The 57,671-nt window shown below is 38.1% G+C and carries 44 protein-coding genes and 1 pseudogene; 14 read left to right on the forward strand and 31 right to left on the reverse strand.

The genetic code is table 11. The features are described from left to right. A pseudogene (locus BP861_RS03500) lies at positions 1-358 on the reverse strand (hypothetical protein); the annotation flags it as partial. 55 nt (positions 359-413) lie between these two features. Here BP861_RS03500 and BP861_RS03505 point away from each other — a divergent pair. The 4 genes from BP861_RS03505 (at position 414) to BP861_RS03520 (ending at position 4,476) form a co-directional block, all read left to right on the forward strand. Next, positions 414-695 carry a hypothetical protein gene (locus tag BP861_RS03505; RefSeq protein ID WP_292372627.1) on the forward strand — a complete coding sequence of 94 codons (282 nt, stop codon included), beginning with the start codon at positions 414-416 and terminating at the stop codon, positions 693-695. A 215-nt stretch (positions 696-910) separates the two neighbouring features. After that, positions 911-1,927 (forward strand): DUF5996 family protein, encoded by a 1,017-nt coding sequence (locus tag BP861_RS03510; protein WP_292372629.1) that lies wholly within the window; start codon positions 911-913, stop codon positions 1,925-1,927. A gap of 562 nt (positions 1,928-2,489) precedes the next feature. Beyond that, complete coding sequence (locus BP861_RS03515; RefSeq protein WP_292372631.1) at positions 2,490-2,825, forward strand: hypothetical protein; 336 nt, start codon at positions 2,490-2,492, stop codon at positions 2,823-2,825. Between the two features lie 679 nt (positions 2,826-3,504). Beyond that, entirely contained in the window at positions 3,505-4,476 is a 972-nt protein-coding gene (locus BP861_RS03520) for a helix-turn-helix transcriptional regulator (RefSeq protein WP_292372633.1), read from the forward strand. 247 nt (positions 4,477-4,723) lie between these two features. On the opposite strand, the gene BP861_RS03525 is transcribed toward BP861_RS03520, so the two are convergent. From BP861_RS03525 to BP861_RS03575, 11 genes are all read right to left on the reverse strand, one after another. Then, positions 4,724-5,110: a hypothetical protein gene (locus BP861_RS03525; RefSeq protein ID WP_292372635.1), complete on the reverse strand. Its 387-nt coding sequence runs from the start codon at positions 5,108-5,110 to the stop codon at positions 4,724-4,726. A 110-nt stretch (positions 5,111-5,220) separates the two neighbouring features. Continuing rightward, positions 5,221-5,625 (reverse strand): hypothetical protein, encoded by a 405-nt coding sequence (locus tag BP861_RS03530; RefSeq protein ID WP_292372637.1) that lies wholly within the window; start codon positions 5,623-5,625, stop codon positions 5,221-5,223. Between the two features lie 1,443 nt (positions 5,626-7,068). Next, positions 7,069-7,410, reverse strand: coding sequence for a DUF86 domain-containing protein (locus BP861_RS03535; RefSeq protein ID WP_292372639.1), 342 nt, complete (start codon positions 7,408-7,410; stop codon positions 7,069-7,071). A gap of 307 nt (positions 7,411-7,717) precedes the next feature. Beyond that, a complete protein-coding gene (locus tag BP861_RS03540) occupies positions 7,718-8,011 on the reverse strand; it encodes a hypothetical protein (protein WP_292372641.1) in 294 nt (97 codons plus the stop codon). A 443-nt stretch (positions 8,012-8,454) separates the two neighbouring features. Beyond that, on the reverse strand, positions 8,455-9,192 hold the full coding sequence (locus BP861_RS03545) for a M48 family metallopeptidase (protein WP_292372643.1): 738 nt from the start codon (positions 9,190-9,192) through the stop codon (positions 8,455-8,457). Positions 9,193-9,282: 90 nt separating this feature from the next. Next, on the reverse strand, positions 9,283-10,050 hold the full coding sequence (locus BP861_RS03550) for an ABC transporter permease (RefSeq protein WP_292372645.1): 768 nt from the start codon (positions 10,048-10,050) through the stop codon (positions 9,283-9,285). Then, positions 10,037-10,993: an ATP-binding cassette domain-containing protein gene (locus BP861_RS03555; protein ID WP_292372647.1), complete on the reverse strand. Its 957-nt coding sequence runs from the start codon at positions 10,991-10,993 to the stop codon at positions 10,037-10,039. Before BP861_RS03555 ends, BP861_RS03550 begins: the two co-directional genes overlap by 14 nt. Positions 10,994-11,128: 135 nt before the next feature. Next, complete coding sequence (locus tag BP861_RS03560) at positions 11,129-11,410, reverse strand: type II toxin-antitoxin system RelE family toxin (protein ID WP_292372648.1); 282 nt, start codon at positions 11,408-11,410, stop codon at positions 11,129-11,131. Next, the gene (locus tag BP861_RS03565; protein WP_292372650.1) at positions 11,407-11,595 is read right to left on the reverse strand and encodes a hypothetical protein; all 189 of its coding nucleotides are present in this window, start codon (positions 11,593-11,595) and stop codon (positions 11,407-11,409) included. The genes BP861_RS03560 and BP861_RS03565 overlap by 4 nt, the downstream gene beginning before the upstream one ends. A gap of 226 nt (positions 11,596-11,821) precedes the next feature. Then, positions 11,822-12,205 carry a hypothetical protein gene (locus BP861_RS03570; protein ID WP_292372652.1) on the reverse strand — a complete coding sequence of 128 codons (384 nt, stop codon included), beginning with the start codon at positions 12,203-12,205 and terminating at the stop codon, positions 11,822-11,824. A 603-nt stretch (positions 12,206-12,808) separates the two neighbouring features. Continuing rightward, positions 12,809-17,374, reverse strand: a complete 4,566-nt coding sequence (locus BP861_RS03575; RefSeq protein WP_292372654.1) for a metallophosphoesterase family protein — start codon at positions 17,372-17,374, stop codon at positions 12,809-12,811. A 757-nt stretch (positions 17,375-18,131) separates the two neighbouring features. Here BP861_RS03575 and BP861_RS03580 point away from each other — a divergent pair. The 4 genes from BP861_RS03580 to BP861_RS03595 all read left to right on the forward strand — a co-directional run bounded on the left by BP861_RS03580 (position 18,132) and on the right by BP861_RS03595 (position 24,251). Next, positions 18,132-20,054 (forward strand): hydantoinase/oxoprolinase family protein, encoded by a 1,923-nt coding sequence (locus BP861_RS03580; RefSeq protein ID WP_292372656.1) that lies wholly within the window; start codon positions 18,132-18,134, stop codon positions 20,052-20,054. 384 nt (positions 20,055-20,438) lie between these two features. Continuing rightward, a complete protein-coding gene (locus BP861_RS03585) occupies positions 20,439-22,418 on the forward strand; it encodes a hydantoinase/oxoprolinase family protein (protein WP_292372717.1) in 1,980 nt (659 codons plus the stop codon). A 242-nt stretch (positions 22,419-22,660) separates the two neighbouring features. Next, the gene (locus BP861_RS03590) at positions 22,661-23,206 is read left to right on the forward strand and encodes a pyruvoyl-dependent arginine decarboxylase (protein WP_292372658.1); all 546 of its coding nucleotides are present in this window, start codon (positions 22,661-22,663) and stop codon (positions 23,204-23,206) included. Positions 23,207-23,735: 529 nt separating this feature from the next. Further along, positions 23,736-24,251 carry a hypothetical protein gene (locus BP861_RS03595; protein WP_292372660.1) on the forward strand — a complete coding sequence of 172 codons (516 nt, stop codon included), beginning with the start codon at positions 23,736-23,738 and terminating at the stop codon, positions 24,249-24,251. Here the strand turns inward: BP861_RS03595 and BP861_RS03600 are convergent. The 9 genes from BP861_RS03600 to tatC (BP861_RS03635) form a co-directional block, all read right to left on the reverse strand. Then, positions 24,244-25,242, reverse strand: a complete 999-nt coding sequence (locus tag BP861_RS03600) for a hypothetical protein (protein WP_292372674.1) — start codon at positions 25,240-25,242, stop codon at positions 24,244-24,246. The genes BP861_RS03595 and BP861_RS03600 overlap by 8 nt on opposite strands. A 716-nt stretch (positions 25,243-25,958) precedes the next feature. Next, on the reverse strand, positions 25,959-28,178 hold the full coding sequence (locus BP861_RS03605) for a hypothetical protein (protein WP_292372676.1): 2,220 nt from the start codon (positions 28,176-28,178) through the stop codon (positions 25,959-25,961). 142 nt (positions 28,179-28,320) lie between these two features. Beyond that, positions 28,321-28,380, reverse strand: a complete 60-nt coding sequence (locus BP861_RS15985) for a hypothetical protein (protein ID WP_349680992.1) — start codon at positions 28,378-28,380, stop codon at positions 28,321-28,323. Between the two features lie 95 nt (positions 28,381-28,475). Beyond that, positions 28,476-29,369 (reverse strand): lysylphosphatidylglycerol synthase transmembrane domain-containing protein, encoded by an 894-nt coding sequence (locus tag BP861_RS03610; protein ID WP_292372678.1) that lies wholly within the window; start codon positions 29,367-29,369, stop codon positions 28,476-28,478. Beyond that, positions 29,347-30,288 carry a glycosyltransferase family 2 protein gene (locus BP861_RS03615; protein WP_292372680.1) on the reverse strand — a complete coding sequence of 314 codons (942 nt, stop codon included), beginning with the start codon at positions 30,286-30,288 and terminating at the stop codon, positions 29,347-29,349. Before BP861_RS03615 ends, BP861_RS03610 begins: the two co-directional genes overlap by 23 nt. Positions 30,289-30,824: 536 nt before the next feature. Beyond that, positions 30,825-36,482 carry a DUF3320 domain-containing protein gene (locus tag BP861_RS03620; protein ID WP_292372682.1) on the reverse strand — a complete coding sequence of 1,886 codons (5,658 nt, stop codon included), beginning with the start codon at positions 36,480-36,482 and terminating at the stop codon, positions 30,825-30,827. 495 nt (positions 36,483-36,977) lie between these two features. Continuing rightward, entirely contained in the window at positions 36,978-37,928 is a 951-nt protein-coding gene (locus tag BP861_RS03625; RefSeq protein ID WP_292372684.1) for a DMT family transporter, read from the reverse strand. Between the two features lie 151 nt (positions 37,929-38,079). Beyond that, positions 38,080-38,241, reverse strand: a complete 162-nt coding sequence (locus tag BP861_RS03630; protein WP_292372686.1) for a hypothetical protein — start codon at positions 38,239-38,241, stop codon at positions 38,080-38,082. 75 nt (positions 38,242-38,316) lie between these two features. After that, entirely contained in the window at positions 38,317-39,102 is a 786-nt protein-coding gene (tatC, locus tag BP861_RS03635; RefSeq protein WP_292372688.1) for a Sec-independent protein translocase TatC, read from the reverse strand. A gap of 768 nt (positions 39,103-39,870) precedes the next feature. On the opposite strand from tatC (BP861_RS03635), the gene tatC (BP861_RS03640) reads away from it, so the two are divergent. The 4 genes from tatC (BP861_RS03640) to BP861_RS03655 all read left to right on the forward strand — a co-directional run bounded on the left by tatC (BP861_RS03640) (position 39,871) and on the right by BP861_RS03655 (position 42,392). Further along, entirely contained in the window at positions 39,871-40,653 is a 783-nt protein-coding gene (tatC, locus tag BP861_RS03640; RefSeq protein WP_292372690.1) for a twin-arginine translocase subunit TatC, read from the forward strand. Positions 40,654-40,783: 130 nt separating this feature from the next. Beyond that, positions 40,784-41,137 carry a Sec-independent protein translocase subunit TatA/TatB gene (locus BP861_RS03645; RefSeq protein ID WP_292372691.1) on the forward strand — a complete coding sequence of 118 codons (354 nt, stop codon included), beginning with the start codon at positions 40,784-40,786 and terminating at the stop codon, positions 41,135-41,137. 245 nt (positions 41,138-41,382) lie between these two features. Further along, complete coding sequence (locus BP861_RS03650; protein WP_292372693.1) at positions 41,383-41,688, forward strand: twin-arginine translocase TatA/TatE family subunit; 306 nt, start codon at positions 41,383-41,385, stop codon at positions 41,686-41,688. A 182-nt stretch (positions 41,689-41,870) separates the two neighbouring features. Further along, a complete protein-coding gene (locus tag BP861_RS03655; protein ID WP_292372695.1) occupies positions 41,871-42,392 on the forward strand; it encodes a Nudix hydrolase in 522 nt (173 codons plus the stop codon). 105 nt (positions 42,393-42,497) lie between these two features. Here BP861_RS03655 and amrS read toward each other — a convergent pair whose 3' ends face one another. From amrS to BP861_RS03700, 9 genes are all read right to left on the reverse strand, one after another. Then, positions 42,498-43,556: an AmmeMemoRadiSam system radical SAM enzyme gene (gene amrS / locus BP861_RS03660; protein ID WP_292372697.1), complete on the reverse strand. Its 1,059-nt coding sequence runs from the start codon at positions 43,554-43,556 to the stop codon at positions 42,498-42,500. Between the two features lie 360 nt (positions 43,557-43,916). Beyond that, positions 43,917-45,347: a methyltransferase gene (locus BP861_RS03665; protein ID WP_349680991.1), complete on the reverse strand. Its 1,431-nt coding sequence runs from the start codon at positions 45,345-45,347 to the stop codon at positions 43,917-43,919. A 354-nt stretch (positions 45,348-45,701) separates the two neighbouring features. Then, positions 45,702-45,887, reverse strand: a complete 186-nt coding sequence (locus BP861_RS03670; protein WP_292372699.1) for a hypothetical protein — start codon at positions 45,885-45,887, stop codon at positions 45,702-45,704. Between the two features lie 308 nt (positions 45,888-46,195). Beyond that, positions 46,196-47,305, reverse strand: coding sequence for a DUF362 domain-containing protein (locus BP861_RS03675; protein ID WP_292372701.1), 1,110 nt, complete (start codon positions 47,303-47,305; stop codon positions 46,196-46,198). A gap of 264 nt (positions 47,306-47,569) precedes the next feature. After that, a complete protein-coding gene (gene rsgA / locus BP861_RS03680) occupies positions 47,570-48,679 on the reverse strand; it encodes a ribosome small subunit-dependent GTPase A (protein WP_292372702.1) in 1,110 nt (369 codons plus the stop codon). A gap of 206 nt (positions 48,680-48,885) precedes the next feature. Continuing rightward, positions 48,886-50,292 (reverse strand): SIR2 family protein, encoded by a 1,407-nt coding sequence (locus tag BP861_RS03685; RefSeq protein ID WP_292372704.1) that lies wholly within the window; start codon positions 50,290-50,292, stop codon positions 48,886-48,888. Between the two features lie 251 nt (positions 50,293-50,543). Continuing rightward, positions 50,544-52,712, reverse strand: a complete 2,169-nt coding sequence (locus tag BP861_RS03690; protein ID WP_292372706.1) for a hypothetical protein — start codon at positions 52,710-52,712, stop codon at positions 50,544-50,546. Positions 52,713-52,937: 225 nt separating this feature from the next. After that, complete coding sequence (locus tag BP861_RS03695) at positions 52,938-53,252, reverse strand: CatA-like O-acetyltransferase (protein WP_292372708.1); 315 nt, start codon at positions 53,250-53,252, stop codon at positions 52,938-52,940. Positions 53,253-54,385: 1,133 nt separating this feature from the next. Continuing rightward, positions 54,386-55,555 (reverse strand): DEAD/DEAH box helicase, encoded by a 1,170-nt coding sequence (locus tag BP861_RS03700; RefSeq protein ID WP_292372710.1) that lies wholly within the window; start codon positions 55,553-55,555, stop codon positions 54,386-54,388. A gap of 521 nt (positions 55,556-56,076) precedes the next feature. Here BP861_RS03700 and BP861_RS03705 point away from each other — a divergent pair. After that, the gene (locus tag BP861_RS03705; RefSeq protein ID WP_292372712.1) at positions 56,077-56,682 is read left to right on the forward strand and encodes a pentapeptide repeat-containing protein; all 606 of its coding nucleotides are present in this window, start codon (positions 56,077-56,079) and stop codon (positions 56,680-56,682) included. Between the two features lie 123 nt (positions 56,683-56,805). On the opposite strand, the gene BP861_RS03710 is transcribed toward BP861_RS03705, so the two are convergent. Further along, positions 56,806-57,237, reverse strand: a complete 432-nt coding sequence (locus tag BP861_RS03710; protein ID WP_292372722.1) for a CatA-like O-acetyltransferase — start codon at positions 57,235-57,237, stop codon at positions 56,806-56,808. Between the two features lie 208 nt (positions 57,238-57,445). Between BP861_RS03710 and BP861_RS03715 the strand changes: the two genes are divergently transcribed. Then, positions 57,446-57,646 carry a hypothetical protein gene (locus tag BP861_RS03715; RefSeq protein WP_292372713.1) on the forward strand — a complete coding sequence of 67 codons (201 nt, stop codon included), beginning with the start codon at positions 57,446-57,448 and terminating at the stop codon, positions 57,644-57,646. The last annotated feature ends 25 nt before the right edge of the window (positions 57,647-57,671 follow it).

Below are 57,671 nucleotides of genomic sequence, written 5' to 3' on the forward strand. Positions count from 1 at the left end.
TTCCGTAATTTGAGTGTGTATTTACATGTTTGGGGTCTGATTCCAGGGCAAGTTTATACTGCTCCTCTGCTTCCATAGGTAGGTTCAAAAAGTAAGAAGCAGTTCCTGCATTATAATGAGCAGCTACTTTTGCATGTCCTGTTGATAAGCTTGCAGCGGTCTTTGCAAGTATATATACTAATTCATAGGACCCTTCAGACCCACAAAAAGTGCTTAAAACTAATAACTGGTCGGAAGAGATTGAATATTTTGTTGAAAAATTTATTGCAAGGTCAACTGCTTTGTTTAAATTTCCTTCTTCAGATTGTAGAGACTCAACTACAATTTTCAGCAGTTCTTCTACCACATCGTTATCCATTTATTGGCTACCTCAATGGAGCTTCAACCCGGAAAATAATTTTTAAATCATTGTTTTGAAACATATAAATAATTTTTTATATTGTACAATCGGCCTGGAACTGGCTCAGATAGGAGATATTTTGCTAATAGCCGGCTCAGATCAAGCCTTAAAATCCTTCAGACGCATGCAGGCTACTTTTCTTGTAGATTCTCTCTGTGAATTCAAGGTTTATCTGGAAGAAAAAGGCGCAAAAATTCTCCGGGTCCTGGATAAGGTCCCAACCGGCAGGAATATGACAGTAAAGTATTCCAACGGCTCGGTAATAGAATACGTGGAACATTCAAACCAGTCCTGAAAAATAAAAAATAAGTTATTAATTCAAAAGTCCGGTTCCAGAGCCAATATTTTAATTTTTTTCACTCGGGCAGGAAAGGTTTTAAACTTATAAATTAACGGAATCTACAACTTATAATCATACTTTTATAAATTTAACAGAATTGTCACTAAACTTTACTATCGTTGATACTGTCATTGATTTAGTAATCTAGGGGTTTTCCAGAGGGGGTAATTATGGTAAGTACTAGCTTTACGCGGGATGTTCAATTTCCGCCTTTGCCGCTTGAAGAATGGGAAGATACGAAAAATACGCTGCACCTGTTTCTGCAAATCGTGGGAAAGGTCAAGCTTGCGCTTTTTCCGAAAATGAACCATTGGTGGCATGTACCGTTTTACGTTTCAGTGCGCGGGCTTACTACTGGGCCTATTCCTTACGAGGACATGACTTTCGAAATGGAGTTCAATTTCCGGGACAAGGAACATGTTTTAAGAATCGAGACGAGTGAAGGAGACTTGAAATTCGTGCCTTTAAAAGGGTTTTCGGTTGCTGTTTTTCATGACAGGGTGTTTTCGAGTCTTGGTGAGCTCGGGATTACGGTGGGTATCAGGCCAGTGCCGTATGATATATCTGGAGTAAGTACCGAGCCTTTCCCATCCGATTATCAGCACGCGACCTATGACGAAGGATATGTGAATCGGTTCTGGAGAATCCTTGTGCAAGTCTCTTCCGCCTTTCAGGTTTTCAGGGGCTGGTTTATAGGGAAAAGTTCTCCTGTCCATTTCTTCTGGCACCGCGCTGACCTGGCCCTGACTCTGTTTTCAGGAAGGCCTGCACCTGTAAAGGAAGGAGCAAACCCTGTAGAACTTGAAGCTTCCTCGCATGAAATAATCAGTTTCGGGTTCTGGGCAGGAGATCAGAACATAAAGGAACCTGCTTTTTATGCGTACATGTACCCGCAGCCTGCAGGTTTCATGAATGAGCCACTTAACCCAAAAGAAGCTTTCTGGAGCCATCAGGCAGGGCTTGCGCTTTTAATGTATGAAGATGTCCGAAATTCAGCAGATTCACCGGAAAAAGCGATCCTGGATTTTCTTGAGAGCGTGTATCAGGCAGGAGCAAAAAGGGCAAACTGGGATATTGAGGCTTTCAGGCTTACATCATCCGAAAAGAAAGTTAAGGGGCAATCTCAAAAGCAGCATAAAGAGCAGGCGGATATACTGGAAAAGCTGGAGAGGCCTGACTCTGAATAAATTGATATTGTTGTAAATATTAAGCATATGAGCTTTTTTAAGAGCTTTATATACTAAACCTGTTATTTACAGTTTAATTTCCAAATAAAGTTTTATAATTTGTTATTTTGCTAATTCAGCTATTTTTAATCAATTTTTCTTATAAGTATATTTATATTTAATCCAGTCAATATTTATATATAACTCATGGGTAGCAAATAAAAAACTTAATGGCAAAACAATCTAATTAATTATATTTATAGTCAAAGGGGCAAGTAGAAATTTACAGGAAAATGAAGATCTCAAGTTATTTAGTTCAGGGGTCGAATTCAAGTTAATTAACTTAAGGGTTGAGTTCAGATTAGCGAGTTTAGGGGGCTGAATTCAAATTCGTGAGTTCAAAAGTTGGATTCAGGTTCGTAAGGTCAAGGTTGAATTCCTTACTATAAATCCAAACCTCACAGGCTTTAAAGCCATAACAGGTTTTAAGGCAAAAGATCTAAAGACCACGGATTTTGGAAAAGAACCTTTTCACACGCGTTAAATCATTTTTCATTCAATTAAATAAGTTAGGAGTTAATTTATGGCATCTAAAAAATTTGATAGAATTAAAAAGACTTTTGCTGTTTTGCTGGTACTTTGTTTTGTGCTGTCAGTAACAGCTGCCTCAGCAAGCGCGGCTAGTAATAGCAAGAACAAAGATGGCTACAGCGATGGCTACGGAAAAGGCTACAAAGACGGCAGAAAACAAGGCCAAAAAGATTGCAATCAATATGGAAGCAAGGATACGCTTTCCAAAATTCCTTCTCCTTACAATGATTACAGGTGGACCAAGTACTACAAAGCTAGTTACAACAAAGGCTACGAAAAAGGATATATCGATGGCTACAATGGAAACAGATACACATGCTTAAAATAAAAACAAAGTATATTAATAATAAAAATGACATGCCTTTAATCTCTAAAGTTACATTTTTTAATCCCTAATAGACACCAAAATCAGAGGAGAGGATCTTATGTAAAAGTTCTCGCTTTAGTGATCTTTTTAGTGATCCCGTTTACTCACCATGTCTAATCATCTTACTTACTTTTTAGTTTGATATTCAGAAAAAACATAGTCTAAGTCACAAATTTTGACATTTGTCTATTAGCTTTAGTAGCTATTAACTTTAATAAAATTGAGAGGTTTCGCATAGCAGGAATATGGTATTATTTGAATTATTCGAATTGTAAACTGTTCTTATGTAATTTTGCACATATTGTTGTCATTTTATATCGATAGAATTAAATAATAAACGATATATTTATTTATAATTTATACTTACCTAATTGTAGTTCGTAACTATAAAAGTCTATAAGGATAAAGAAAGTTCTCAATGGGCCTGCTTCAAAATTATATATTTGATCTTATCAGAATAATCTTGAAACATGCTCATTATGGCAAAGTCGATGATGGGTCATGGGGGCGATTCATTGGAAAAATCCGGAAAAATAAATGTACATTCTACGTTTGGAAAAATTTTGATAAGATTTATGTTTACAAATTTTAGTAACTGACCCCATAGCCTCAACTTACAATACTGGATTTACTGGTAGAGATGAATTTGAGGTTCTACGTCCTGCTCATTACTGCTTTACTCACTTTAGGGGTATCTCTCACTTCAGGGCTACCTTTCATAGCAGACAGCAAGATCACTGCAACAATCCATGGGGCAACATATGCATGGGATACCCTTGAACCCCTCAACGATACTGTGATTAATATCAATTCCAATCCTTCTCAATCAATAGTAGCAAAAAATGGCACCTATTCTTTTGAACTTGGACCTGGAGACTATGTTATTACAGCCAATTATTACCTGAACAACACCATAATTTATTCAAAACAAACAACTTTGAGGATTGAAACTGAAGGAAACTATGTCTTCGATCTCCTGCTTTACCCAGCTTCTGTAAATCCAGTAACGGAAACAATCGAGGATAAAACAAGTAATGTCAATAATGTCAGCCCAGCCGAAAAAACCAGGACTGACTCTTTTACTGAGACCGACTTTTCGACTAAGACTAATTCTTCTACTATAAGTTACAGTTACGTATCAGTAATCCTTATGTTTCTTCTTCTGCTCGGTGGAGGTTATAAACTTTCCAGAAGGCACAAAAAAATGAAAATGAATATGCGTCAGGAAGGGAAGTTCGGTACATCTGGATTACTGGCAAAAGTCCTCAGTAAAAGCAGTGGTTCTGGAGTGAGGCCGGGGTCAGGAAATTTAGGGGAGACAGTTTCCATAACAGAGCCGGTAATAGACCCAATAATAGAAACTACAGATAATTCCAAAATTGAGTCTGCTGATCTTAAAAAGTCTCCCCTTTCTACTGAGCTGCGCGAAATCCTGGACGTAATTCGGGGCCACAGGGGCAGGATCACGCAAAAAGAGCTGCGTAGCAGGCTGGATTATTCAGAAGTAAAAGTCAGCCTTCTGCTTTCAGAACTGGAAAAGAGAGGACTGATTAAGAAGTTCAAGCATGGGCGTGAGAATATCGTAATTTTAATAGACGAAGAACGGATGTAATATAATGAAGAACGGATATAATGACGAAGAACGCATACGAGAAACGTTAAAATTAACATGACTTAACAATAATGGAATAGTAAAAGAGAATCTGGAGAAGGGTCACTTAATCTCCTCATGGGCTTTGGATATTCGTGATCCTCCTCATTTTCGGAGTAGTAAGAACCTTACTGCTCTAAATTTATTTTGTCCAAGGGGTGTGCTATAGAACTACAGGCTTGTTTTTCGCCAGTTATCACGAACTGTTTCAGTAGTATCTGTGATAATTGCCGTAAAATTTGTTATAACTCATTAACCATTTCATATACATTTTGTACCAGTTCATATAAGATGTGTGCCATCTATTGTAGTCGTTCCCATGTCTCTTATTGTTCCACTTTTTCCTGTCGTTGTCCCACTTTCTCTTATCATTATCCCACTTTTTCTTGTCGTTGTCCCACTTTCTCTTATCATTATCCCACTTTTTCTTGTCGTTGTCCCACTTATTCCTGTCGTGGTTATCAAATTTGTTCCTGTTGTCATCTCGTTTGTTCCTATCATTGTCCCAAGATGCTGCACTTACTGATGCAACTGTCACTGACAGTACAAAACAGACTGCCAGGAAAATTCCCAGTATCTTTCTCATTTTCAACACATAACCCACTCCCAAGTTTAATCGAAATTATTCTTTTAATTAAGATTGCTGCTTGTTTAATCCAAGGGGTGTATGACGAAATAATTGTAGTCTCATTTTACAGCCAGTTCTTACCATCTGCTTCCATAGTGGCTGTAGGATTCGTAGTACTCGTAGTAGTAGCTGTAGAATTTGCTGTAATAACCGCAGAACTTTTCATAGCTGACAAACCAAATTATATACATTCTATACCATTTGGTGTACTCTTTGCCATGTTTCTTATTGTCCCACTTTCTCCTGTCGTTGTCCCATTTTCTCTTGTCGTTATCCCACTTTCTCTTGTCGTTATCCCACTTAATCCGGTCTTTGTCCCACTTAATCCGGTCGTGGTCATCAAATTTGTTCCTGTTGTCATCCCATTTGTGCCTGTCATTGTCCCAAGGTGCTGCACTTACTGATGCAACTGTCAGTGACAGCACAAAACAGACTGCCAGGAAAATTCCCAGTATCTTTTTCATTTTCAACATACCATCCACTCCAAATATTTATTCAAACCATCTTACCATCTTTTTACTATTCAATACGATTTGACACTATAATAACGCCGATAAATCTCCAGATTTGTTTTTGAAAACCATCGGTTTTGTTCTTTACATTGTCAATTTTGAGTGTTTTTCCACTTATCTGCCGGCTACTTAAAAGCCACTTAACTATTCTTGTTGTCTTGCCGACTATCTGCGGCTTGACAATTCTAAAATTCGCTAGATTAAATATAAATATACTTGTGATAAACAAGAGATTAAAAAGGTTTAATTAAAGAAAGAATCATTTTAAATGGTTTATCTAGTAAAATAAGGGTTTTTAAAATTTTAAAGTTATTTTTATTTATATATAGCCTTATTTATTACTTATAAACCATCTTAAACTTCGGGCTTTCAAGGCAAGTCACTCGAGTCTCAGGTGTATAAATCTATTTACATTTCCTGAAACATAGAGCTGTGTTTATTTCCCAAATTAATCGATAATTTGCCATAATGATTGTATCATTTAAGTATCTCTACTGGCCATTAGGTAAGGAATTTTCTTACCTGAAATATGATCTTTATTGGTCAAACAGAGTTTAAGTAGTATAATTACAGAAAATAAGTATTTCTAAACTTTAAATTTATTTTATAGTTAGAAATATAGCTTTAAACATCATAATAACCTTTCAAAAATAGTATTTTTTAGTAAAAAGTGATATATTTGCTTGTTTTTAGGTTTCTCAAAAATAAGGATAAAATTACCTTACGATTATTGAAGGCACAGGACTTACCCAGTATGAAGCTTAACTGATAAAGCAGTAGAATGAGGGTTAGAACTCTCTTTCATCTCTGGTGATTCGCTGGGGGCGGCAGGGCTCCAAAACCTCAGCTAGGTTAAACTTCTTAATATGGCCAGCGCTTTTGTTCTTCAGCTCCTTAGGAACAAGGTTGCTGTATTCATTGCAGTGCCTTTTCTCTGCTCCAGCTATAAATTCTCCTGACCCCGGTGACTCAAGGCCAATATCTCAATGTTCCTGTACAGGCCGTTCAAAGTAAGTCCCAATATCTATGTGGAATCATAGACAAAGAAAACGAAGAAAATTCTCATCCATCAAAAGCAAATTAAATTGCTGGACAAAAAGATGCTGAAAATAGTGTACTATTAAAGAAAAGATACTGAAAATAGTACTATCAGTTAGCATTAATGGGGATTGGGCATCCGGATATTGGGGAGTTGGGGGGTATGGGGGGTTATTAAAAAGAGTTAAAAGGTCTCTTTTGACCTTCCCAGATGCCCAATATCCTACATTACTTCATTATATATAAACTTAAAGATTTAATCTTACATTGGCTAAGCATAGTCAAACTATGTAAAAAATAAATTGGCACTTCCAGAAACTATTATTTCCAGAAGTTGATATAAATATGAATTTAAAAGCCAGAAATATATCGTTTTTAGCTTAAAATTTTAACAATTAATGGTTTTAAGGATGAAACATCCTCTACTGCTATATTCCAGATGGCTTCAAGATCAAGACCTAACTCGCCATGAACCATTTTATCGCGCAATCCAGACATTTCTCTCCATGGAATCTCTGGATGCTTCATTTTTAAAGAATTCGGCAAATTTTTCGTGGCTTCCCCAATAATCTCAAGAGCCAGGATTACAGCATATATGGTTTTATCGTCTGTGGAAAAGTCCTCAAATTCAAATCCTTCAATAAAACTCTCTATTTTCTCGACTGAATCAAGAATATCAATCAAGAAATCCTCTGGTTCTCTTTCTTCGGCTTGCATAAAGCCATACCTCTTTAAGAAATCGTATTTCAATTACGGAATATGTTTCTTATCTATTTGTTATTTTCTGCTATCGATCTTTATGAGAAAACCAGATTGCGACAAAATTATTTTTATGATTGATTTTTCACAAGCCTTTTCAAAAAGTCTTGAGAGAAAAAGTTCTCGACGATACTTTATTCGGATTAATATCGTCTCATAGAAGGATTTGGAGAACAAAATCTCTTAAGACTTGATAAACGTTAGCTGACTCTAAAGAAAAGCAGTAGCCTAAAAGTCAACAAAGCCGGGAATGCCATTCAGCTACTCAAGCAACAGACATCGGCATGTGTATCTGATAGTAATCGTTACCCACTTTAATTACGTTCGATCCTTTTAAAAGAAGAAAATCTTCTACCTGTTTCCATTCAGCAGAATCAACTGTAAATGCCTCTCCTGCAGTCTTGAGTGCTCTCCTTAAAACCGGATACTCTCCGATTTCACCTTCAGTAACAACAGCATATTTCTCGGGTACTGTTTCCAGTCTTTCGGCTTCGATCCAGTACTCAGCTGAGTTTATATGGTTATAGGCCCCGAGAGCAAAAAAGCCCGCAGAGATCAAAAAGAGAGCTCCAAAAGATATAGCAAACCCCTTAAGAACAAAAGCTGGAGAATAATTCCTTAAAACTAGTATTTCGGTCGCAAAAAGGGTCAAATAAATCAAAAGCATCAGGTAAATTGATCGAGGGGGATGTATTCCTCTAAGTATATACCCACTCAAGTAAAAAGTAAAAATCCCAATAAAAAAGAACATTGCATACTTTTTTGTGTTCTTGCTCTGATTTTTCATAAATCCCTAATACATAATAAACGTAACAGTATTTATTTTTTTCGAAACTGGATGTTGCAATTCTTATGTTATAATTCTTATGTTATAATTCTTATGTTATGATTCTTATGTTATAATTCTTATGTTATAATTCTTATAGAGAATGAAAAGATTAGAAATAAAAAGGGTTAGAGAACGAATAGAATTCAGAGGCAAATGTATTATTTTTACTGGCTTTAAAGCACATATTTCCAGCCGTCTTTTTTCAGGCTACTCCTGTACTCTTCATAATCAGGCATGAGTTCTCGGACCAGCTTCCAGAATCGTGCAGAATGATTTTTCTCTTTTACGTGGCAGAGTTCGTGCACCACCACGTACTCAAGTTGTCTTGGCGGAGCCATTATAAGCTGGAAATTTATCCTCAGGACATTTTCCGCAGAGCAGCTTCCCCAGCGCCTTTTCTGGTGCTTTACCTTAAAAACCGGAAGAGCTACCCCAAATTTTTTAGAATAATTTTCTAGAATTTTCTCAACTTCTTCCTTGGCACATTCGCTATAAAAACTCCAGATAGCTTCTTTCACCAGAAAAGGAATCAGATCTTCAGAAGTATTCTCAGGAACCTCAACTGTGAGTTTGGAATCCTTGAAAAAAGCCAGGGGTTTTTTAGCGCTGTCCATGAATGTGATTCTCAGAGGATATTCTCTGCCCAGATAAAGATAAACTTCCCCTTCACGATACTGCTTTTTTTGATCCAGCAGCCTGTTAGTCTCGAACCATTCAAGCTTTTTAAATATCCACAGAGCTTTCCCTTTAACCATTTCCCGAATAGTATCATTGCTCAGTCCCTGAGGCGCCCGAAACTCAACTCGCATATCAGGACGGACTAAGATAGCCGCTCTCTTTCTCTTTTTACTATATATGATCTCGTAATTTATAGTCCTGCCACAAGCAATGATCCTGTCGTTTTTCCGCATCCTGGTTTCCTCAGTTTCTAACGAGTTTCTAATTTAATCGTTTTTATTGCTCTTTTTTACTTTCTTTAATCTAGACTTTGTTTATCTTTCTCATTCATTGAACTTCTTGTAAAGGTAGTTTGCCGTTACCTGAAATATCAGGATGAATACTATCAGCGCCAGAATATCCAGAAGCGGTGGAAATAACGATTTACCGGTATATGCATACTCAATCATATCATTTCCGTAAGTAAGGGGGGACACCAGTGCGATCTGCTGGCCGATTCTGGGCATAGTCGATATAGGAATAAAAACTCCGGAAATGAAAATAAGCGGTAGTCTTACCGTGTTGAGTATCGACATAACCTCTCCCACATTCTCGGTGGGATATGCGGCAAATAATGTCCCAAGGGTCGCAAAACAGAACGCTGTAAGTGCCATGGAAGTAATAAGGATTGGTATGTTCAGGATAGGCGTACCGAATACAATAACACCAATAGCAAGCGGTAAACATGCAATACCGAGGCTATACAGAAAACCGCTCAGGCTCTCGCCAGTTACCAGTGAGTATAAGGACATCGGTGCCGAAAGAAGACGTTCAAAGGTTTTTACTCTTCTTTCGATAGGTATTGAGACCGGTTCTATTGATGAAGCCGAAAATAAGAGAGTAATTGAAATCAGCCCGGGAATGAGCGTGCCAGGCTGGGTGTTTTTTCCAATGGCAAAGGCAAGGAACATGAAAACTGGGAAGAATAAGCCGGAAACTATGATATTGGGCTTGAAGTAGTAAATCCGCATGTCCTTTTTGGCAATCGCCCATGCAGCTGAGAGTTCACAGGAAAGGCGCTCTGCTAATCCTCTATTTTCAGTCGATGGCATGGATTTTTTCACCTGTCCGCTGCAGACCTGTCAACCGTATGAACACATCCTCAAGACTTGGACCAAGAGTCGTGATACTGACAACTTTAAGGTTATGCGTGTGGGCATAACCCATTACTGCATTGATGACTTCAGAGGGATCTTCAGTATAGAGCTTAAACTTATCACCTGCTTTTTGTGCCTCATTTACCATGGATAAACGGCTGAGTTTGTCAAGCTGATCTGCCGAATTATGATCAAAAGAGACTTCGATCGACTGCACGCTCTGAATAGTTTTTTTCAAGGATTCGGGTGCATCAATTGCAACGATACGCCCTTTATTGATAATCGCTACCCTGTCACACATGATATTTGCCTCCTCAATATTATGTGTCGTTAAAAAAACCGTGACACCCTCTAGGACAAGATCGGAAACTACTTCCCTAATTATGAGATTGCTTTGCACATCGAGCCCCGAGGTTGGTTCGTCAAGAAACAGCAAACGTGGGCTATTGACAAGTCCCATTGCGAGCGTTAGACGCCGCTTCATCCCTTTTGAAAAATCATGCGCTTTATCATTGCGCCGTTCGTATAATTCAAACTTCTTGAGCAGTTCGTTTGCCTTTTTTTCTCTTTCTTTTCGTCCCACATGGTAGAGTTCGGCGGAAAACATCATATTCTGCCATGCAGTTAGGTCGTCATAAACATTGGAATTCTCGGACACAATGCCCATTGACTGCCGTGCGGCAATAGTGTCGTGCTCAATATCATGGCCAAAAATGCTTGCCGTTCCAGATGTAGGTCTCGAAACGCCTGTCAAAATACGAATAGTAGTGGTCTTGCCAGCCCCATTGGGACCCAAAAAACCAAATGTTTCTCCCTCGCTAACTGAGAAACTAATATCATTTAGTGCAGTAAGAGAACCAAATTTCTTGATTAGATGAGATACCTCAATTGCTTGCATATATTCTGATACTACATTAATCCTTAAATCATTCTCACAACCTTTTTTTCGAAAAAAAAGCTTGACCAAAAAAACAATATGACTGGTAAAAACAGTATAACTGGAAAAAACAGTATAACTGGAAAAAACATGAATTCACACATAAGCTGTATTCATATCATATGCCCGCGTGTAGTGTTCAAAAACTAGCAGGGTAAGGATATTTGAGTCACGGTCAAAAGTATAGACCAGCACAAAAGGCCCGATATGAATTCTCCATTTATCTTCAAACTCGGCTTCAAGGGGAACGCCAATTTCCGGCCTGTAAGCCAGAAGGCGGAGACGGTGTTTCAAGTAATCATAACCTGGCCTGTCAAGCCGATATAAATTTTGAAGGTTTTTGCGGATTGAGGGGTGAAGGGCTACTTTATATGTCATCCCTCTACCTTCTCGAAGAGTTCATCAAGCTCAAAAACAGGCAGGCGGTGGACTAAACTATCCTGTTCCGCTTTCCGGATTTTAGAAGCGAAGGACGACTGAAAGGTCGCTTCAGGCGGATACTTAATCTCATTAAACTTTTTCTCAAGCTCTCTTAGCTGGTTGAATATTTCTGTAAGTGTCATAACTACCAGCTTAAAAACCGATTCTTGAAAGTCTTTAAAATTTCAGAATTTTACTGCTGAATCTGAAATTAGTACTATTTTTCACAGCCTGGAGTTAATGCTGATTTCCCGTGAGATGTTGCATTTCTTATTGCAATAGGTTTTGAAAAGGTATTGCTCCTTTCCATAAACCAGATCAATTCTTTTCTTAATCATCCTTAATTTAATCGAACTTCATGTAATAAAATCAAAGCTGATCGTCAGTCCTTTCTTCATAGCCCTTTGATGGCTTCCATCCCTCAGTTCCTAATGCTTCCAGTACTGTATAAACTCTACGATCTGTAGTTCCGCTTTTCTCTGCTATTTCATCTATGGTTGCTTTAGGAATCGTTCCATCATTTCCTGCTTTACACTGAATCAGTAATGAAGCTATTTCATTGAATGTCTTTTTAGCTCCATTAAACTTTTTGGTCTCGCTGCAGTCCTCTTTACCTGATAAATTCAGAAACTCCCTTGCAAATTGTTTTGATGTTTCACTAACATTCGCTCCATTCTCAGGTGTCCATTCTAAAAAATCCAGTTTGCATGCTTGCAACTCTGCAAGATATACTTCATCATTTTGATCTCCCATAAAGTTTACCAACTCCTAAAATTAGGGTTTCTGTTTGAGTCTATTGTTATATTAGATTCAATTTTTCTATTACTTATTAGATATTGAACGATAAAGTACTTTTTAATTTAAGACCTTGACTCCGACTTTTTGTAGAGAATACCTTGAGATCAACATTTTTTCCATAAGTTTTTTCAGCCCTTAAGAAATCGATTTTGATAAGAAAGTGGATGGAAAATATATTCCTCTTCAATAGGGGATATATTAAATGGCGTTTTTTATAATCAAGTCAATCGCACTTTTGAAAACAAATTAATTTTCCATAAATTGAAATATGTAGTTTTCGTAAACTTGAAGATTATGCGAAAGATTAGAAAAAATAGAAGAAAGAAATAGCTTTATTTGTCTTTAGTTTTGGTCTATATAAAGCGTTTACTGTTTCATATAAAGCATTTAATGTTTTACTTTTATCATAGAGTTTTCAATGGCTATATAAATAATTTGAGAATTAAATTATAGTACTTTTGGCTTTGGGGTTCTTGCTATTGAAAATTATGTTTTTACTGATAAGTCCTATTATATGTTCCCCATAATACATTGGAGTTAAGGTTAAGAAATCATAACTCAATCTTCCATCATTTCTTTGTCTCTCTGTATCCAATCGCTTATTGATTTTTTGGCTTGTTCATAGAGCCAGTTGTAGAAGTCCCAAGTAGGTGATCCTGGTTGATATTTTTCCATAAACTCTTGAGCTTTATCACGAAGTTTTTCATCTTGAGGACTTGGTTGACCAGGAATTCCTGTCTTTACTCCATAAAGAACTGAGTCTGATAGGTTAGATCTTACTTCTATATAGCACTCGTCACTAATAACTTGAGCATTTGTAAGTAAGTTTGAGACTAGATCAGAATGTGAGAACACAAAATCAGAGGGAGCCTCCTTAACAAGAACTCCCACTGCTTTTATTTTCTCTTCATCGTTAGTGTTTATCCACTCATTCAGAACTTCAAGACTAGTTGATGAAAAATCAGAGATATACGAATATAGCTTTGGAAGCCAAAATCTGTCTTTCTGATCTGGGATTAACGATCGATCTCTAACTTTTCGAAGTATCTCTTTGTAATGAGGACTAAGGGATATTCCGTCTAATCCTTTGCCGAAAAAACCTATGTAAGGCAAAGGTTGAAATCCATCCAAATTATATTTTACATTTTTAGATAAGTCTACCCTTTCCAAAAGGAAATCAACCAATTTTTCAGGTATTTTTGTACTACAATATGTTAGAAAAATATTCAAATAATATAAATTCCCCTCAATAGTTTTGATTTTGGATAATTTTTCAAGAAGTAATTTAAGTTGTTCTGCATCCAAGTTCTCAGGTGAGATCCCATGTTTGTTAAACATACTACAATACATATCGGCTAATTTCTCATCGTTTCCAAGTTCAACGCTCAAAGCAAGCTTAAGAGCTTCATCTTTCAGACTATTGGGGAAATAACCAAGAGATTCAATAGCCAGTTTTCTTGTGTCTGTATCTAGCGAACTTAGTAATTGCGTTATTATTTTGATTTCTTCATTTTTTAGTCTAAGTGCCCATCCTCTATATGCATATCCTTCTGCTACAGAACGACAGAGGACCATATCACCACTATTGACAACAGTCTCCGTTAACCTTATAGCTGTATTCTCATCTTTTCTTCTAATCCCTAACAATAAAAACTCTAAATAATTAGCTAAAGGTTTCGATGTATCGGATATAATGTGATTGCAAATCTCACAAGCAATTTCATGATCTATAGTGGAAAGAGCCACCAAAAAGTCAGCTGGATTAATTGTAATCTCAATAATTTGGAACTTGGTAATGGTTTCATTTAGAGAGTCAAAAATCTGTTTACCTTTATTATTACATCTATTCAGGAATTCTCTTGCTACTTTTTCCATTTCTTGGGAGATCTGTTTCTGATTCTCCTCAAAGTTTTCATAATCCCTGTCATAATGATACCAAACCGCTCTCATAAATTTAGTATCAAAGTCTTCGGGAAGAGATCTTATAATTGAACTGGCTTTCTCTGCAACCTCAGGTTGGTTAGTTTGTCTAGCATGCCAAGCAAGTGATGATTTTATCTGAATTTTCACAATAGGATCTGTTGTAATTTTTGAAGCTTCCTCTATGATTTTAAGTATTCCCATTTGTTCTGGAAGCCATATTTCAATCTCAGCAGTCGAAACACTCTTTCCAAAGAAGCCCATAGGCTGATTTAAAGCTTCAGATAGACTCTTCAATGCCCTTAATACAACCTTAGTTGATTTGGAGTTAAGATAGCCTCCAATTAGCGATATTACTTTCCTTCTTATGTGTTTTGTATTTTCATAAGAGACTAAGAAAGGTATAAAGCTTACTTCAGCACCAGTCAATCTATTGGCAATTCCTTCTTTTTCTAACATTGGATCAAGTATATCCAATAGAGAGCATATACGATCATAATCATTAGGATATTTTAGCTGTCTTTCAACAAAATCAAGGACTATGGAGTTGTGTTCTAATGGTTTATACATTTCATACTTGGCTAAATCTACAACTGTCATTGCATATTTCGATTTAGAGTTTGCTTTCTTTGTTTCATCGTTGGCTAAGTTCCAAAGAAATTCACAAGATTGTCCGGTATATTCAATATTGTGACTGATATTTCTTAATAAAGGGGGTATTTTTTCTAGCACATCATCGTGAGTGAAGTTATATAATGATGAGCCATTCTTTTCTGATATTGGGTTATTGATTGCATATTCAATTAATTTTAATGTTCTCCTTGGTTGAAAATAAGCTATATTTTCCAATTCACCAAATAAGTTTGCTCTCTCAAAATTGGTTGAATTTTTGAATTCATCTACTATAGTGTCCCATATTCCTACTAAAAGATCAGCTTCTTCCCGCTTTCTGTTAACTCTCCAGTCTAATTCTGATAAATTATTCAATATGTTTTCTCGATAAATATCTCCAAAGGCTTCAAATATCTCTTGAGAGTACCCTGTACAATCACCGTATGATGTAATACATGAATTGCGTAGTATATAATCTGACAAAATATTGGGGGTTATCCTTAGTTTGGATCCTATAAGATGGAGTGCTCCGTTTCTTTCAAGAATATCAATTGATCTATTAAGTTTTGACTTATTTATATCAAAAAACTCAGACACTCTTTCAATGAATCTATCATCTTTTGGAATTGGGGATAAAATAGAAATGATTGAAAGAATATCTTGACAAAAAGCTGCTTCAAGATCATCACTAATGGAACCTGATAATATATCTTCCTGAAATCTCCTAAAAACTGTATCTTGAAATTCTTGATTTTGTTCTAAAAAAGCTGGTTGTATTTTATTTTTAGCAATAAGTTGTGCTCCGACGACTAAAACTATGGTTGAGTCTTTGGCTACTTGAATTAGAGATTCTAAATATTGGTTATCTACAAGTATATTTTTCCCAAGAGTTTCTTTTTCTTTTCTTTTAAGACCTTGCACTTCTGAAATTTCTTCAATTTCTCGAGTGTCAAATCCACATCTATTGCAAATATTTCTAATATAGTTTCGTCCATGAGGTCTAAAAGCCATTATTATTTTTATGGAAATATCTGCCTGCTGAGCAGTTTCTAATAATGTAACAATATCTTTTCTGCGATGGGCATCATCTACCACTATAACACATTTTCTTTCAGGTAATTCATGAATTGAATCAACTGTAAGTGAAACGCTTTCATTAAGATATCTGAGTTCCCATTCATGATATTTTGATTCGAAAATGTTCCCGAACTCTAAAAGTATCCTGCTTTTTCCGATGCCACCCCTGCCAGGCAAAAGGGCGATTTTTTTCCCATGTTCTATAAAATCGTCCAACTGTGATAAAATATCGTCTTGACCTACAAAGGTGTATGTGTGATTCAGCAGGTTTGTACTTTTAAGATAACGAGAGAAGAATTCGTTGGTAGAATAAAAGGTTTTCAAACGGATTTGGCTTTCTCTTACATGTTTTGATGACTTCGATCTCAGATTTCCTTGTATATTTTTGTTTAAAGAAACAGTTATTCTAGGAAGGGACTTTTCCTCATGGTTATGTGTCACGATATCCAATTTATTATTAGTTGTATTTTCTTCTATCTTAATACTTGTATTCAAGCTCTTCTCTAGATTAGGTATATTCAAAAACTCTAGGTTATATATCCCATAATCGTCAGTCTCTCCACCTATTATATGCGGTATCCAATGTCCATTATCGTACTTGCGTAGAAATATTTCTCCTTTATTTTCTTCAGGGTACAACCTCACAAAGTTATACACGTTTTCTTTTCCATAACCGTTGTATAGAGCTCCAGAAGCAATCCTTATATGCTGATTGATACGAGAAATCCATTCTTGATGCTCATGCCCGTGAAGACAGAAATTAAACATTCTCTCCATATTTTTCCTTATATTCAGTTCTTCAAACTCAGTAAACCAATTTGGAGGATGATGAATGAGTGATATCGAAAACATGGCATCTTTTCTGGAACGATAAGAACTGAGTATTTGATATATTCCGAGCCATAAATTTCCTTTTTCTCCGTCTCCTGAAGATGACCACGATGAATTCAAGCCTGTTATTCCTACTTTAAATCCATTTATTTCACGTATTGTTGAGTATAATAAACGTTCGGGTTCGCCAAGCAGGTGATCATAACCTCCTTTTTCCAGAAAATGACGGTAATCTGCCAAGCGCTCCATGTATCTATTCCACTGTTTGTCATTGCTTTTCATAAGTCTGTTGATAATTTCTCCTGCATTCTCCTTTCCGCTTTTTTGAAGATTCTTAAGCCATTCTATTTGGTCTGGCGTTATTTGGGTCCGATTGACATCGTGATTTCCAGGGACAATAAAGATATTAGTTTTAGGTATACTCCTTGAAAATGTATTCAAAATTTTTTCAATGAATTCTTGAGCTTCAATATATTGATCTTCGAGGAGTAAAGACTTAGAATGGTCTTGACCGAAAGCTACGTCGCCTGTGAAAAAAATTAAATCCGGAATTAAACCATATTTTTCTTCCATCAATTTTAGATCAGTAAAGAAACTATCAAAGATTTCTTGGCAGTTCCAACTATTTTTTTCTTTACAGAAATGAGTATCAGAAATATGTAACCAAGTAATTGTTTCAGTCATGGCACCAGCGCAGGTTAAATTGTTATTGAAAATAAACTTGATAGTTATAAATCAAAATAAATTTAACTTTTTCGTTTCGTTTTTATTTTGAAATATTTGCCATTAGTGGTATTTAATTTGACATGAAATCATGTGCGTTTGACACGAAATTGCTTTCAGGTACTTCATTTATTTATCTTTGTTATTCGAAGAATTTCGTGTTTATTTTGTTCAATATCATTGGTATTCCTCTACTATTCGAGTAATGTTATCTTCAAAACACTCTTAGGACTTATTGTTAGACAACTTGGGTAATGAATAACATTTTTGAACAAAAATCAATGGTGTTGCTGATGAAAATAGTTAAGTACAATTCAAAAATGTACTAAAGTTATTATGAAGTAGATCTTTAATGACTTTTCTCTGTTTTTTTGTTCCAAATTTCGGTATGGATAGAACATGCTAACTTTAGCATATAGAAAAGCAAGCATCTTTCCACTGAAAATTCATCATGAAAACGTCAACCAAATAATAAAAGACTAATTGGATTAAATATTAAAATCAGGAATGAGAGATTCGGAAGCCTTTCTGGATCTCGTTTTTCGGACAGAAACTCAACTATCTTTTTCCATTCTGACATTTTTTCTCTTTTCTTTGACAGTACACCAATCACTCACCAACTGTTATATATTTTTAAATAGAATATATTTCTGGCAATTTAAGTCTCATAAGCTAATTTCATGAACCCCTATTTCAAAAATGAACAGGAGACATTTAGATGCAGTACAGCATGGGTATTGATGCCGGAGGCACCTACACAGATTCGATTATCATTCGTGACTCCGATGGCAAAGTGATGGATTCGAACAAAGCACTTACTACTTATCCCGACTTGCTTGAAGGAATAAGGAATTCAATAAACGGTCTAAATCAAAAATATTTAAAAGACATAAAAATGGTTTCAGTCTCAACAACGCTTGCCACAAACACAATCCTTGAAAAAAATGGCTATCCTGTAGGTTTGATTCTTGTAGGAGACTATGAAATTCCTGAAAAAATGCATGTTGAGTTCCATACCGTCATCAAAGGAGGGCATGACCACCATGGTGCCGAACTTGTTTCCCTTGATATGGAAGCTGTGGAAGCTTTTGTCAGTAAGGTTAAGGATAGGGTTTCGGCTTTTGCAGTCTCTTCTTATTTCAGTATCCGAAACCCTGCTCATGAACTGGCGGTCAAAACTCGTATCCAAGAGCTTACTGGAATGCCTGTGGTTTGCGGGCACGAACTATCCCTTGACCTTGGAGCCTACGAGCGAGGGACTACAGCCTATTTAAATGCCCAGCTAATTCCTATTGCAAGCCAGTTCATCCGCTCAATCCAGGAGGAAATCTCCAGGCGGGGAATGGATTCAAGGCTGTTGATGCTCAAATGCGACGGTTCGGTCGTGGGCATTAACGAAGCTCTGGAAAAACCGATCGAATCTATTTTTTCGGGCCCTGCAGCGAGCCTTGTAGGAGCATCTCACCTTTCAGGGCTTGAGACCTGTGCAGTTATTGATGTAGGCGGGACAAGTACGGACGTTTCCATGCTCGAAAACGGGCTTCCAGAACTCTGTGCCGACGGGGCTGTAGTCGGAGGCTGGCAAACAAAGGTAAAGGCTATCCGCATGGAAACCTCGGCAATGGGAGGAGACAGCCATGTCTGGATCAGGAATATGAAAATAAACATCGGCCCAAGGCGGGTTATCCCACTCTGCGTTGCAGCGGTCAAATATCCGGGTTTCCTCGAAGTCCTGAGAAAAGGGAGAATTCCCGGAGCTATGCGTCTTGACGAAAATGTGCAGCCTACCAAGTTTTTTGTAAAGACAGGTGTTGAACCCTCAGACCTAGGAAAGTTTGAAACGGAACTCTTTGAGAAAATCGGAAATTTTCCTGCCTCTCTTAACGATATCTTCTGGGAGACCAAGAAAACGCTTTCTCCGGGCTTGCTTGATTCGCTTATCAGAAAACGCCTGATCCAGGCAATCGGTTTTACTCCAACCGATGCGCTTCACGTGCTCGGGGAATATACAGCCTGGGATAGGGAAGCTTCAATTGTGGGAGCAAAACTTCTTGAACGATATACTCAGACCGACCATATCAAGCTCTGCAAACAAATAAAACAGGATGTTGCAAGGAATATGGCCTTAAATCTGGTATCTTTCATCCAGAAAGATGTGCTTTCTTCGGAGATCGAAAAAATCCTCCTGTCCGACAGGTTTACGCAGTTCAGGATGAAAATCCCTGTAGTGCTGATAGGAGGCCCTGTAGTCGCATATGCCAGAGAGTTGAAGCAAATTCTCGACGCCGACATCAGAATTCCAGAGTACGCCGAGGTAGGAAATGCCGTCGGAGCTGTTGTGGGCAAGGGCATAAAAAGGATTGAAATCCTGATCAAAAGTACCTACTCAAAAGATAAGAAAAGGCTTGTTCTTTTATTTTCGCCTCAGGGCAGGGAAACCTTTGGAAGCTATCCTGAAGCTCTTGAATATGCAAATACCCTGGGAAGAAAACTCGTCATGGAATACATGACCGAAGCCGGCCTCGATAAGGGACAGGTTCAAATCGAGGTAAGTAAAAAAGATGTATCTCTGAGTGAAGCAGGAGCAATTCCCGTGGAGACAAAGCTTGTTTTTGTTGGAGTCGGGATGCCAAAAATCTGAGTATCGGAGAGTTCCCGGAATATTTATATATTTATCCCCAATAGTGCAAATAATTTCATTGCTGAATTCAACATTTGTTCTTGAATCTATTATCTACTCCCAAACAGCTGTTTGTTTCCAGAATAATATCCGAAATAAACTTCTGATTCTGAAAAAAGGATTCCAGATGAGCTGAACGAGACTTACCAGACTGAATTGAACTGATCAAGCTGAATCGAACTACCCAACCTGAATATAATTTATTATCCAGATTCTGTGGTTAGAACATCAGCATGTAATTAAAATTGCATAAGAGTGGCAGCATTACAAATGGCAAGAAAGGGTAATGCAAAAAATATCGGAAAAATAAAAGTGGAGATCTAAAAAATGGACTGTAATTCAAAAATGGCATATGATCTGGGTATTGATGCAGGTGGAACTTATACTGATTCGGTTTTAATTCGGAAATCAGATGGAAAAGTTATATGCTCAAACAAGGCCCTTACAACCTATCCTGATCCTCTTGGGGGAATAGAGAAATCAATTGACGGACTTGATCCGGAAAAGCTAAAACTCGTATCGGTTGTTTCAGTTTCTACTACTCTTGCCACCAATACTATCCTTGAAAACACAGGATATCCTGTTGGGCTGATCCTTATCGGAAATTATGATATCCCTGACGATTCGGAAATTAAAAACTGGATAATGGTACAGGGAGGGCACGACAGTAATGGCGAGGAAGCCGCAGCCCTTGACCTCTTAGCCGTAGAAAAATTCGTACTTGAAATAAAAGACAGGGTCTCGGCTTTTGCAGTTTCTTCTTATTTCAGTGTGCGAAATCCTGAACATGAACTGCGCGTAAAAACCCTGATTCAGGAGCTTGCAGGGTTGCCTGTTGTCTGCGGGCACGAACTGGCCCAGTCTCTAGGAGCCTATGAAAGGGGAGTTACCGCCTACCTCAATGCCCAACTCCTACCTGTAGCAGAGGGCTTCTTAAAGACGGTAGTAAGCGAGATTGAAAGCAGAGGTCTCAACCCTAAGATTGCCATGCTCCGTTGTGACGGATCAGTAGTAAATATGCATGAAGCCATGAAAAAACCCATAGAATCAGTCTTTTCAGGCCCAGCAGCAAGTCTTCTTGGAGCTTCCTACCTATCCAGGCATGAGACCTGCGCGGTAATTGACGTTGGAGGGACAAGCACGGATGTTTCCCTAATTCACAAAGGGCTTCCTCACCTCAGCGAGACAGGAGCAGTTGTGGGGGGCTGGCAAACAAAAGTCAGGGCGCTGCGTATGGAGACTTCGGCTATGGGGGGAGACAGCCATGTCTGGGTCCAGAGTGGAAATATAAACATAGGCCCCAGAAGGGTTATTCCGCTCTGCAGGGCAGCAGTCCTGTATCCTGATTTCATGAGCACTCTGAAAAAACGCTGGATTCCAGACCGGCTCAAACTGGACGAACATATCCAGGCAACAAAATTCTTTATCCGGACAGAGCAGAAACCTGTTAATTTGAGCCGGGAAGAAAAAGAGCTCCTTGCCCTTATACGAGATGAACCACTCTCTCTCAAAGACGTTTACTGGGACAGAAATATTCTCCCTTCAAAAAGAGTAATGGATTCTCTAATCCAGAAGCGGCTTGTCCAGGTAATCGGTTTTACTCCAACGGATGCCCTGCATGTGCTTGGTGAATACACTGAGTGGAATGCCGAAGCCTCGGAAATCGGAGCAACTCTTCTTGCAAACTTTATAGGAATCGACAGGCATGAGTTCTGTTTAAATGTGAAGCGGCTCTTTGCCAAGAACATGGCAAGAGACCTTATTGCTTTTCTGATGGAAGGAGTAGATAGAACCGAAATTACAAAAATGCTTGATGGCAATTTCTTCGCTCGATTTAAAGTGGATATTCCTGTTATCCTGCTTGGAGGTCCTGTACGGGCGTATGTGGATGAACTGAAGAAGCTGATAGATGCAGATATTCTTGCTCCGGAATATTCAGATGTTGGAAACGCCGTCGGAGCTCTTGCAGGAAAAGGGACAAAACGCATTGAGATTACGGTGCGCACACTTTACAGTGAGTCCAAGTATGACCTTAAGACAAAGGGTATTTTTGTATACACCCCTGTAGGAAGGAGGCACTTTGTAATCCGGAGCGAAGCCCTGGAATTTGCTGAAGCTTTCGGGAGAAAGCTGATTCTTGATTACATGGCCGAATCAGGGCTTCTCCCTGACCAGGTAACAGTTAGTGTACAAAAAAAGGATCTAAAAGTCCATGCAGGTGAAATTCCTATAGAAACCAGATTTCTCTTTGAAGGGATTGCAAATTCCGATGTGTATGAAAAAGCTCTTTCTGGGCAGAGCAAAAAAGCTGAAGGCTTTTCCTAACTATCCGAGCAGGTTCATTCCCTTGATCGTAATTCTTACAGAGAAACCTCTGTCTCTGAAAATTAAGAATGAAAAGGATAAAGTTCATAACTCTGGTGTACGTTTCAGAGATGAAAGATAGGACTATCAGCCCAATAGTTCAGCTTACTACTATAGAAAAATTTTAAATTATCTATGTGTGTATTGATTGTTCATACAATGGAAACCGCACAGAAGACGCATAAATCCCTTAAGGAGTTAACATGATCCCAAGAAAAGCATTTTTGACAAAGGGTACCGGGGTACACAAAGACCGCTTAGCATCCTTTGAACTTGCACTAAGGGCTGCAAAAATAGAGAAATACAATCTTGTAAGTGTTTCAAGTATTCTGCCTCCCAATTGCAAACTCGTACCCAGAGAAGAAGGACTTTTAGAGTTAAAACCTGGTGCTATTGTCCATTGTGTACTTGCAAGGAATGATACTAACGAGCCTCATCGTTTAATGGCCTCGGCTATAGGAACTGCAGTTCCTGTAAATGAAGAAAATTATGGGTATATTTCAGAACATCACTCTTTTGGAGAAGAAGAAATTACTGCAGGAGAATATGCTGAAGACCTGGCAGCAACAATGCTTGCAACTACCCTTGGCATAGAATTTGACGCAGAAATGGCCTGGCATGAGAGAGAGCAGGTCTACAAGGCAAGTGGACATATTTTTGACACTTTCCATATGTGCCAGACCGCAAATGGCGACAAAGACGGAAAATGGACTACAGTTGTAGCTGCAATGGTTTTTGTTACAAAATAATCGTCACCGAATATAAATGAATTGAGGAAAATATAAACAGTAAAAGTAATTAAAAAATAGAAAATTAGTTAATAAACAAGGAAAGTAACAAGAAAAGTAAATTAAAACGTTAAAAAACTTTATTTTAAAACGTTTTTTAATTGATTTAAGGGGAAGAAATCCAGGCTTCCCCAGTCTTATAGGACAATGTATCAAAAGTTCTGTAAATTCGTTCTACACATGATACATAGGTTTTTAGGCTAAAATCTGAACGTAACTTCGATTTCTAGCTGGATTTTTACGGATAAAAGCTCTCGAAGGGTATGTTAATATTCAGGTTTAAATAAAACCTGAATTATGAACATTCTCTATAAAGGTTCGTATTTTGAGGTATTTTTGGAGTTTTTGACAGGAAAAACTGATTATTTCCTGCTAAAATCCGAACGTTGTATACGAAAAGGTTCGTATATCAATACATCCAGCTTAATATAATATTAATTTTTCAAATAAATTAACAAAACTTATATTGAGAAAAATTATTGCATAAAACATGGATGTAAACCTGTTGGGGTTTGTAAAATTTGCAATTCCAATTTCATTAGAGCAAGCAATACAAATAATTTCAATAGTCGTTCAATTTTTAGCAATAGTCGCATCTGGATTATATGTTGGGTGGCAGATCAAAGGTGCAAAACAGAGTGAAATAGATTTTAGGGTACACGAGCAACGTAAGGAACAATATTCTAAATTAATAGATTTATTAAAAGATGTGCTTGTATCAGTAAAAGATAATAAAATATACGAGATCAACGCTACTGAGTGGATTAATGTCCAAATGGGAATGTCAATGTATGCTTCTGGCAAAGTTCTAAAGGCATATATCAATCTGCTTAAGTCATCACAAGAGAACAAAGATTCATCAATAATAAATAGGCAGATTGGAGATTTGATTTTACAGATGAGAAAGGAAGTAGGTCTCGAGGATAGCAATCTAACAAGCCGAGATGTTCTAAGTACATTTGTAAATGATATAAATGATCCAAAATATGATCAATATTTTAAATAGACCCTAATTCATTAATTATTTTGATAATCTTTTCCACATTATATATAGCTTCAACTACATCTTTACGATAAAATTTTTTAGCGTTGTTGTGAATTACATTATTTCGATTAGTATATGCCCTACTGACAGAATCGAGAACTGTATTTATTGATTCATCCATTTTTAATTTTCCAATATAAAATAATGAAAATCTTAGCAAGTCCATCAAGCTTACCGGTTTAAAAATCCCATCTAAGTCTAATATTTTACTAGAGTCTTCGAAGACTAAAGGAGATTTTTTCCGCAGATAAGCTCTTAATGTAGCTTCGAGTGATATGAATAGTTCAATATATACTAAGTTAAAACGATACTCTGTAAAATGGACTTTTGCCATCTCTAAATATTTCCTTTCTATTACAATTTTGTCAGTTGAACTTTCAGAAACAATCTCTACGTTGTTAAACTCTTCTGGAGAACTTCTATAACCCAAGGTACCATACATCTCCAATGAGACTTTATCTGAATCACTACAAATATCTAGCAGTGTCCGGATTTCTCGAAGAAGCACATAATTACCAAGTTCAAAATCTTCAATACTTGGGGATGTTTCCTCGTTCTCATCGTCCTCTTCCTTACTCTCAGAGTCAATATTACATATTTCAAAAGGATTTAAAAAATTTGGGTCCATTAAACTGCGCCATCGATATTTATCAGCACATATATCAAAAATAGATATTTCAACTTCGGGCAAAGGAATACCTGTTATTTCAGAAATAACATTATCTAAATCATTTAGTGTGAAATGAAGCTCTTCAAATCTACTTTTTACTTCAGATACAGTTGTTTGGTAAATGCACCAATAAAATGTCTCTCCATTTCTTTTATCTTCTTCTATCTTCTTGTCCCCAGGCTTAAAAATAAAATTAATAATAGGATCGTTTACCGGTGGTAACTCATATTTCCAAGCAAGTACCTGATATGTTCCTATATGTAATGTACTGAAGTCACCCATTTTTATCCTTCATATATTTTTGTGATCTAACGTTTACTAAAATTAATTGCTCACTGTATTTTTATTATTTATGCATAAGTACTGAGTAGTATAGAGGAGTTTCTTTTAAATTAAAGATAAATCTAGATATTTGTGTAAAACTTGATTCTTAGGGTGTAGAGTTTTTTATATGATGGATATCGCCAACATTTCCGACAAAATACCCATCAAGCCTGCAATTCTTTAATATAATATTAAATTTTATAAAATTTAAAACTATGATTATTTTTCGAGATCAGAAGTCGTATAAAAAAGTGCCTATGTGTTTCTTGGTATTTTTTCGCATTTGATAGGGGATTAATCGAAGGAAACAAGTATATTCTTAGATTCTATGGAATAATCAAGAAAACAAACACATAGGCAATTGTGGAAAAATCAGCCTGAAAATGGTAATTTTCACTATAATAATCAGACAATAAAATAGAAATTACATTTTTAGTATTACGGTTTTTAGCAAAGTTATGTCAGTCCTGCATACAAGAGGTATCTCATAATTTTTCAGAAATCTGTAACTTTTTGAATATCCATAGGTTGCTATCAAACTTATGATAAACTACGAAGCAAATTTACAGAAAAATCAGTACACTACCTCTCATAGAAATGCAGGACTGGAAGGCCACACCCCTTATCTCCCGTATATTTTAAGTTTCTTAATCACTCAGAGCTCTATCTGATAGTTATTCTCTTGATGATAACTTTGCAGGCGAATCAATTAACCGAACTCCTTGAATTGCTATACTTAACTCCCTTGTATTGTTATTCTTTAGTTCCGGAAAGTCACATGGTCTTTCGGTGCCTTCAGGTACATTTAAAAGAATAGCATTCTTTCCCTTTTTTAAGGTGATTGGGATATTTACCGTGCTTAAATTAGTGCTGATAGTTTGTTTACTCTGGAGAGTTTTGCCGTTATAAACCCCCAGTGTTTTTGGAGAATGTAGACTGCATGCCTGGAGTTTTAATGTCGCATTTTCAGTATCGTCTGAATAGACCGATAATGTAGCATTGTTTGAGATCAGGCGGGTTGATGTGCCGTCCCAGTTCTCCTTAAGATTCCATCCGTCCCCTAAAAGCATAAAGGGACGAATAGTTTCATCTGGAACACGGTAAACAATAAGCCCATCCTCAGCATACAATTTCGGTTCAGTTTTAAGGGTCTCTTCCAGTAAATCGTTTACAAACTCTAGCTGCTCACTGGATAACTGATTTTTATGGATGATAACATATCTTATATTATAGGTGTTCAAGACTGACGTGCCTATATCAGTAATGTCTTGCTGTAAAATATCTTCAGTTTGTAGGGAATAATATTTCAGTTCTTTAATAAGAGGGGTTTCGCTCTGAAATTTATTTATATTGGGCGGATACCTTGCTGCATATCCGCCGACAAGGGATTTGTTATGGACGGTTTGATAGTACAAATACTGAAAATCCATGTATCCTGCGTTAGAATCTTGCGGAATTTCGAGCATTGCATAGTTATCAGTATCATTACTAATTTCATAATAAAAATCAGGAACATTTACCTGTGCGGTCGGATATGGAATAGATAAGTATTCAAAAATCAGCAGGAAACCAACTATTGTAAAGATAAGCTTTTTTCTATCGGGCTTATACTTAAGTAATTCCGAAAAACCGTATCCTGCGAGAACAGAGTATCCAAGGGTTGCAATAACAAAAAACCTGCCAACTGTCCTGCAGTTTTTCAGGAAGGGAACCGTATTGTATAGTATCTCATATGGAAGCGGGATTTCCAGATTGAAGTTCGTGAAAGAAAATGCGCCGTTAAAGTGTAATATGGGTCCTAAGCTAATTATTGTAAAGAAAAATGCAGATATTAACCAGAACTTTATGTCAGGCTTTCTCTTTGATTTAAGGAATGCAAGGGCTGAAAGCCCCAGAACAGTATATCCTATAAAGTTCACTCTTTCAGCAGGCCAGCTCGGTATATTCGAATATAAGTCTGATGTAAACTGACCAAATAACGGATGTAAATGAGACGGCAGGAAAAAGCTCATCAAATCGTTTGATAATTTGGGAATCTCAGCCATGCTTGGCTTTAAGAAGTTTTGATTTGAAAGAGCAATAAGTATTTCATTGATGGTCAAAGGCAGTACTCCGAGAAAAGCGACCCCGCCAAAAATGAAGTAATTTTTAGCTATCTTTTTCACTAAAAGAGTGAAGTTTTTCTCGGCCCTGAAAGTCAGGTAAAAATCGTATAAAAATACTAGCCCTGCAAAGATCCCCATAAAGACCAGATACTGCAGGTCGCTCATTGTCACCAGAATAAAAAAGATTCCTGCTAGGATCGGATTCTTGATTCCTTCTTCTTTAATGGTTTTCATGAGATACAGCGCACAAAAGGGTATCCACTGAACTGTCGCTGCTCCGAAAAAGTATAGTCCTCTGGAAAAATGGTATGGGGAGAATGCGAATACAAGTCCTGCAAGAAAAGCAGCATATTTATTATCCGTAAGGTACTTTACCAGCAGATACGCACCAATAGCTCCGATTATAAAGGTTAAGAGCCACAATATCGTGTATATGACGTGTAGTTCTAAAAATGGAGAAATCAATACATAGAGCATTTGATTGAAGGCTGATGAAAAGGGCATTGATTCTATGCCGTTTGGATAAAAAAGGAGATGGTCATGCGTAAAAGCCGCTAAGTCTGCTTCCTGTATTGGTATTTTTGTGTACCATAAGATTCTCATCCACTGAAACGAATCCGCTCCCGTTCCAGGAATATCGGTTTTTATCTTAAACAGGACAGGATAAGTAAGAATAATTGTCAAAAGGGTATATGAGATTCCCGCCAGAGAATATTCCCGTAAATTGTAAAAATGCTTATTCTTAAAACCTCGATTTTTTTCCGGGTTAGATGTTTTTCCTGGTTCCACTAAATTGTCTCCCGTTTTTTGAATATTTATTATTCTAGTTTTTTAAAGTAAATTTAATAATATTCTAATAGTAGATAAACTTCAATAGTGAGTGAACGCTAATAATTTATTTTTTGCATAGAACCATAGTCCAGGGAAACAGCTACGAACCTCTTAAAGCTAATTCCGGTTTTTCTAGGTGTTCCAGTACTTTGGCTGCTATAACAAGATCGAAACTGTTTTTTTAAACGAAATTTCATATATGCTCCCTGAATAGCCAGATCCCTTTTTATAAATTCTACCTAAATCCTCGAAATTTCAAGGTTTTTTTCTTAAAGTGAGCATGAATCCAAACACTGCTGGTAGTAATGTAGTCAGGAAATATAGAACTATAGAGCAGGAGAACCCATATGTAGAACTTTCATTTAATAGTTTGAATATTGTAACGCTTACAAATTCTCGAACTCCAAATCCTGATATAGAAATTGGAAAATTGCCCAGAACTACTACTATTGGAAGAGAAAAGGTAAGTAAACTGTTTAATGCGGGATTTAAGGATTTTATGACAATCCAATATACAAATAAATTTAATATGTAATATTCAAGAGTTAGTGCAGAAACAGAAAAAATAGCTTTTTTGTTTCCAGTGATTTCTCTTATCGTTCTAATATAATTTTCTTTGAATTCATCTTTTTTTGAAAATATCCCAATAATAAAAGTTACTATCTTTTCATTTGTGATAACGAATATGCCAGCGATAAAAATCATTATCATAGGCGTCATTAGATAAATTAAATTTCGATCATTAAAGAAGAAAGCTATAGATAGTACACTCAAGACCAGAAGACAGATCATATCTATAATTCTGTCCATTATTACGGTTGGTATGCTTTTGGATCTCTCAGCATCTAAATAAAAAGCTCTTGAAACTTCTCCTGCTCTGCCTGGAGTAAGAGCTCCATAAAAATTACCTATTAAGATTATTTCAAGTGATCGTCTTACTGGGATTTGAACATTTATACAATCAAGCAAAGCCTGCCATTTTCTTGCTTTTATCAGGTACATCAGAGCAATAAAAGGTAATGAGAGAGAAAGCAATGTCAGATCCATTTGGGTAAAGGTCTCGTAGATCGCTCTTAGGTCAAGTTTGGCTATAAGGTAAAGCATTAGCCCCAAACTGACTGCAGCCTTACCTATCGTTTTCCAGTTCATAGCTATCGTACTTTATAATATAATCGTCGTTATTTCTGGAGTTTGTGATCAGTTCTCCTATCAGACCAATGGAAATAAACTGAACTCCAATTACCATGAGTAATATGCTCAACATTAGCAGAGGCCTGTCTCCTATCCTGATGCCTTTGATCCAGAGAGAGACCTGGTGCAGGCTTATGACTATTGCTGAGAATATCAGTAAGAAGCCTATACCTCCAAAGATGTGAAGAGGTCTTTTCTTGTATATATTCAAAAATGTGACTGTAATCAAATCCAGAAAGCCTTTAAAAAGCCTTTCAACCCCATATTTAGATACTCCATGAACTCTGGGATGGTGTTCAACTTCGATTTCTCCAACAGTATATCCTTTCCAGTGAGCTAGAGCTGGAATATAGCGATGGAATTCTCCATATAATTTTATATTCTTTACAACATAATTTCTATAACCTTTGAATCCACAGTTAAAGTCATGAATTTTGACTCCTGTGATAAACCGGGTCAACGCATTGAAGAATTTTGAGGGAATAGTCTTTGAAACAGGGTCCTGTCTTTTACTCTTCCAGCCTGAAACCACGTCATATTCTTCTAGTTTCTCAAGAAATCTTGGTATTTCTTTGGGATCATCCTGCAGATCGCCGTCCATAGTAATAACAATATTTCCTTTTGATTTCCTGAACCCGCATGAGAGCGCCGCAGCCTTTCCATAGTTCCTCTGGAACCTCATAAGCTTGACTGTGCTATCTTTGATTGCCTGTAATTTCTTAAAAGTATCATCTATAGATCCGTCATCTACGAAAATGATCTCATATTTTTTCCCCAGCCGGGAGAGAACTCTATGCAATTCATCATATAATTCCTCTACATTTTCTCCTTCATCACAAACTGGGATTACGATTGAGAGATCCAGTTTATTGGACATTACCGTTTTCTCCTAAACAGTGCTTCAGCTTATCTGTAAAATTACGATTTACGGAAGTTCTGAAACCAAGTTTATACTCATCAAGTCTAATTTAGACCCTGTTTCAATAATAGAGGAAGATTTGACTGAAATTGACAGCAAATTGAAACAAAGCTCTTTACATAATATTTTTAAGCAATATTTTTAGCCACATAGAAGTTTTTACAAAACTAATTTCTGTGAGCTTCAAATTAATTCTTTATTTCTCTCGGATTTTTTGTTCTACAAAATAAACCTAAATAAAGCTTACTGGCGGGGATCACAAGCTTCAATTTTCAGCAAAAACTTCTCCACGAATTTATCTACAAAACAATAAAATTACTCTTATATAAAAATTAGGATTTAACAATGAAAAATCAAAAATAGCAAGTCTAAATAGAGAATAACAAGAAAATAACAAGAAAATAACAAGAAAATAACATAGAAACTAAAAATAAGGAATAAGATTTTTACGAAAAAATAGCTTTTAGAAAATCCTATTTTCTGAAAAACCTCTCTCACTCAACAAAATAAATCATTTCATTAGGCAGGAGAGTCAGTTCCTTATTCTCTATTCCTGCCTGTATAAGTTTTTCAATTCTTTCCCAGGTATTTTTGCGTGTACTTTTTATCCCGAGTACTCTTGAGGTTTGGACAATAAGATCTTCAAGAGGGGTTGAATACTGGCTGTTCAGGACAAAACGAATAGCTTCTTTTATTTCCTCATCACAGATCCACTCAATTTTTGCAGAAGTGTCTCCATCATGCCTGCGCAGGAGACAGGTAGGTTCCGAAACTGGCCAGTAGAATTCTCCTTTGACCCGGATTTTTTCGGAACTTTCGGCAAGAACTGCAATATCAATTATCTTCTGCTTGATTTTCCAGAGCATTCGGGGAATTCCTGCATGTAATTTCATTCGCTGTAAAAGGAGTTGCACATGAATGGGGCCTTCAACTGCGATGATCCGTATAATTGCCTCCTCAAGCTGCTTATCTGAAACCTCCGAAAGATCGCTTGATTGCGGAAGTCCTGAGGAAAGGCAGGCCTGGTAAAGAGGTACGGCAGTCTCGAAAGAATCGGTCTTTCCGGACAGATTTTCAGGCTCTTTTCGTGGAATTTCTGGATCAGATTTTTTTTGCGGAATGTCTGGTGTTTCAACATTTCTTGATCCGGTGTTATATGCTCTGAATTTTAAGGAGCTTTCAGTATCGGATCCCTTAGGAAATTTCCTTATTTTTTCAACTGGGGTTGAAAGAGGTCTCTTAGGGGTTCTAGTTTCAGCCTTAGATGTATCTTCGAGAGTGGGCTCAATTAGCTGAACCTGAGCTCTCTGTTTTGTGTCAGGCTTAATTACAGGTTCGGCTTCGGTCTCGATTTGAGTTTCCGAATCCCATATACCTGTATAACTGTCGCCTTCGTCTGCATAGTTGTCTTCCTCGGATTCAGACTCGGATTCGAAATAGCCACCTGAACCGTAGATATATTCAAACTCATTAATTCGCTTGCGCTTTTTTTTCTTTTCAGGGCCTGCACTGAAATCAATCTCAGGATAAGCCTGGAAAAAACTAACTTTCTCAGGCTCTGGCTCAGGTATGAGTCGGGTTTCGCCTTCATTAGAACGGGGATCTACGCTGAATTTAAGGACTTTTGATTTTTTTGACCTTCTTACAGGCTTCTTGCGGGAGTTTTCGTCAGCAACTAAAGCCATCGATCTGGCTCTTGTATCCATTTCTGGCAGGAAATCCATGCTTGAAGGATCTGTAAGTCCTTCTTCTAGTTTAAAAAATGAGCCTGAATAGGACTCTTCAGCTTCGGCTTCAAAGGAGGTCTCTGGAAGAATTTCAGTTTCAAAAGTTTCCGGAAGGGAGGATCTGTTATAAAATCGAGTTTCAAGTTCATCTCCTCCTTCACTCGCCACACTCACTGCAGGCAAAACAGGAACTGCGAATAAACCCGAATTAGCAGGGGAATTAGAAAACTGTCCTGAAGGACTTTTCTTTACGGGTTCAGCCCAGGCAGAAGGCTTGTTAATCTTCGGAACCTCGAGCTCGATTTCAGATTTTGCTTTGACTTTTGCCTGTTTTATAGCCTCCTTCACAGCTTCAAGTAGCTTTTCCCTACTCTCTTTTGGATGTAGGTACCAATCCGTTGACCAGACCCGGTAGATTTTCCAGCCAAGTCCTTTGAGCACCTGCTGGCGTAGGCGGTCACGGTCTCGTGCAACATGCAGGGAATAATAGCTTGCTCCATCACACTCGATTCCAAGAATATATTGTCCTGGATGGGCGGGGTTGGGGACTGCAAGATCAAGCCTGTATCCGGCACAGCCGATCTGCCTGTGGACTTCACAGCCGTTTTCTGCCAGGAAATCGGAGATCGCCTCTTCAAAAGGCGAATCAACGGCCCCTCTGCTGTTTACATGTAAGGAAAGCCTGCCAGTCTCTGCAAATTCAAGGAAGATTTTGAGGGCCCGAAGCCCGAATGGTGTATTTTCCTCCAGATTTAAGTCTCTTGAGGTAAAATTCGCAAAAACGACACATTTTTCCCGGGCTCGCGTAATGAGAACATTCAGGCGTCTTTCCCCTCCCTCACGATTTAGAGGACCGAAGTTAAGGGAGAGTTTTTGGTTGCCGTCAAAGCCGAAACCTACACTCAGCAGTATAACATCCCTCTCATCACCTTGGATAGTCTCTAGATTTTTAACAAAAAAGTGCTCACCTTTTCCGTTCCCAGAATTGAGGTCAAAAACCGGATTTACTTTAATCAAAGCCTCGATTTCTTCCTGGATAGCTTCCTGCTGTTTAATATTGAATGTCCCGACCCCAAGGCTTTTATCGGGATACCTGCTGAAGTGTTCGAAAACTGTCCTTGCAACAGCTCTTGCTTCTACTCGATTGGCTCCACTTTTTCCCCTTTCATAAACCGCTTCCGGAAGATGCACGAATTTCAGCCCGAGTTTTTCGTCTTTTTGCATGGGGGAGGGATAAAAATAGAGGCGATTATCATAAAATTCCTGGTTTGAGATTGCAATTAGGGACTCGTGCCTGCTCCTGTAGTGCCAGCGCAGAGTCTTTACCGGAAAACTGTGTTTGCACACATTCAGGATACTTTCCATATCTCCTGCAGTAACGGAATAATCGGGCTCTCTCTCCGGAGAGTCGAGTACGCTATCGAAGAAATCAGTAGGAGGAAGCTGCTTGGAGTCCCCCATTACTACTACCTGATTTCCGCGAAGGAGAGCGCCAACTGCATCCTCGGGTCTGACCTGGCTAGCTTCGTCAAAAATAATAACATCAAAACGGGTGCTTCTTGGATCAAGGTACTGGGCAATAGAAAGCGGGCTCATCAGGAAACAGGGCTTGATTTTCTGGATCAGCCCGCCTGCTTTCTTCATTAGGGTACGGATCGGCATATGCCCTCTTTTTCTGTTGAATTCGTTAAGCAGAATGCCCACTTCTGAGGCTCTTGACGCGCCTGAAGCCAATTTAGGGGTTTCCTCATAAGCCGAACATGTGATCCTGTTCCTGTTTTCCATCAGGACCTTTTTGTCAAGTTCCCTGAACTTTTCAATCTTGCCTTCATGGAGTTCCCGGATGAAAGCTGAAAGTGCAGGCCTTTCCCTGAAGGTACGATTCAGGAGAATCTCAGCATAGTTGCCTTCAAAAGCAGGGATCGCGTCACAAACCGCGATTTTTCCAGATTCAAGGTCTTCCATTATCAGGGCTGCCTTTGTTTCCAGACAGGCTTGCCTGTATCCGAGATACTGGCTCCATAATACCAGGGATGAAGTCTCGTTTTTCCAGTTGGTTACACGGGCTTTTAACGAATTTAGCTTTGCGACTTCCAGGCCGTCTGCGAACATTTTCCCGAAATCTGCACCTATGCGAGCTCCAACTTTCTCAAGCGCCTCCAGAAATTCTTGCTTTGCAGCCAGTACACGGCTGATCGAGGATTCAAGGGCCGGGCCGTCAATTCCAGATCCTATAAGCCTGAAACTCCTTTCTGTAAGAGTGCCCTCTTTCAGGTATTTTCGGAAGAGTATTATCTGTTGGCTGCACTCTTCAAGAAGGGAAGGATCGCTTTCCAAGTCTTTCCAGTAATCCCCAAAGTACTTTTTGCCTTTTGCACCCGAACTTTCAAGTTCCAGTCTGAGGGCTTTATATTCGGAAAGGTAGGCCAGGTCAAGCAAGATTTTACTGTCCCTTAAAGGCACTCGTGAGATATAGCAGGCTGAAATCTCCTTTTTGAGCTTCCTGTATTTAGGGTTTAAAAATTTAAGGAAATTGCTGGAAAGATCCTCAAATTTAGTGGTATCAAGGTCAAAGACCACAGGGCGAAAAGTTTTTTCCGCAAAAGTTTTGAGCTCGATGTATCGTCTGAGTTTTGAAACCAGAGCATCGGATTCGGTTTTTGAGTTTTCAGATTCCCATTCAGAATTCTGAAGCATTTTTTCAGGCAGGTGTTTTGAGTTCCCAAGAAATTTTGCGACATTGATTACGGTTGTAATTCCCTCAGGAGTTGCGGGCTTTGAGGTTGCAGAAAGGTCATTAAGATTTTTTATGGCGCTTTCCAGGTAATCAAAAGCCGTAGCGCATTCATCTGTAAGGGATTCGATTTCCCCTAAGTCCGAAGGAAGTACAAGCCCTGGATCGCAGCCGTACCAGGGATTTTTTCGGACCGCCCCAAGAAAAGGAAGGATCTGACCAAGTTTTTCCAGAACAGCCACTGCATCGGTCCAGGCTTCAGGGTCCCAGGTTTCAGGCTCCTGAAATTTGTAAGCAGGCATTTTCAGGCCTTTTGATTCAAAATAAGCCCTTGTATTTTCCCTTATACCGTAAAGGGTATAGAGGCTTGGGTAGAGTTTTCCAGCAGGTTCCCCAAGGGACAGGGCATACTGATTTAGCTCATGTTTTAGTTTTTCGAGTTCATTGATATCCCTGTCAGGGCGTATAGGCGCAGGTGCTTCGCGATTCAGGGTTTTTTGCAGTTCTTCAAGCACGGCTTTTCTGCGGGTCTGGTTGCTGTGGATTTCCAGGCAGAGCTCTCCCAGGCCTGCCGAATCCAGCCTGCTTTTTACAACCTGAAGAGCAGCCATTTTTTCGCTCACAAAAAGTACGCTTTTTCCCTGAGCAATAAGTTCCGCAATAGTATTTGCAATCGTCTGGGACTTGCCAGTTCCAGGCGGGCCCTCAACAACAAGGTTTTTTCCGGCTTTCACATCTTCAATGACTGCGATCTGGGAAGAGTCGGCATCCATTATCTGGTAAGTATCTTTTGCTGAAAGTTTCAGGTCAACCTCTTCTTCCAGGAAACCGGAAACCTCACATTGAGGGCCTTCAGGGTTAAAGACTTTCTGAACCAGGGGATGGTCTGCAGGAGACATGTCTTCAGGCCAGGTTGCAGGGTCAAGATCCTTATACATGACAAATTTTTTGAAGTTAAAAAGGTCAAGGCAGATATCAGGTAAAAGCTTCCAGTCCTTCTTCCCATGAATTTCTCTGGATACAGCCCTGAAATATTCTTCAATTCCTGCAGCTTCCTCAGGCATTTCATATTCGGGAAGCATGATCCCGAATTCTTTCATTTTAGCCTGAAGGGTAATCGAGGTAAAAATCTCGTCTCCTGTCCACTGGATACTGAAAATCCTGCCTTTTCCTATGCGTTTGAGTTCGACAGGGATAAGGAGAAGGGGTGCTTTCAGATTTTTTACGGCCGATCGGTTATCACTCCACTGTAGAAAGCCAAGAGCAAGGTAGAGCACAGGATATCCCTGTTCTTCAAATATGGAGTTTGCCTGATTAAAGACATAAAAGAGCTTTTTATTAAGGGTCTCGCTGTCATCCTGAGTTTCTAGGAACTGCTCGGAGCGGGAAGGCTGGGGTTTGTCTTCGGAGACCAGGATTTTTCCTATTGTTTTCAAAAGCCGGTTTTCCTTTTCCGAAGCTTCGCCTTCCTCTCCATTTCCAGTTTTCCTGCCTTTTCTTAACTGGGCTGTTGCCCTGAACCTCATTGATTTTTCCTGGAGAACAAAGAGCTCGTAAATTTCCTCTGGCTTCCAGCCTGTGATCGAGATAGTCCTTTTCTGGGAAGGGCGGTAATTGAGAAGGTTATTTCTAAGGGACAGATCAAGTAAATTCTGCCTCAGGGCTTCCAATTCCTTAACTACGTCTACCATAAGAATACCAGGCCCTTTTGAAACAATCAGTTAAATATATTTAAGATTGATAGAATAAAACATGTGCTAATAAATTTTATCCTGTTTGCCCGGAAACAGAGCTATAATTAGAAAAAAATAAAATCCGGATTGCGAGGAGCTCCTTTAAGAATAATATACTTAAGAATAATACATTTGAGAATATTTTCTTTGTTATATCTGAGAACTATTTCCCTACTATTAGAGCTTTTCTAAAAATTACGATTATTCGTATTTTCGTTATACTTCAGCCCTCTTGAGTGCAAACATCTAGTCAGTTTATTATACCACTACTAGAGGTTTTAGGTCATGCCTATTCTCAAAAGGTTTGCTTTGCGCCGGTTACGCCGTCGCTAGGAGTTGGAGATAAGGCTCTCAAGCTCAAACGCAACCTTTACGTCGGTTGACCACACCACTGCTTGGGGATTTTCGAGCAAGCTTTTTCAAAAAAAGCTTACTGGACTCGATCTATTCAAATTACTTTTCCCAGCATTCAGCAAGCTCAGGACCTGCAGGCAGTTTTTCCCTGAAAACAGGTTCGTTTTCGGTTTTGCTTTCCTCCTCCAGGCTTGCCAGGAGAGAGCTGGAAAGAATAAGGACACAGCCAAGCAGGGTTTCAGCGGATATAGGGTCTTTTAAGAGTAGGTAAGCGAAAAAAATCGTACTTACAGGTTCAAGCAGGGAAAGTATGCTTGCATTCTGGGCTTTGACGTGCAAAAGCCCTGTAAAGTAAAGAATCGAACCCACTGAAGTGATTGTTACCCCTAGAAAGAGGAGAACAGGCAGGTTCTCAACAAGAGCAGTTACTGAGGCCTGTTTTACAAAAGGAAGTAATAATACAAGCGTTACGAAGGTTGAGATAAAAAGTTGTTCTAAACCTGAATACTCGTTCCTGAGATAACGAGAAGTGATAGTAACGCAGGCGTAAAAAAGGCCTGAAAAAAGGCCCATAAGCACCCCAGCAAGATATTCTGGCTCAATTCCCGATCCAGAAACAAGGTTTTCAGGGCCGATCACAATTACTACACCCGCAAGAGAGAGAATCAAGGCAAGAAGGCTCTTTTTGTTATGTTTCTCCTTCAGGAAGATAGGGGCGAGCAGCAAAACGTAAAACGGAGCCGTATAAAGCAGAAGTACGGATATTGAGACATTAGTAAAGCTCACAGCCATGTAATAAGAGACCATTGCGCCTGCATTGAGGGCCCCAAGCAGCATCAGGGTTTTTCTTTTTCCCCGGAGCCTGATTCCTGATAGTTTTCCGGTAACTGCCAGATAACCTGCAAGTGCAAGAAGCCCAAAAAGAAGCTGGTAAAACACAACAGCTCCTGCGGACATGTTCTTTACATACATGAAAAAAATTCCTGAAAATCCGTATATGACGGATGCGGCAATTACCTGGATATTTGCTTTTACGTGCTGCGGCTCCATGATCTCTTCAAATAAAGGTTTCTGTTAAATAAGATTATCCTGAGTACATTGAAAGAATTCAGACAGTAGGACTATTAGCAGTCGACATTTTGTGAACGGTAGTCTAAAAAATAGCCAAAAAAACTGTTTTATAAAATTAATTTCGATAATCTTAAGTGCTGTCAAAACCAAATATAAGCTGATAGGCGAGTGCGGAAAAGAATGATGAGAGGCGTGTTTGGGTTGCTTTCTCAACTATCATCATATCACCCCCAAACACGCCTGTATTCAATCTTGAACTTTTATTTCTATTCTTGAATTCTTTTTCTCTCATTCTTAAGTTCTTATTTCTACTCTTTAACTCTTTTTATTTTCCAGTTCTCATTTTCGTTTAAGCTTTTAATTTTCTTTAATTCCTTCTTGTAATCCCGAATGTCGATGCGGAAGTCTCAGGCTTGGGAAGGCTATTCTTAACTCCAAGTATCCGGACAATCACCAGGCTGATCTCAAAGAATATTACCATGGGCACGGCAATCATCATCTGACTGAGCACATCAGCTCCCGGAGTAATGGCAGCTGCAATAATCATAATAAGGACATAAAGGTGCTTTCGATAGGTTACAAGTGTCCTGTATTTTACAAATCCATTTCGGGTAAGGAAGGTGAGCACTATCGGAAGTTCAAAAACCAGGCCGAACATTGCCGTGCCTGAAGCTACGAATGAGATAAATTTGAAGATCGAATAAGTCGCAGTCACCCCTGAACTGGCTGCATCCATATAGAGATACTTGAGGAATATAGGCAGCATGAAAAAATAGGCATACGAAGCCCCAAGGATGAACATGATGACAGCAGAAATACCCAGTACAACAAACTGGCCTTTTCCTATATTAATCGGAACCTGAACTGAATACCGCCTCGAAATTGCCCTGTATATGTAAAATGCAATGAGAGGCAGGGTAATGAGCGTCCCGATTATTATCGAGAGCTTAAGCTCCAGCATCATTACTTCCAGAGGGGAAACATAAACGAGTTTTGCGCCCTCTGGGAGGAGATCTTCTTTCATCCTCTCTATGAGGGGTTCAGTAAACTGGAAAGAGAGAATGATCGCTGTGATAAGGACCCCGGCAATGACAAGTAACTTATTTCGCAGGGTCAGTAGGATTACACTGAGATTTTCAATGGCTTCAGACATATGGAGTACCTATCCGGAAAAGCAAAAGAAAGTTCGATGTCTCATTTAAGGGAACATTAATTCAAAGAGGTGATTTTATCATCAACTTTCCTTTTACCTATTTTGTTTTTTCGCTTTGGGTTTATCCAGTTTTTTTCATGGAATCCTTCAAAGATTTCCTGAAACTTCCAGCCATTCAGGAGAAATTCAGTTGAAGGAAGTCATTAAGTTCAAGTACGGAAACAATGGTGTTCAAGTATCGGGAAATAGAAATTACTTTAATAGATTAATAGCAATGGTTACCTTAATAGATTATATTATTTATAACGAGTATATTATATTAATTATCTGAATCTGATTATACAATTCATCAGATTACATTAATTATCTTAATCAAGCTATCAGTTGTCTTAATTAAGTTCTCAGTTATCTCAACCAGATTATATTAATTATCTTAATTTAGTTCTCTGGTATCATAATTATATTACACAAATTACCTTAGTTAACTTATATTAATTCCGATAACTATATTAATCAAATTATCTTAATCAGGTTATATTAATTATTTTTAATTGGTTATATATACTGATTCAGTGCCATAAATGTTAATCTCTGAAGCTATCAGCACGTAAATATATAGTAGAAAGATATTGTGAAGAAGGATTGTAAAATGGATCGTGAAGATATCTTTTACACCTGAAAATCGGAACATCTCAGAAAGGTTTTAGATTCATACTTAACATACTTTAATATTAATATATTTATTCAGTACACGTAAGAGCGGAAAAAATGAACTCACAGCACACAGGCAACGGAACAGCAACTTCTGCCGGAAAAGCTTCGGGGGTGAACTCATATACTTCCGGTGTTCCGGGAGATGTCGAAGAACCAATTGTGGCCCACCTTATCGAGCTAAGGAATCGACTGGCAATTGTTTTAATTTGGCTTTTTCTGGGAATAATTATCTCTTTCCCATTTTCGGCGAAAGGAATGTTACTTGTCTGGAAGGAATTTATAAGTACTGACACTTATATGACAGCATACTCACCCCTAGAATGGACCTTTGCTCGCCTCAAGCTCTGTCTGGTCTTTGCCCTTGCGATCTCGATTCCGCAGCTCTTTTACCAGCTTTACAGGTTTGCAGGCAAAGGGCTTTATCCGCATGAGAAGCGCTTTTTCCTCAAAGTCATCCCGGCGTCTTTCTTGCTTTTCATTTTCGGGACCGCTATAGGTTATTTTGTTGTCTTGCCTGTGATGTTCAAGTACATTCTCCTTTACTCAGGCGATATGGCTACAGCGCAGCTTTCAGTTCAGAATACCCTTTCAGCCGTAACCACGATCCTGGCAGGTTTCGGGCTTGTATTCCAGCTTCCACTGCTTGTGGTTTTTGCCGTGAAAATGGGGCTTGTTGAATATCAGACACTCAAAAAGCAGAGAATACTGGTCTACAGTGGTATTATGGCAATTTCGCTATTTCTTTCCCCTGACCCGACTTTTATTGCACAGATTGTTGTAGCGCTTTTACTGGGAGTCCTGTTTGAGTTCAGCCTGCTGTTAGTTCGGCTATTTTGAGGACTAGTTGCAGATCTAATTAAATCGTTTCTTGTTTAAATACAGGGGATTCTAATAAGTTTCCAGGTTAAGGCCGTTCATTAATCTTTTTACAAGAACTTTTATATTAGATTGTTGATAATAACCAAATATGATAGGTACGCCTGAATTGATAGCAATTATCGTTGCTGCTCTCTTTCTCTTTGGGCCCCAGAAGCTTCCTGAGCTTGCACGGTCTTTAGGAGGTGCAATGGGAGAATTTAAAAAAGCCCAGCGCGCTGCCGAGCTTGAACTCAATCAATTCGATGTTTACACTAGAAAGGCTGGGAATACAGCGACTCCCATAGAGAAAGAGAAAGAACAAAAGGACACTCCAAGCAGCAGTAAAGAAATAAAAACCGACACAGAACTGAAAACCGACACAGTGAAAACCGGTACAGACCTAGAAGATAAACCGGAAGCCGGAAAATCTCTTTCTGAACCGGAAGATCACCGGAAAAGCTGAAATCCTGGGATCAAGCTGAGATAAAGGAGATAGATCTGCGTAGAAGACTCAAAAGGAAGAAATATAATTAGGAAAAGAGACAAAGTTAAAAGAGTTAAATATATAATATATTAAAAATAATAAATGAAAATAGAAACTTTATATAACATAAAAAATCTTAGCTTTATAGATATTTACAATATTCAGATCATTATTATCTGTTAAATTATATTTATTTAAGAAAACGAAAAGCTTGAGGTCAAGCGATGATAGGCACAAATGAACTCGTAATGATTTTTGCAGTAGTTGTGCTCCTTTTTGGCGCAGCTAAACTTCCTGAATTAGCCAGATCCATGGGAAGTTCGGTGGGAGAATTCAAAAAAGCTCAGAAGGAATCCGAACAAAACCTTAGGGAATTTGAGAAATCCTTAAAAGAGCCTGCAACTCCAAAGACTAAGTTACAGGAAACCGCCCAGAATCTTGGGATTGACATAAGAGGCAAGACTGACGACCAGCTTCTGGATGAGATCCAGAAATCCACAGAAAGGCCAAAAGAAGTTTCTGAACCCTGAAGATACCTGAAAAGTGAGTTTCACCTGAAAAGTGAGTTTCTCTTTTCTTTTCACGGCATTTAATTCAGGTTTAGCCTCTTATTGAAGCCTGTCATTTTTCATTTTTATTCTAATCTAAATTCTTTCTTTTTATACTCAACCGAACCGATTAGTGGGACAATCCAACAAACAGGAGTGTTTTCGTGGGAGAGCTGATAAGTGAAGTTGATAAAAACGATAACTTTCTTGGGCTGCGCGAGCGAGAAGAGTTTTATTCGGGAAAGCACATTCACAGGGCTGCTCACCTTATTCTGCTCAACCCTGAAAATAAGATGCTTATTCAGAAAAGGTCGCCTAAAAAACGGTGGTATCCGGGCCGTTATACCTATTCGGTAAGCGGTACTGTAGCAGACGAATCTTATGAAGCCTGCATGGAACGGGAAATGCTTGAAGAAATAGGAATCTCGGTTCCATTCCGGAAATTATTTAAAATCCCATGCATATTCGAAAACAAAGGAGCCTTCCACACGGTATTTTCAGGTTTGTGTTCGGAAAAAACTGTGAACTTAATCCGTCCTGACCCGGAAGAAGCCATGTCTGTGGAATGGGTTGAACTTGAAGAACTGCATGGAACCATCAAAGCTGAACCCGAGAAATATACCCCTTCCCTGCGAGAAGGAATTCAAAAAATATTTCAGGAAGGGTACTGGAAATATTTTTTCTGAAATATAATGACAGACCTCCTTTTAGAGACTATCTTTTTAGTCATTCGGAGGTTTGCCCTAAAATTTCTCTCTTCTTTCGATTTTAGTTTTTATATGCATTTAATATTAGTATTCGTACGGTACCTGTTTTGTGCCGACATATTCACCTACAATGGGAATATGTTCCCCACATTTAGGACAGGTTTTCTCTGAGGTAATATCGTAATTTTCAATTTCGAAAAAGCCTCTTTTGATCAGCATTTTTCCGCAGTTCGGGCAAAAAGTATTATTGCGCTCACTGCCAGGGACGTTGCCCATGTAAACATACTTCATCCCTTCCTCGGTTGCGATTTTACAGGCTTCCTGCATGGTTTTCACAGGTGTTGGAGAGAGGTTCTGCATTTTATATTGGGGATGGAAACGGGTAAAATGCAGGGGAGTCTCAGGCCCCAGATTTTTATATGCCCATTTTGAAAGTTCCCTGAGCTCATCAAGAGAATCATTTACTCCGGGGATAATAAGGTTTGTAATCTCTACATGGATCCCGAGCTGTTTTGCAAGAGCAGAAGCCTCGAGCACAGGAGCCAGTTTTGCGCTGGCGACATCATGATAGAATTTTTCAGTGAAAGCCTTGATATCAATGTTTGCGGCATCCAGATAGGGTGCTATGTGCCTCAGGGCATCAGGAGTCATATACCCGTTCGTCACATAGACTGTTGCAAGCCCTGAGGCTTTTGCCAGTTTTGCACAATCGTATGTGTATTCGTGCCAGATAGTGGGCTCATTATAGGTCCATGCAATTGAGCTTGAACGTGAGAGGAGGGCCCTTTGAATAAGCTCTTCAGGCGGAATATCCGTTGTGTAAGCGTCCTCCAGGCAAGCCTGGGAAATCGACCAGTTCTGGCAGTGTTTGCAGCGGAAATTGCATCCTATTGACCCGACTGAATAAGCGTAAGATCCCGGATAAAAGTGATAAAGCGGTTTCTTTTCGATAGGGTCAACTGCTTCGCTTGAAACCGTCCCGTAAATAAGAGTGTATAATTCTCCATCCCTATTTTCCCTGACCCCGCAAAAGCCCCTTTTTCCCGGGGAAATTTTGCAACTCTGGGCGCAGAGTCTGCAATGTACTTTATTGTCTCCGATTTTCTCGTAGAACATGGCTTCTTTTATCACAGCAATCCCCATTTAGAAATTGTTTTACAGCATAATAACATTGCTGTTTCAGATTTTTCCAGCTCCGCAGGAAGAAATTAAAGTTGTGCTGGCACACTCCGCTGCAAGCAGCGTGTATGTTCGCACTCCCGCTCTAAATTTCGTTAGAGAAAACAATAACTCTAAACAATTCATAGCTAAAAACCAGAATTTCTTCACCAATGTTAAGTGAAAGGTTAACCACGGAAAGCAAGGAAAATATAGAATAAAGTAAATAGGGAGTCAATTCTTTTGCGTTTTCCGTGTCTTCGTTATAAAGTAAATGCAAATCTTACATTAGGGACTATAATTTTTTCCTGCAAAGTTCAGATTGCTTTCCACGCAAACACAATTTCAGATTGCTTTCCGCGCAAATACAATTCTTGATCCGTCCTTCATATCAAGTTGATGGAAGACTTCAAGCCCGTAATTACCAATCATTCCTATATATTCGGTGAAAGGAATACTGTTTTCGAAACTGTAACCTGATCCTCCTTTTTTCACCCCTTCAAAAGTCCAGAGGTTCCAGTCAAGGCTGAGAAGCGGGCTGGATTCCATTTTCTCGTCAGGCATCTGCCTGGTTACGAAAATTCCTCCCGGATTTAAGGCTTCGGCAAGCTTGGGGATAAGGGAAGGGACTTTCCCTCCGGGGTTAAAGGAAGAAAAGATAAGATCATACTCATCCCCAATTTCTTCCTTAAAAAAGTCTCCTGGAATTACGCTTACATTTGACGCTCCGTACTCTTCAATAAACTCTTTTGTTTTTTCCGTGACAGGAGGCAGGTCAAACACAAAGGCTCGAAGGTTTTCGTTCAGTTTTGCAAAAGCAATAGCATAGAGTCCATGCCCTCCCCCAAGGTCAAGCAGCTTTTTGACCTTCTCGAAATCAACATGTTCCGTAACGGTTTTTACGGTTTCCTGAAGCATTCCACAGCGTGCGTTTTCAGCCATGGAATGGACAACCTCTTGGAAATATGTTCCTCTCTCGAAAATCTCAGGTCCACTTTTCATTATTTGAGGAAGATGATTCCAGAGTTCGACATTCCTTAGCCTTCCGGCAAGGTAGTGCTGCTGCGAAAACGGAGAGCTTTCCAGAAGATAAGCAGCACTTATCTCCGAAACAAGGTATACGGCAGTACCGTTTCTTGCTCCGTCGCTCTGGATTTGGGATTCAGATCGATCTTCCGATTTTTCTTCCGATTTTTCTTCCGATTCGTCTTCCGATTTATATCCATATCTGCCTTCGGAATCGAGGTCTCTTTTCTCAGCTTTTTCCTTACTCAGTACATTCCCCTCTTCCTCAAATGCTCCTTCTTCAAACCGATCGAGCAGGCCAAGATTATAAAGAGCTCCACAGAAATGAGGCATGAGCAGAGGATCACAACCAAGTTTTTCAGCCAGGTCTCTTGCGGATAATGGAGTTTTGAGCGCTTCAAACATTCCAAGCTCAAGAGCCGAAATAATCAGCTTGTACTCTTTTAAACCCTGAATAGAAGAATCGATAAGCTTGAAAAAGCGGTCGGAATTTATCTCAGGCTTTTGCATCAATTCAGCGGCTTTTCCAGTTCCATTTCCATATTTTACTTTTATTCCGGTACTCAGTTGGCTTTTTACCCCATATGTCTCTTTATTTTGCTTGTTGAGTTCCAAATTTATCTCTTTATTTTGCTTGTTGAGTTCCAAATTTATCTCTTTATTTTGTTTGTTGAGTTCCAGATTTCTCTCTTTATTTTGTGTACAATCTTCCTTGTCGGGTTCTACTTTAGTTCCAATTTGATTTTCCATTCCCTGGCTCCTGATTCTTACTTTTCCACATGTCACTCTGAATTTTATCCATCTAGATATTAATTATCCATCTGGATATTAATTTTCTAAGATATAGTAATATTTAATATGATTAAAACTTTGTCTTATAACAAAATAAGTAAGCATTGTTAATAAAAGGTGTTACCTATGGAAAATCTATACTGCTCAAGGAAAAAGAAGCATTATTCACAGGAAAAGATCATAAATTTTTAACTCAGGTTAAGATAAAAATTAAAAAATTAAGAAAACCTAAACAACTTATAGGCCCAACACTTAAAATGGCAGTTTACACAGAAAAAAATAGGATAAAAACGATAAATTTAAAAAAGAACATTATAGAGATGCATCAACGTAATCGACCGACCTTTTAAAAACAGCTGCTATCATACCGTTTTCGTCGATATCATCCGCAAATTTGATGAGCTCCCAGCCTTCAGTCCCGAGGCTGTTAAGATCTTCTTTTGCCTTTGACCACTCACTGAACCTTATCTCTTTAACATCATATTCCCAGATGGTCACTCTAATTCATCTCCAGTAAAGTTGGGTAAGATTAATTCATATACTAAGTGGTGGCATCTGCTATATTTATCTTTTTAAAAAATAGATTTGAGATTTAGTCAACTAAAATTGATCTGAATATTAGTCTAAGTATCAATCTGGAAATTGATCTAAGTATTAATCTGAGTATTTACCTGAGGGCTAACATTAGAACTAACCTTATAATTAAACTGACATCCGGAACTTTTTATGGATAAGTTAATAAAAAGGAAAAGTTACTGAGAGTTGATTTCTTTAAATCGGTTAAATTTAAACCGATGTTAAATAACTCAAATCTCAATCAGTTCATACTCACGGCTTCCAAGGCCGATTTCTTCTCCGTACTTGAGCTGGTGAGTTCCATCAATCATTGGCCATGTCCCTTTGAACTTATCGGCTCCAGCTTCGTGATTACATTGAAGGGAGGAGCCAATGAGCCCTTTCTGCTTATTTACAAGGTCATAGCTTGCCTGGTCAAGGGCAACAGGGTCTTTTGAAGCTAGAATTCCTATATCCGGTACAATAGGAGCATCACTCCAGGGCACACAGTCACAATCAGGAGTAATTTTAAGCAGGAAATTTATGTAACCTACTTTCCCTTCTTTTCCTTTTACTGCCCCATAAGCATACTCTGTAAGACTCTCCAGAAACTCCGGGATATCATGTTCCCAATCTATAGTTATAGCTCCCGCAGGACATACTTCCATACACTGCCCGCAGCTTATACAGATAGTGGGCTCAATCATTGAAACTTCTCCCAGAAGAGAAGAAGCTCCTACAGGACAGATTTTAACACATTTTTGGCAGCCTATACACTTATCCTTAATTATATGCGGGCTTGTCCTGAAATGCTGTTCCTTTTTGCCGGCTGCTGGGGCACAGCCCATAGCGAGGTTCTTGATAGCCCCTCCAAAACCGGCTACTATATGCCCCTTGAAATGGGACATCACAATCATAGAATCGGCAGCAGCAATATCCGACCCTATTTTTACGGATTTGAAATGCTTCTTCCCGATCTCTACATCTGCAGCACTCTGGCTCTTCAAACCGTCCGATATGATAAGCGGGGCCCTGACAACAGAATAATCAAAACCGTGTTCAATCGCTGTAGTCAGGTGGTCAACTGCATTATGCCGGCTGCCTGAGTAAAGCGTATTTGTGTCCGTAATAAACGGTTTTGCTCCGGCTGCCCGGATCTTTTCCACAACCTGCCGCACAAAGACCGGATTTATATATCCGTCGTTTCCATACTCTCCGAAATGGATCTTAATTGCAGTCAGATCACCTTCTCCAAGAAGTTCAGCAAAACCTGCTTCGTCAAAAAGTCTCTGAATCTTGCTGATAGTGTTCTCCTGAGGATTTTTCGCCCTTAGGTCTGCAAAATAAACATTACTTGCCATATAAGTGCCTCCTAAATCTGGATTCGTGCTTTTCACGAAACCTATGCAGTTAAAAAAGTGTTGTTTATTTTTAGGCATTGCGCTATTTAGAGAGAACAAAAAATGATGATTCAGTCGATTAGCTTCAGTCGATTAAATCACACAGCATGCCGAGGCAGTAAAATAAAAACTATAAACACAATAAACACAATACAATGCTAATCGACTGACAAATTAAGAGATTAATAAACTCCTGATGGATCCTGCCTAGAAATACGCTTCATCTTACAGCTTCCCCGTAGATTTCTTGTATTTTTTAATATCCAACGCTATTTTCCTGCATTTTTCTTTTTCAAGCCGCTTTAGCCCGATCTCCACTTTCTTTGACTGAAATACGAGTTCTTCAGTTAATCTGTGGTAGCTGGCAAGCCGTTCCTCAGGAATAATCCCGTCTTCAACCGCCTTCAGTACAGCACAGCCCGGCTCGTCCCGGTGAGTACAGTCTTTAAACTTGCAATTGCGGGCTGCATCAACGATCTCGGAAAAAGCTTTCTCAAGCCCGTCTGCAGAATCCCCAAGCTGGATTTCCCTGACCCCGGGATTGTCTATAAGAACCGCTCCATTCGGAAGCAGGAAGAGCTGGCGGACTGTGGTTGTATGCCTTCCTTTTTCATCGTCTTTCCGGATATCTCCGGTTTTCTGGACGGTTTCGCCAAGAAAAGCATTGATAAGCGTGGATTTTCCGACACCGGACGAACCTATTAATGCAACTGTTTCCCCCGGGTTGAGGTAAGGGCTAAGTTCGTCAAGCCCGGTTTTTGAAAGGGCGCTTAATGGAATAACCGGCACGTCACCTGCAATAGACCGGACTTTTTCTACCAGTCGGGTTGGGTTATCTTCAAGGTCTATTTTGTTAAGTAAAATCACAGGGTTTGCACCGGAAGAATACACAATGGCAAGATACCTCTCAAGCCTTCGAAGGTTGAGATCCTTACCAACGGAGGTCACGATAAAAATGGTATCAAGATTTGCAGCAATTACCTGCTCCCCGCCCCCGTCTCCTGCTGCCCCTCTTGAGAGGCAGGTCCGCCTGGGCAGAATGTTCACAACCATGCGTGAGCCCAGTTCAGGCTGGTCAAGCAAAACGACAAAATCCCCTACAACCGGCTGCTTCCCAATTTTCAGAAGCGCACCGGAGATTCCAGCCTGTACGACAGCTCCAGAGACAAGGACCTCGCAGACCGTTTTATGCCTTGATGCAACTCTTCCGGGAGTGTAGGGGCCTTTGTAGGCAGAAAAAGCCAGATCAAGGTCTTCGTTCCATCCTGGAATTTTATCGGCGTCACAGTGGACGGAATTAGGACTTGAACTTTCAGCTTCGCTATGATTGTTCATAAGATGAAAGTATCCGATTAAATGGATAAATATTTTGATATTTTCATCTTAATCATTTTAATTGCACCTGAAAATGTTAAATATTATTGGAAAAATAGGTGCCTTTATTTGGCAGTGTGCTGAAAGTTCTGTAAACTTGTTCTCACGTTTATGCACGTTTAATATAAAATCTGTGCATCAAAGAAAATGCCATTTAAGAAGAGAAATCAATTAATATCAAGGGAATAGTCTACTTTATCCCTTACCTTTGTTAATAAAGAAATAGCTTCATCAGAGTATTTATTTGCTGTGCTTTTTTCTCCAGTCTTTACTTTGAAATGATAACGGTTGTCACTTTCTTTAATATCCACACCTTTGTCTTTTTTAATTTGTTTAATCAAATCATCTACTTTATTCCAAGATGCTTTAGTACCCTTTTTATTATAAAATCCAAGTTTCTCACCCACCATAGTCAAAGTGTAAGGATACTTAGCATTGAAAGCAGAAGGATCATCCACATTTGTCAATCCAAATAATGTTACAAACCCATCTTTACTATTTACAGTATGTTCTAAAGTTTCATAATTTAATTCAATTCTGTTTTTAGGTATGTCCGTTCTGACAAAATCATATGTTCTTGCGACAAGAGCTCTGAGTAGTTTAGTATCAACATATTGAATATTGCATAGGTTTCCAAATGCTTCAAAAACCCATTTAAAAGATGAAGCAGTTATATTTTTTATCGCGATACTCTTATTTAAATCAGTTGAAATTATTTTTTCTCTTTGCGGGTAATTGGCATGGTTCAAATTTGGATCCCATTCCAAAATATAAATATTCGGAATTATTTTGTTCTGCGATGATATAATTTCATCAACATCTGATAGTATACTTTTTATATTGGGATCCTCTGTGCTATAACCAATAAATAGAAGTGGATGTTCAACAAAATAAGTTAATAATTTAGAGCTAAGGTACTTTTTTTTTCGATTAAAGTCTTTATAATCATTTGTAGTTAAAACCATACTAGTTGGGTTTGAAACACATCCATGAATTTTGAGTATTTCACCATATATCATAAAATTCGTTTTGAGTATTTGTTGTCCTATTATTGGTTTATATCCTGTGAAAATACTTTCAAGAAAAAGATCGTAATTAGTAGTTATTATTGCATGAGGCTTTATTCTTTTTAGGTATTGAATTTCTTCCATCAGCTCCAAATTCACTTCTGATCCAAATGGATCAGTCAGTAAAGAATCTAAATATTCTGCAATTTTGTATTTTAGATAGATTTCAGAAGGTTTATCTTCTGTAAATAGTTCTTCTGGGAACTCACTTCTTCCTTCATTCCAAGCCCAATCACGATATAAGTCTGCAAAAAGAGTTCCTATCTCTATCATCAAATTTTTTCCGTTCTTCTGTTGTGCATTTTGTTTGTAATAAGCAAATCCTTTATCTATTCGAGGGCAGTTTTTTGCCATTTCTTTAAGTAGTTCTTCCCAGCTAGGAGCACCTATGTATCTCCGTGATACTCCCGACCCTACAAAAAGTATGGGTTGGCATATCATTTCCTCAAGACATTTTTTTATGTCTTGAGTAATGTCTTCTTTATAGTCATCATAGTTTTGTGACATCTATACCCTCTTTTTATTTCTTATTTGTAATAAATCGATTTATCTGTTTGTAGATATTTAGTATATGACAGTTATTACACTTGTTTTATTAATTTTTTTATTTCAGTCGAATCCTCCGCTATCTTGCTGTGGAGTGCTCCAGCGCAACTTTAATTTATCATGCTTTGAATTAATTTACATACATTTCTGATAGTTAGATATTCCTGAGACTCACGGATGTAATAGCAAAATTGGTTTTTGGATAATTTCAATCACAAGGTATGAGATTCTTTGAATGCGGGATTCCAAAAGAAAGCGCCTACTTGTTCGAACTTATACTCTAAATCCAGATCGTCTTTTCGCGTTATAAATTGCAGTTTTTCTTTAGTTAGTTCTACTTGAAAAACTTTGAACATTTTCAAAGAACCTTCTTTTGATCTTACTAAAATAGATACTCTGGAAAATTTACCGTTAAAAATAAGATTAATTCCTAAATTGATAGAGAGTTCCATTAAGTCAATCTTGTTGGGTGTTACTACTTCAAATTCACACCCAATATAATAACCTTCATCTTCTATAAATTTATTAATTAAAAGTGAAGTCATAACTTTCCCATTTAATTTATAATCTTTTTTCAACTTATCTATTGCAATTTTTTCTATATCTACATCTTCTGTTTCTACAATAGAATTAAATTTTGCCATATTAGTTACATTTTCTATGAGAAGAGGGCTGGATATAATCGCTGTTTTTAATGGATTAAGAATTAAACTACTAGAAAGGAAGAGATAAAGTAAGTGGAATATGGAAAGAACAAATAAAGTAATAAAAAAACAAAAAATGAGAAGAGAAGCAAAATGAGACACTGAAAAAGAGCTAAAGTTAATAGGAGATATTAAATATTCACGATTTATGCTCAAAGTTTTGAATTTTGTAGTCGAAAAATAACCAAGAACTGCAAAAACAAATAATGTTAAAAACACGATCATAAAGCCTGTAAAGCCTTCTAAGATTCTCAGTAGAGATTGAGCCTCGAATAATTTTCCTTTTTTTGTCTCAGATTTAAGTGATGCGCTGTTAACAACACCTTGAGCGGCTAATAAGAAACCAATTAAGATTAAGGCTATTTGAATAGAGTTTAAATATAGTTCACTAAGAAAACTATTATCTAAATTTTCTAAAAAGCCGGTACCTAAAAATATACAGCTGACAAATAACGCTATAAAAATCCAGGGGTCTATAACAATTTCTTTATCTTTTTCAGTATCTTGCTTGGACAAAGAGCTAAAGGTAGGAACAAAGTATTTGTAACTAATTTTAGCAACAAAAATGAAACAAGACCAAATAATAAAGCCAATTAACCATATAGGTTCTTGAGTAATTAGAAAAGAAATTAGTAATGCAGTAAGTGTGGGATAAAATATAGTTTTACGGGAATTGCTATTTACTTTTTCTATTTTTGAGCTATCCATCGACAAAAAACCATAGAGAGGATACAAAAATAATCCTAAAACTAATAAGAAACCTTTGATGAAAGGCTTGTATATAAATAAAACATAAATTGAGGCGGATATCATTAACAAAAACAGTTCTTTATGATATCGAGGAATTTTGCGTAAGAATAATGCTGGAATCCAAAGAATAGATAAAAACCATACACTAATTTTTAAACTATTATGGTGGGTAATTATAAAATTATTTAGTAATTCTACTTTACCTAATAAATACAAAAAAGATGATTTAAGAACATCTAGTATTAAGCTTAAAACTTTAAGTGGGACCAAATTTTCAATAAAACTTAAAACGTGTATAAAAAATTCCGAAAAATAGAATAAAAATGTAAGCAAAATGGGAGCAAATAAGAATAAAATAAATAGCTTTCGTCCTACATATCTTGTTTTTTGTTGAATTAATTTTAAAAAAGTAAATTTAAAGCTTTTTAATTTTTCAGAGGCTTCGAGTTTATTTAAAGAATTAATTAAAGCAGTATGTTTTCTTTTATAAGAAGGAAATTTTACCCTGCATAATTTAATGATCTGTTCTTTACTTAGTACTATCTCTGAGGGTACATAAATACTACTAACAAGCTTGAGATTATCAGTAAAATCGTATAGAAAAGATAAAATGTCTTTATAACTTGTTTCACAGTTAGAAGTTACCACAATACTCTTTAAAGATTCATATTTAGGTAATAATATTTGAAAAGACTTGATTATTTTGTTTCGAAAAATATCATAATCAAGGTTTTCAGAGCTAGATTTATTAAAAAACTCATTGAATCCATTGATTTCATATTCGATATCAGGAATAAATTCTGAGCGAATTAATTGAATGTACTGTTCAGAAGTAAGAATTTTATCGAAATTTTTTTTCTTTTGAAGATGAATATCCTCAAAATTTTGAATACACTCTTCTAGATTTACAGGTTTTGATTCACTCATGAAATCAAAAATGTATAAAAAATACATTACTTAAAAAAGTTTCTATACGTTTTTTTGTTAGTACCAGCAATATTAAAAATAGAGATAATATCTTTCTACTATTTTTGTATTGAAATTCTGTAAAGTATAATTTATTCGATGTTGCTTCCAATGAATATGTTTAGAACCTATGTATTCTGAAGACATAACTTTAAAAAAGTAAAAATTAGTGAACTACTGATTAATTTACACTTCATCCAGGTACTTCTGCAGCTTATCCGCAAGTTTGCCAATATGGATACCATCAACAAATGCATGATGAACCTGGACTGCAAACGGCATCATTAATTTGCCTTCTCTTTCCCGATATTTTCCCCAATCATATATGGGCTGCGCTTTTTCCCTGTTTCCGAAATCCGTGTGCGAAATATGCGTAAACGTTACCCACGGTAAGGCTGAGAATTGATACACATCGTTTTCTACAGGTCCTGTAAAATGTTCTTTTTGATTTTCTGCCGTTACGGTTGCCAGTTGTACAAACTTTTCAATCGTATCCTGCATGGTTCATTATCGTTTTCTCTTCCTATCGTTTGAATGATTCTGAAATCAAAATATTTAAAACATGGCAACTTCTGCCTAAAAATTTAGAAAAAAGGAAATAGTTTCTGTATATAATCTCTTTGTTAATGTATCATTCCTCTAAATGCTTTTTTTTGTACAATTACACGTACATGTAAATATAAATTTGTAAATAGTTGAGTTTATTTAGATCAATCATTTAGATAAATTTTTCAAACAACTTCATAAGAAAGTATTAATAATCATTTTTTTAATTCCTTCCTGAGAGGATGAAACACCCCGTAATGAATTAATCGATTTTTTTATTTTCGCTTTTTAAAAGGCTCAACCGAGTACTTTCACTTTCCTGCTGACCGCAGGAATTTTTCTGAAGCCAAAATTCTGGTCGTCCCTGGCTACATGGTTGATATTTTGGGGGTCAGACTTCCCAGCGCGGCTAATGATTTCATTTTTATCTACTGTACGCAGGTGGGTTCAAGCGGAGCGCGGCGCGTGAAAAGAAAGAATGTGAGATGCAATTTACGAGCATTCAGGAATAATAAAAACTAATTAACCAGGGAGCGCATGGAATTAAACCTAAAGGAAAACTGTCTTCACCACCGGCTGGAACCTCAAAACCCTATAATATAATTCGGCGCGGCTTTGAGTCAATTGAGTTCTATGGTCCGGTTTTTGACTTCATGGGAGAGTTGGTTAAATTCAAGTTAATTCCGGAGAGCACGGAAATAAAGTCGTGGTGGAAGTTCTGGCAACAAAGTAAAAGTCTGTTTTTTCTATTCACTATAGGTCCCTAAAAAGATGGTAAAAAAGGCATTTAAGGCTTTTAAATTGGAGAAGAAGAAATTCAGTTATTACCGGGGGTAATTGTCGGGCAGCCTGTTCAGGTTGGGGTGGCCGCACGCAATTTGATTTTAGCATAGATCTTCCACCCCGCAGTCGACGACCTCTGCTCATTGGTCCGAAGGCATCGGAAGGGTGCATTTTGACATCGTAGTGGCACGAACTGGCCGTCGTTCTTATTCTCGTGCCTGGGTTTTGCGGGAGCAGTCCATTGCTCCTGCCGATGCCAATCGATCAAATGGTTAGTTGTAATGCAATGCACAGACGAACGGCGTCTAATAGTTTTTGTGCCTGGGTTTATGACCTTTTCTGGAGGGGTTGTTCATCCTATTTACCGGCTTTGGCAATCTTATTTCCGGTCTTTCAATTACAATCTTCTTCAGAGCAGGTAGTGCCTGTTCCTTAATATCTACATCATTGTCTTTCAGCACACTCATGAAATTAGCATGGTCATTTTTGGAAAGGATATTTATCGCTTTTCCTTCTGTTCCTGCTCGTGCAGTTCTTCCAATCCTGTGAATATACTGTTTACTCTCCCTGGGAATATCATAATTGTAAACATGGGAAACACCCTGTATATCAAGTCCTCTTCCGGCTACATCTGTGCATACAAGGACACATATGTTCCCGGAATGGAATTTTTCCATTATGCGAGTTCGTTCGTTCTGTGTCAATCCTCCATGAATTGCCACGGCATTGATACTTGATTTTCTCAGGTTTTTTGCGACTTTTTCAGTGTTTCTTTTTGTGTTGCAGAAAACCATCCCGAGGTTTGACTTTTCATTTTGTAGAAGATACACGAGCAGAGATAATTTCATGTCATCCTGTACTTTATAAACGACCTGATTCAATTTTTGCGGGTCGATATAAGACTCTACTGATACTCGAACCGGGTTTTCCATGTGCTTGCGGGAAAGCTGGGCAATATCTTTTGTAACGGTTGCAGAGAACAAAAGGGTCTGCCTGTTTTGAGGACATTCCTTGATAATTTTTTCTACATCCATTTTGAATCCCATATCAAACATCTGGTCTGCCTCATCAAGGACAAGGGTTTTCACATTATTGAATTTGATGGTATTTCTGCTGATATGATCGAGTAGCCTGCCGGGTGTTCCCACAACAACCTCGGCATCCTTTAATTCTTTAATTTGTGGATTGATCCCTACACCGCCATAGATAGATACGATATTTAACGGGTCGTATTTTGAGAATTTCCTGAAAGAATTTGCCACCTGCTCCGCCAGTTCTCTTGTAGGGGTCAGGATCAAAGCCTGAATTCCTTTTCCTTTTTCGGAATTTTGTAATATGCCGGAAGCAAATGCGAGTGTTTTTCCGGAACCTGTTGCGGCTCCGGCTATAACATCTTCCCCAGCAAGTATTAGGGGAATTGATTTTTCCTGTACTGCTGTAGGGCTTTCAAAGCCATGTTCATCTATTGATTTCAAAACAGCATTACTGAGGCCTAGTTTTTTAAAATTATTCATAGTTAGACTTTCCGTGATTTTTCTGAAAAAGCTACTTAATTGCTTTTTCATATTCATATATTTAAGACATATTAAAAACAATTAAGAGCTATAAGCACAACTTTAGAAAAGTTAAGATTAATTTACTGCTTAAAAGTTAGTAATCGCTTATAACGGTGAACTCTCCCTTTATACTTTTGCCTATTTTGATAATGTGATTACCCAGCATTCATTGTTCTTCCAAAGATTCCGTTTGTAATAGTGTGCCGCTTCATGCAAGAGCCGTTTCCGGTTTGTTTGCGCGCCACCACGTCCAATATACCGCATAACACTGCAAGGCTCACTCATCTATCATTAGATAATATCTATATCCTGTATCGCTTCTGGCTTATATGGAAGATTCTCATAATGCCAATGGACAAATATGAGATGGCACTCACAAAAAACAAATAAATAATTCTGTCAATAATCATTTAGAAACATCAGTCTATGGAGATGGAAGCATGCTGGAAAGCCAAATTATAGCTGCACAATCTGATGATAAATATATAGAGAAGGTGCGCTTTGAAGGCGAGATGCTTTCGGATGTCGACATCGCAAGGATAGAATTTGAATCAGTACAATTTATAGAATGCCAGTTCAACAAATGTGATTTTTCAAAAGCCAGCTTTTACAATTCGGTATTTGATAACTGCAATTTTGCAAATTGCATTTTTATGGACAGCTACTGGAAAGACTCCAAAATATTAACGTGCAAGGGCGATGGCAGCAACTTCAGCAAGAGCCACATGAAAGAAACCTCTTTAGCGGATGGTTCCTTTCGATATGCAGATTTTTCAAGTTCTGTATTGGAGAACTGCACCATTCTTGACTGTAATTTCACGGAAGCCTTCTTATCCGAGATTCGGTTAAAGAAGCCCATGCTGAAAGCAGTTAATTTCACTGGAACGGATTTCTTTAAAACCTCACTCAAAGACATCGACTTATCGGATTGTATCATTGACGGGATCACAGTATCCGATACACGCAACGAACTCAGAGGAGCTACAGTTAGTGTCGGGCAAGCAATAGAACTCGCTGCGTGGATTCTGGGAATCAAAATTGTGTAAGGTATTGGCTCACTCACATATTTCTTACATGCAGATGTTTTTCTGTTAAACCTACGTATTCTGAAAACATAACTTCAAGAAAAGTAAAAATTAATGAACTACCGGTCCTCCCATTATGCTTATTTACACTTCATCCAGATATCTTTGCAGCTCATCCGCAAGTTTGCCAATATGAATACCATCAACAAATACATGATGAACCTGGACTGAAAATGGCATCATAAATTTGCCTTCTCTTTCGTGATATTTTCCCCAATCAAATATGGGCTGCGCTTTTTCCCTGTTTCCGAAATCCGTGTGCGAAATGTGCGTAAATGTTATCCACGGCAAGGCAGAGAACTGATATACATCGTTTTCTACAGGTCCTGTAAAATGTTCTTTTTGATTTTCTGCCGTTACGGTTGCCAGTTGTACAAACTTCTCAATCGTGTCCTGCATGGGAACATTTACTACCTTAAATAATTCTGTTTCTTTATCCAGATATGTAAATGAGGTGTCAATGGACTCGTATAACACAACTTCACCGTCAAGAAAACGATACCGAAACTCCTCGATTTTATCTCAACAAGGTAGGAGACTCCTTTCTCGACAGCCGCAGACAAGACCGTAGGCAACTATTTTCAGGGCTATCTCGAAAAATCAACGAGTTCTCAACACGGAGCCTTATACTGCGTAATGGAAATAAAAAATTGGATTTGTTCCAGCCCGCTATCAGAGAAGACAAAAAAGCCAAGCCAATAGAAGCCCTACAAGCCGTTATTTTTTGAAGGGCGTACTAGAACCGGCTTCAGATCGTCTCACAGGAAGGTACAGGAAGGACAGCATAAGCCTATTTTCAGCCGAGATTGCCCTCGAATCCAACGAGAGCCCAAGAAAGAAAAAGCTGCAAAACCTGAAAATCTGGCTCTCTCCTTCCAAGCCTGCGAGCTTCCCAGATATCCTTAAGCGTGTAGTTGAACATTGAAGGCAGAGGGTGAATAGTTCTTTCT

This window comes from Methanosarcina sp. UBA411, assembly GCF_002495725.1.
Classification (GTDB): Archaea; Halobacteriota; Methanosarcinia; order Methanosarcinales; family Methanosarcinaceae; genus Methanosarcina.

Excerpts from the sequence above, each read along its gene's own strand:
- BP861_RS03510 (WP_292372629.1), top strand. The coding sequence starts at position 911 with ATGGTAAGTACTAGCTTTACGCGGGATGTTCAATTTCCGCCTTTGCCG.
- BP861_RS03515 (WP_292372631.1), top strand. The coding sequence starts at position 2,490 with ATGGCATCTAAAAAATTTGATAGAATTAAAAAGACTTTTGCTGTTTTG.
- BP861_RS03520 (WP_292372633.1), top strand. The coding sequence starts at position 3,505 with ATGAATTTGAGGTTCTACGTCCTGCTCATTACTGCTTTACTCACTTTA.
- BP861_RS03535 (WP_292372639.1), bottom strand. The coding sequence starts at position 7,410 with ATGCAAGCCGAAGAAAGAGAACCAGAGGATTTCTTGATTGATATTCTT.
- BP861_RS03545 (WP_292372643.1), bottom strand. The coding sequence starts at position 9,192 with ATGCGGAAAAACGACAGGATCATTGCTTGTGGCAGGACTATAAATTAC.
- BP861_RS03550 (WP_292372645.1), bottom strand. The coding sequence starts at position 10,050 with ATGCCATCGACTGAAAATAGAGGATTAGCAGAGCGCCTTTCCTGTGAA.
- BP861_RS03555 (WP_292372647.1), bottom strand. The coding sequence starts at position 10,993 with ATGCAAGCAATTGAGGTATCTCATCTAATCAAGAAATTTGGTTCTCTT.
- BP861_RS03560 (WP_292372648.1), bottom strand. The coding sequence starts at position 11,410 with ATGACATATAAAGTAGCCCTTCACCCCTCAATCCGCAAAAACCTTCAA.
- BP861_RS03565 (WP_292372650.1), bottom strand. The coding sequence starts at position 11,595 with ATGACACTTACAGAAATATTCAACCAGCTAAGAGAGCTTGAGAAAAAG.
- BP861_RS03570 (WP_292372652.1), bottom strand. The coding sequence starts at position 12,205 with ATGGGAGATCAAAATGATGAAGTATATCTTGCAGAGTTGCAAGCATGC.
- BP861_RS03575 (WP_292372654.1), bottom strand. The coding sequence starts at position 17,374 with ATGACTGAAACAATTACTTGGTTACATATTTCTGATACTCATTTCTGT.
- BP861_RS03580 (WP_292372656.1), top strand. The coding sequence starts at position 18,132 with ATGCAGTACAGCATGGGTATTGATGCCGGAGGCACCTACACAGATTCG.
- BP861_RS03585 (WP_292372717.1), top strand. The coding sequence starts at position 20,439 with ATGGCATATGATCTGGGTATTGATGCAGGTGGAACTTATACTGATTCG.
- BP861_RS03590 (WP_292372658.1), top strand. The coding sequence starts at position 22,661 with ATGATCCCAAGAAAAGCATTTTTGACAAAGGGTACCGGGGTACACAAA.
- BP861_RS03595 (WP_292372660.1), top strand. The coding sequence starts at position 23,736 with ATGGATGTAAACCTGTTGGGGTTTGTAAAATTTGCAATTCCAATTTCA.
- BP861_RS03600 (WP_292372674.1), bottom strand. The coding sequence starts at position 25,242 with ATGGGTGACTTCAGTACATTACATATAGGAACATATCAGGTACTTGCT.
- BP861_RS03610 (WP_292372678.1), bottom strand. The coding sequence starts at position 29,369 with ATGAACTGGAAAACGATAGGTAAGGCTGCAGTCAGTTTGGGGCTAATG.
- BP861_RS03615 (WP_292372680.1), bottom strand. The coding sequence starts at position 30,288 with ATGTCCAATAAACTGGATCTCTCAATCGTAATCCCAGTTTGTGATGAA.
- BP861_RS03620 (WP_292372682.1), bottom strand. The coding sequence starts at position 36,482 with ATGGTAGACGTAGTTAAGGAATTGGAAGCCCTGAGGCAGAATTTACTT.
- BP861_RS03625 (WP_292372684.1), bottom strand. The coding sequence starts at position 37,928 with ATGGAGCCGCAGCACGTAAAAGCAAATATCCAGGTAATTGCCGCATCC.
- BP861_RS03630 (WP_292372686.1), bottom strand. The coding sequence starts at position 38,241 with ATGAGAGAAAAAGAATTCAAGAATAGAAATAAAAGTTCAAGATTGAAT.
- tatC (WP_292372688.1), bottom strand. The coding sequence starts at position 39,102 with ATGTCTGAAGCCATTGAAAATCTCAGTGTAATCCTACTGACCCTGCGA.
- tatC (WP_292372690.1), top strand. The coding sequence starts at position 39,871 with ATGAACTCACAGCACACAGGCAACGGAACAGCAACTTCTGCCGGAAAA.
- BP861_RS03645 (WP_292372691.1), top strand. The coding sequence starts at position 40,784 with ATGATAGGTACGCCTGAATTGATAGCAATTATCGTTGCTGCTCTCTTT.
- BP861_RS03650 (WP_292372693.1), top strand. The coding sequence starts at position 41,383 with ATGATAGGCACAAATGAACTCGTAATGATTTTTGCAGTAGTTGTGCTC.
- amrS (WP_292372697.1), bottom strand. The coding sequence starts at position 43,556 with ATGGGGATTGCTGTGATAAAAGAAGCCATGTTCTACGAGAAAATCGGA.
- BP861_RS03665 (WP_349680991.1), bottom strand. The coding sequence starts at position 45,347 with ATGGAAAATCAAATTGGAACTAAAGTAGAACCCGACAAGGAAGATTGT.
- BP861_RS03675 (WP_292372701.1), bottom strand. The coding sequence starts at position 47,305 with ATGGCAAGTAATGTTTATTTTGCAGACCTAAGGGCGAAAAATCCTCAG.
- rsgA (WP_292372702.1), bottom strand. The coding sequence starts at position 48,679 with ATGAACAATCATAGCGAAGCTGAAAGTTCAAGTCCTAATTCCGTCCAC.
- BP861_RS03685 (WP_292372704.1), bottom strand. The coding sequence starts at position 50,292 with ATGTCACAAAACTATGATGACTATAAAGAAGACATTACTCAAGACATA.
- BP861_RS03690 (WP_292372706.1), bottom strand. The coding sequence starts at position 52,712 with ATGAGTGAATCAAAACCTGTAAATCTAGAAGAGTGTATTCAAAATTTT.
- BP861_RS03695 (WP_292372708.1), bottom strand. The coding sequence starts at position 53,252 with ATGCAGGATACGATTGAAAAGTTTGTACAACTGGCAACCGTAACGGCA.
- BP861_RS03705 (WP_292372712.1), top strand. The coding sequence starts at position 56,077 with ATGCTGGAAAGCCAAATTATAGCTGCACAATCTGATGATAAATATATA.